We start from the raw sequence: 40,390 nt of genomic DNA on the forward strand, positions 1-40,390 counted from the left end.
CCGCGAATCTCGCCGAGGATGATCCGGTCCGGGCGCATCCGCAGCGCGTTGCGAATCAGGTCGCTGGCCTTCACTTCGCCGTGGCCTTCGGCATTCGGCGGTCGGGTTTCCAGGCGCACCACGTGAGGATGGCCGAGTTGCAGTTCGGCGACGTCTTCGATGGTGACCAGCCGTTCGTGAGGGGCGATCAATTGGCTGAGAATGTTCAGCAGTGTGGTCTTGCCGGTACCGGTACCGCCGCTGACCAGGATGTTGCAACGCTTGCCCACAGCCTCCTGAATGAACTCGAAGATCGCCTGGTCGATGGTTTGCATCGCCATCAGGTCGGTGCTTTTGAGCATGTCCTTGCGGAACTTCCGAATCGACAGGCATGGGCCGTCGAGGGCGATCGGTGGAATGATCGCGTTGACCCGGCTGCCATCGGGCAGGCGCGCATCGACCATCGGCGAAGACTCATCGAGCCGTCGGCCCAGGGGCGCGAGAATCCGTTGCATGACCCGCTCGACGTGGTGGTCGTCGATGAACCGCAGGTCACTGAGGTGCAACACTCCCTCACGTTCGACGAACACCCGGTGCGGGCCGTTGACCAATATCTCGGTCACCGCCGAGTCGCGCAGCAGCACTTCCAGCGGACCGAAACCGGTGAGTTCGTCGACGATTTCTTCCGCCAGCCGTTCCATCTCGTAGCGGGAAATCGCCAGGTGCAGACGGGCGATGTACTCGGCGACTTTGTCGGTGACGAACTGCGACAGCATGGGCCGCGACCCTTCCAGCAGGTTTTTCCCGGACTCTTCGATGGCGTCGATGATGTAGCGGTGCAGCACCAGCTTCAGGCCTTCGTGGTCGGTATTGCCGGTCGGCCCGTGCGAGGGCGCGCCGAAGAGTTTTTCCCCGCTCATTGCACGCCCCTCAACCGGTTGAACCAGCCGGCCTTGGGTTTATCCAGGCTTTCGGAGCGTTTGGCCAGCCATTCGCCGAGGGCACGCAGGCTTTGGGTCAGGCCCTCGCGCGGGGCCAGCTCGAACAGGCTCAGCCCCTGATTCTTGGCGTTGAGCCGCACTTCCGGGCTGTAGGCAAACACAGCGATCACCTCCATGCCGAAGGTTTTGCCCAAGGTGTCGGAGTCCGGCGCGACGCTGCGCAGGTAGCGGTCCACCAGCAATCTGGCGTGGTCGAGCTTCAGGCCTTTTTCGCGCCAGCGGCTGAGCACCTCAAGGTTGCGTCGGCAGTCGAGCACGTTTTGATCGGTGTACCACAGCAACTTGTCGCAATGGCTGACGAAGGTGCGCAATGCTTCACTGTCCGACTGGCCGGTGAGGTTCACCACGATGTGCTGGAAATGTTGGCGCAAGGCACTGAGCAGCATGTACAGCTCGGCGGCGCTGGTCTGTTCGAGCGGTTCATCGTTGCTGGCGTAGGCGAGGATTCGCAGCCCGGCGTCGCAGGTAGTGAAGGCGCTGTCGATCAGCGTTGCGTCGAGGCGCCTGAGGTGGCGCAATGCATCGCCGAAATGAAACGAACTCTCCAACCCCAGCAAGGCCAGGCTGTCGCCACGGGGCAGCCCCAGATCCAGCAACAGCGTTTGCTGGCCGCTCTTTTGCACCACGTGCGCCAGGTGGTTGGCGAGCAACGCGCCGTCGCCATTGCCCTGCGCACCGTAAAGTACGGTCAGGCCACCTTGTGGAATCTGTTGGGTGTTCGGCGCCACGGTCGGCAGGCGTTTACTCAGGCGTCGCACCAGGCCGGCGACTTCGCTGGACCGCGAGCCGTAAGAGACAAAATCCCGTGCTCCGGCGCGCATGGCATTGAGCACCAGTTGGTTGTCCATGCCATCGCCCAGGGCCACGATCGCCAGCATCGGTTTGGCTTCCAGGGCTCCCTCGATCAACGCGCTCTGGGCCACCACATGCTCATGGTCCAGGCCCACGAACACCAGGCTGGCGAAGGTCACGTCCACCAGTGTCAGGAGCTCGTCGAGGTTGCCGCCCCCGGCGCTGATCACTCGACCCAAAGGGGCGAGCGCCCCTTGCAGCCACTCGAAGTCGGTGTTGTTGCGTGTGATCGCGAGGAAGGTCTGGCTCAGGTTCTGGCTTTGGCTCATTGCGATAATCCGCCGTGTTTATCGACGTGGCCGTTTCCGAGGAAGTGCGGCGTGAAACATCTGCGCATGGAGAGTCCTCGCTCGATTCAGGGCGTTTGTTGGGTGACGGCATTGCCGCGAATGACTTCTACGCTCGGCTTGCGAGGTGCTGCGCCTCTGGGGGCGGGGGATTGTGGAGTGCCGGCCAGGGCCAGTTGACTGAACTGCACCAGCTCGCGGTTGGCGTTGGCCAGGCTCGCCGATGAGTCACCACGGCCGGCCCAGTATTGGCTCAGGCGTTGTTCCTCGGCGCTGCGCACAGCCAGACGCAAAACCCCGACGTGCGCCGCGAGCATCAGGCGGCTCAAGAGGGATTCAGGGACGGCGAGCAACACGGTGCGGGCGCTGGTGCGCAGTTGTTCCTGCTTGAGTTTCTCTTCATGGCTGAGTGCCGGGTTGGCAGGCTTGCCATCATTCGTCAGCCCCAACTGCTCGCCGACCCCGAGTACGCGCAACGCCGGGACCACGACCTGGGCCGACTGCTGGAGGTTGTTGGTGTCCATGCGCAGAAACAGCAGCACATCGACATAATCGCCGGGGCTCAATTGGCCGCCGACATTGATCACATCATCCGCCGCCACGGCGAGGGCGCGTTCATCGGCGCGGATCATCCGCGCCAGCGTACCGCCGGCTTCGAAACTCTGATCATTGAGCCAACTGCCGGCGGTGAGCGCGCGCCAGGGTGTACGGCCAATGGCTTGTTCGAGACGGGTCAGGCAGCCCACCGGGGCGGTACGCAGTTTTTCCAGGGTCACGTCGGCGGCGGTGATCTGCTCGAACGGTGCGATATCACGCAGCAGCACCACCACCGGTTGGCGGGTCGGGTCGTCCACCGAGACCTGTATCGAGGGCGTTGATGTGCCGATTTGCGCGACAGGCTCGGCCGGTTGGCGACTCAGCGCCAGCCCCCAGTAACCGGCAATGATGGCGCCTGCCAGAAACAGCCCGGCCAGGCCCAGGGTGACGCGGCTGTTCATGAAGGCTCTCCCCCTTTCCTGCGCGTAACGCCCCCAAGAGCTCTAACGAGATGACTTCGCAATCAGGCAGTTATGAGCGTGGGACTGTTTCGCTATTTGACGGTAGCGCAGGTAAAGCAAAATGCCATCACTGAGCGGTAAATATCTGACAAAAGTAACGGGCTGATGCCCAAAGTACTGTTTTGTGACGTTAATCAACCGGTTACTGCTTAAGTATTAATGCGTTCTTACAGTTGTTGGGCATGGGTTTGCCGACAATGCTGATGCTGGCATATGGGAATCATGTTGCGGCAGTGCAACAACCGCTGTCATTCAGGAGACGCGTCATGTCCTTCTCTAAAACGGTTCAGAAGATCAAATCCCACATCGCTTTTTACAAAGACCTTGCCAAAGACACCGAAGGTGCTTCGGGCATCGAGTACGCAATCATTGCAGGCATGGTGGCCGTGGTGCTGGCAACGTTTGTGGCACCTATCTCCACGGCGGTCACCACAATGTTCAACACGATTTCAGCTGCGCTTTGATTTGAAGACTGGCACGGGCAGTCATTTGCCAATCCTGCAAAGGGCTTCTAACGTCATGGCTTAGTCCATTGCAGGTGTTGCCCCATGAACGCTCCAACCCTCCCTCGGCAACAGCTTCTTCTGGTCGATGATGAGGAGGATGCGTTACTGGAACTGGCGGAGTTGCTGGAGGGCGAGGGTTTTACGTGTTTTACGGCAACGTCGGTCAAGCTCGCCCTGCATCATTTGACTCGTCATCCTGATATTGCGCTGGTGATTACTGATTTGCGGATGCCGGAGGAAAGCGGCATATCGTTGATCAAGCGTCTGCGTGAGCACACGGCTCGTCAGCATTTGCCGGTGATTGTGACGTCGGGGCATGCGGATATGGAGGATGTGAGTGACATGTTGCGCTTGCAGGTGCTGGATCTGTTTCGCAAGCCGATCTATCACGTGCGTTTGTTGGATACGTTGAATAATTTGTTTCCGCAGCCTCGGGGTTTGGTGAGTTCCTGAGCGTACTGTGGCGAGGGGGAAAGCCCCCTCACCACAATCCATCAGGCAACCGGCCGCCACTGCCCCACCATATGCTCGATCTCCCCGGCCCCCATCAACTGGAAATCCCCACTGGACCCCGCCGCGCTGGACATCAGCGTCACCTCGCTGGGCAAACGCACCGGTTTTCTGAACTGCACCGCAATTTCGACGTTGGCCGTCGGCAAATGATCGCTCAGGGCTGCCAGGGTGCGCGCCTTGTTCCACAGGCCATGGGCGATGGCGCTGGGAAAGCCGAAGAGTCGGGCGCTGATCGCGCTCAGGTGAATCGGGTTGTAGTCTCCAGACACTTTGGCGTACCGGCGACCAATGTCCGCCGGTGCTTTCCAGTGGGCCACTTCGGTCAGCACCAACGTCGATGCAAACGCTTGCTCGACAGGCTCGCCTGCCAGTTTGACCCCGCGACAGAGCATCTGGCTTTCGGCTTCCCACAGCAGCCCCAATTGGTCGTCGAGCGTCGTCACTAACTCGAAGGTCGCGCCCTTGGCATGGGGTTGCAGGTTCTGCACCTTCACGCTGACCCGCACGCGACTCACGCCGCCCATGGGGCGCATGACTCGAATGCGATTGCTCAAGTGAATCAGCCCCAGCAGCGGGAAGGGAAACGCCTTGGCGGTGAGCAGCTGCATCTGCAAGGCAAACGCCAGGATGTGTGGATACGTCGGTGGCAGCAGCCCGTTGTCGGCAAAACCACACACCTTGCGATAAGCCGCCAGGCGGTTCGGATCGACGTTGACCCAGCAGTGATAACCCAGCTCAGGCAGTGTGGTGCCGGTGATTTTGCGTCGCGTCGCCGCTCTCAAATACAGAGTCTGCAGGCCCGGTTCGCTATTGAGTGTGTGCCAGTCGGTGGTCATGGTCAGGCTCCCAACACGCTTTGCCCGCACACGCGCAGTGCTTGCCCGGTAAACGCTCCGGTGCCCGGTTGTGCCATCCAGGCCACGGCTTCGGCGACGTCTTGCGGCAGGCCGCCCTGGCCCAACGAACTCAAGCGCCGCCCGGCTTCACGCACGCCGAAGGGCAGGTGCGCGGTCATCTGGGTTTCGATGAATCCTGGCGCCACCGCGTTGATGCTGATGCCGCGCTCAGCCAGCAGCGGTGCCCAGGCCTGGGCCAGGCCAATCAGCCCGGCCTTGCTCGCGGCGTAATTGGTTTGCCCGCGATTGCCGGCGATGCCGCTGATGGACGCCAGCAGGATCACTCGACCGTGGTCGCGCAAGGTGCCGCTGTCGAGCAGCGCCTTGGTCAGCACTTGCGGCGCGTTGAGGTTGACCGCCAGCACCGCGTCCCAGAATTCCGGGGTCATGTTGGCCAGGGTTTTGTCGCGGGTGATGCCCGCGTTGTGCACCACGATGTCGACGCCGTCGGGCAAGTGTTCGATCAGTTGCGTGGCGGCGTCTTCGGCACAGATGTCCAGGGTGATGCTGCGCCCGCCGAGGCGCGCGGCCAAGGCGTCGAGGTCGGTTTTGGCCGGCGCCACGTCGAGCAGGATCACCTCGGCGCCGTCCCGGGCCAGGGTTTCGGCGATCGAGGCGCCGATGCCCCGGGCTGCCCCGGTTACCAGTGCCTTGCGCCCTGACAAGGGGCGTGTCCAGTCCATCACCTGCGTCGCACACGCCTTCAAACGTATGACTTGTCCGGAAATGAACGCACTTTTGGGCGAGAGGAAAAACCGCAACGGGCCTTCGAGTTGATCTTCGGCCCCTTCGCCGACATAGATCAGCTGCAAGGTGCCGCCGTTGCGCAGTTCCTTGGCCAGCGAACGGCTGAACCCTTCCAGCGCCCGTTGGGTGCTGGCGGCGAATGGGTCGCTCAAGGTCTCTGGCGCGCGACCGAGAATCACCAGGTGCGCATGGTGATCGAGATTTTTCATCAGTGGCTGGAAGAATTCGCGCAGCTGTTTCAACTGATCGACCTGCACCAGGTCACTGGCGTCGAACACCACGGCTTTGAGTTTCTGGCCGTGGCCGGGAATCCACGCGGTGGCCAGGGTCGGGTCGGTGCCGTAGCTGTAAATCGTGTCGGTCAAGCGGTTGGCGAGGGTGCTGATTTTTTCCGTCAGCGGGCCACCGCCAATCAACAGCGCCCCCTCGACAGGCCGCAATCGGCCTGCTTGCCAGCGTTCCAGCCGTACCGGCGACGGCAGACCCAGGGCACCGACCACACGATGGCCGATGGACGAATTGGCGAAGTCGATATAGCGGTCAGACATGAATCACGCTCCAGAAGCCGGGGTTAAAAGTGTGGACCAGGAATGGCAATTAGTCGTTCGATCCACGAGATAAGGCCTACGCTTGAACATTGCAGGTTGGTTTGAGCTTGGGTTTAGCAGGTCTTTCAGGAATTGCAGCCCGCTCCCACAGGGATGTGTGTTCACCATTGACTATCAGAAGGAGCTTTTTTCATGACTCAGCTGCGTCGCGTCGCGATTATCGGTGGTAACCGTATTCCTTTTGCCCGGTCCAACGGGCCGTACGCCACTGCCAGTAACCAGGCGATGTTCACCGCAGCGCTGGAAGGCCTGATCGAGCGCTATAACCTGCACGGTGTGCGCATGGGCGAAGTGGCCGCCGGGGCCTTGCTCAAGTATTTGCGCGACTACGGCCTGACCCGTGAATGCGTATTGGGCTCGCGGTTGTCGCCGACAACGCCGGCCTACGACATCCAGCAAGCCTGCGGTACGGGGCTGGAGGCAACATTGCTGGTGGCGAACAAAATCGCCCTGGGGCAAATCGAATGTGGCATTGCCGGCGGCGTCGACACGGCCTCGGACGTGCCGATCGGTGTCAACGAAGACTTGCGCAAGATTCTCTTGCAAGCCAACCGCGCCAAAAGCACCGCTGACAAACTGAAAACCTTCCTGCAATTGCGTCCCCGACACCTGATCCCGGACTTTCCAAGTATCGGCGAGCCGCGCACCGGCCGGTCGATGGGCGAACACTGTGAATTGATGGCCCAGACCTGGGGCATCCCGCGTGACGAGCAGGATCGGCTGACCCTCGAAAGCCATCAGAAACTGGCGGCGTCCTACGCCGAAGGCTGGCACAACGATCTGATGACGCCGTTCCTCGGCCTGACCCGGGACAACAACCTGCGCCCGGAGCTGACCCTGGAAAAACTCGCCTCACTGAAACCGGCCTTCGAGAAAAGTGCCAAGGGCACCCTGACCGCGGGCAACTCCACGCCACTCACCGATGGTGCGTCGGTGGTGCTGTTGGGCAGCGAGGAATGGGCGAAGGAGCGCGGTTTGCCGGTGCTTGCCTATTGGCGCGATGGCGAGGCGGCGGCGGTGGATTTCGTCAACGGTGCCGAAGGGCTGCTGATGGCGCCGGTGTATGCGGTGCCGCGATTGCTGGCGCGCAACGGCCTGACCTTGCAGGATTTCGATTACTACGAAATCCACGAAGCGTTTGCCGCGCAGGTGCTGTGTACGTTGAAGGCCTGGGAAGATCCGGAGTACTGCAAAACCCGTCTCGGCCTCGACGCGCCGCTGGGTTCCATCGACCGCAGTCGCCTCAACGTCAAAGGCAGTTCACTGGCCGTCGGGCATCCGTTTGCCGCCACCGGTGCGCGCATCGTCGCCAACTTGGCGAAGCTGCTGGACGCGGCGGGCAAGGGCCGAGGGTTGATTTCGATCTGCGCCGCCGGCGGTCAGGGCGTGACGGCGATTATCGAGCGCTGATTATTGAGGGCTGAGCACTGCGGCGTTTTGCTGCGCGGCCAGTTGCCGGTTGCGGTTGGCGTAACCCTCGGCCATCACCGAGCACACGATCAGCTGCAACGGGTGGTAGATCATGATTGGCAGCAGGATCAACCCAAGGCCGGGGTTGGCACCAAAGATCAACGCCGCCATCGGTGCTCCGGCCGCCAGGGATTTTTTGCTGGCGCAGAACACCGCGGCGATCTCGTCGGCGGGGCTGAACTTCAGCGTGCGAGCGGTGCGGGTGGTCATCCACAGGATGATCGCCAGCAGAATCGCGCTGCCAATCAACGCCGTGAGAATCACGCTGTTGCCCTGTTGCTGCCACATCCCCGAGACCATCGAGTTGCAGAACGCCGAGTACACCAGCAGCAGGATCACCAGCTTGTCGGCGATGTTGGTGTAGCGCTTGTGCAGAGCGAAAAACCTGCCCAGCCATGGCCGCAGCAATTGCCCGAGTACCAGCGGCAACAACAGCATCGCGCACAGGTCGAGCAGGGTTGAACCCAGGTCGATGCCGCCAGCGCCGCTGCCGACCACGAAACTCACCAGCAACGGTGTCAGGAAAATCCCCAAGACGCTGGACAGGCTCGCGTTGAGAATCGCCGCCGGTACGTTGCCGCCCGCGCTGCCGGTCAGGGCCACGGACGAAGAGATGGTCGAGGGCAGGGCGCAGAGGTAGAGGAAACCGAGCATCAGCAACGATGGAATGTGTGAGCCCAGCAGTGTGTCGCTCAGCAGCCAGATCAACGGAAACACCGCAAAGGTGAAGACTTGAACCATCACGTGCAGCTTCCAGTTTTTCAGCCCGTGGCGGATCTGCTCGCTGGAGAGGTTGACCCCGTGCAGGAAGAACACCAGGAACACGCCGATGTTGATTACATACTCAGCGTGCATCCCGCCGCCGGTAGCGCCGAAGGTCGGGAAGAAATACGCCAGCAGCGTGGCGATCAGCATGCCGCACAAGAACCAGTCGGTGACCACGCGTTTAAGGTGTTTGAAGGCATGCATGACCGGCACCGAATCCATTTGTAAGAATTGATGACTTAGCCTAACGTCGGCCCTGTCAGCCGTCTTGCGACATAAGGCCAATCAATGCCGACTAACGGACAACTTACCCTCGAGCGGACCATCCCGGCGCTGACGGTGTTGCCGCGTCCGTTGTATGCGCGGGCGGAAAGCCTGAACGCCGGTTCGTGGACGCCGCCTCATCGTCATGATTGGGTGCAGTTTTCCTACGCCATCAGCGGTGTTCTCGGCGTGCACACCGCCGAGGGCAGTTTCTTTGCGCCGCCGCAGTGGGGCATCTGGATTCCGGCGGATCTCGAACATCAGGTCGTGACCTCGATGCGTGCCGAAATGCGCAGCCTGTATGTGCGCCGCGAGGACTGCCAATGGGCGGACGGGCGTTGCCGGGTGCTGGAAGTCACGCCTTTGGCGCGGGAGCTGATCAAGCGCTTTTGCCAGTTGCCGGTGGAGTATCCACAGGGCGACAGTCAGGAGGCGCGATTGGTGGGCGTGCTGCTCGATCAGTTGGCGAGTCTGCCGGAGGTGGGGTTTTCCTTGCCGCTGCCCCGGCATGAGCGACTGCTGGGTTTGTGCAACGAACTGATCGAAAGTCCCGAGTGCACGGTGACCTTGCAGGAATGGGCCGAGCGTTTGGGCATGTCGGAGAAAACCCTGATGCGGCTGTTTCAGCGCGAGACCGGGTTGAGCTTCCGCAGTTGGCGGCAGCGCATGCGGCTGCTGTCGTCGTTGAGTTTGCTGGAGGAGGGGGACAGCGTGACCAATGCCGCGCTGTCTTGCGGGTATGACTCGACGTCGGCGTTTATTGCGGCGTTCAAGGGGTTGTTCGGGTTTACCCCCGGGGAGTTGTTCAAACAGTAATTGTGGCGAGGGAGCTTGCTCCCGCTGGAGCGCGAAGCGGTCCCAATTCAGCCAACGCGGTGCATTAGATATTCCGCGTTTGCCGGTTTACGACTGCTTCGCAGCCGAGCGGGAGCAAGCTCCCTCGCCACAGGTATCGGTTTCGACCAGTTGGATCAGTGACTTCAGGTTCTGAAGCGGCGAACCAACCCGTCCAGCTCATTCGACAAGCCTGCCAGGCTCTGAGAATCCAGCCGCGCCGAGTTTGCCAATTCCGCCACCAACTGCGCATCGCCATGAATCTGGCTGATATGCCGATTGATGTCCTCGGCCACCTGATGCTGTTCCTCAGCCGCCGTGGCGATTTGAGTATTCATGTCACGAATCACATCCACCGACTCACGGATCTGCCCGAAGCTGCTGCGCGCTTCACCGATGCGGGTCACCGATTGCTGAGACACCTCCAGGCTCGCGTGCATCTGCTGTGTTACCTGACTGGTGCGTTTGGCCAGGTTGCCCAGCAGGCCGTCGATTTCCGCCGTGGAATCGGCAGTTCGTTTAGCCAGGGCGCGAACTTCATCCGCCACCACCGCAAAGCCACGACCCTGTTCACCGGCCCGGGCTGCTTCGATGGCCGCGTTCAGGGCCAACAAATTGGTCTGTTCGGCGATGGAACGGATGGTCCCGAGGATCGACTGAATGTCGTTGCTGTCGCGCTCAAGCTGTTGCATCGATTGCGCCGACTGTTCGATTTCCTGGCTCAAGCGATCGACACTGCTCACCGCGGCATCGATCTGCTGCTGGCCTTCACGGGCCTGGCGCTGACCGCTGTCGGCCGACTCGGCGGCCTGGCTGCAAGAGCGCGCGACTTCGTTGGCGGTGGCGACCATTTCGTGGAACGCCGTGGACACCATGTCCACCGCTTCACGCTGACGCCCGGCGGCTTCGGCCATGTCGCTGGACACTTGGGTCGAACTCTTGGAGGTGGCGAGGATCTTGGTCGCGGCGCCGCCGATGCTTTGAATCAGGTTGCGGATCGCCGCCAGAAACTGGTTGAACCAGTTGGCCAGTTGCGCGGTTTCATCGCTGCCACGGATGTGCAGGTTCTTGGTCAGGTCGCCTTCGCCCTGGGCGATGCCTTCCAGACCGCTGGCCACGCTACGGATCGGCCGCACGATCAGGCTGGCGAAACTGGCGCCGACGATGGCGAAGAACACCGCCAGTACCGCCGCGATGATCGCGATCAGCCAGGTCAGTTGAGTGGCCGAGCTCATCACGTCGGTCTGCTTGATCAGGCCGATAAAGGTCCAGCCCAGTTGCTCCGACGGCCAGACGTTGGCCATGTAGCGCTCGCCATTGAGCTCAACCTCAACCAGCCCTTTGCCAGCCTTGCCGAGTTGCGCGTAGCCGTCGCCGAGGCTGCTCAGGGCTTTGAAGTTGTGTTCCGGCTGCTTGGGATCGACCAGTATGGTGCCGGTGTTTTCCACCAGCATCAGGTAGCCGGTTTCGCCGAGTTTGATCTGTTTGACGATTTCAGTGAGCTGCTTGAGCGTCACGTCGATGCTGACCACGCCGCCATTGCTGCCCAGTTTGTTATCGATGGTGCGCACGGTGCTGACGTAGGTCGCGTCATCCTGGGCCCAGTAATAGGCCTCGGTGCGAAGCGGCTTGCCCGGCTTGGCCTGGGCCGCCTTGTACCACGGGCGCTGGCGCGGGTCGTAATTGCTCAGCTTCGCATCGTCCGGCCAGGACACGTAACCGCCCGCCGCCGTCCCGAGAATCGCATAGGCGTAGGCCGGATGGCTGTTGCCCAGATCCTGGAGGAGGGCGAAGACCTTCTTGTCCATTTCGCCTTGGGGAATGCTCTCGGCATTGGCGCTCATGTAGGTCTTGAGGCTGTCGTCGGAGTTCTTGATCAGCGGTTGGGTGGCCAGGTAGTCAACGTTCTGGCTGATGCCATCAAAGAACAGTTGCATGGCATTGCTGACCTGACGAATCTCGCGGCCACTGCCGTCGACAAAATTGTCCTTGGCGTCACTGCGCAAGTTCAGCACGACGAGGGTGGCGACCAGCACCACGGGCAAGCAGGCGATGATTGCAAACGCCCAGGTCAACTTCTGTTTGATGTTCATCCGCGCTCCAGTTTTTCTTGTAGGCCCACGCAGTGCTGATGACTCGCGGATTATTGGCAGCCGAAAACGTTTGATACGCCCCGATTCTTGAGCGCGCCTTCTTGATTGTTGTTGAGGCGATTGTCAGACAATTCCTTTTCTCTCTAATGACTTCGGCTGAAGCGCGGGGAAATTGAGGTCTTTTGAGAAAAATCCTGCGAACGCCAGGGATCGAGGTTAGATTCTGTCGCAAATACCTTGGCACTCCGTCGTCAACAAGTGGTTCTCGCTCAGCTATGATCCGGGGCGGTCGATGAGTTTTGCCTGATTAATCCGGCACATTGTGTGCTTCTTGATGTTCATGGGAACGTTCATAGGTCGGCAACCCCTCCCCCGAATGAGAGGATTGCCGTATAACGAATGACTTTCGCGTGTTTGGTAATAAAGGACCCACAATAAAAGCTGATGAAGACTCCAAAACGCATTGAACCCCTGATCGAGGACGGTCTGGTCGACGAGGTGCTGCGCCCACTCATGAGTGGTAAAGAAGCAGCTGTTTATGTGGTGCGCTGCGGCAACGAGCTGCGTTGTGCCAAGGTCTACAAGGAGGCGAACAAACGCAGTTTTCGTCAGGCGGCCGAGTATCAGGAAGGTCGCAAGGTGCGCAACAGCCGGCAGGCTCGCGCAATGGCCAAGGGCTCCAAGTTTGGCCGCAAGGAAACCGAAGACGCCTGGCAGAACGCCGAAGTGGCGGCGCTGTTCCGCCTGGCCAGTGCCGGGGTGCGGGTGCCCAAGCCGTATGACTTCCTCGAAGGCGTGCTGCTGATGGAGCTGGTGGCCGACGAGTACGGCGATGCCGCGCCGCGTCTGAACGATGTGGTGCTGGAGCCGGATCAGGCACGCGAATATCACGCCTATCTGATTTCGCAAATCGTGCTGATGTTGTGTACCGGTCTGGTGCACGGTGACCTGTCCGAGTTCAACGTGCTGCTGACGCCGACCGGCCCGGTCATCATCGACCTCCCGCAAGCAGTGGATGCGGCGGGTAACAACCACGCGTTCAGCATGCTGGAGCGGGACGTGGGCAACATGGCGTCGTACTTCGGTCGTTTTGCACCGGAGTTGAAACGCACCAAGTACGCCAAGGAAATGTGGGCATTGTACGAAGCCGGTACCTTGCACCCGGCCAGCGTGTTGACCGGCGAGTTCGACGAGCCGGAAGAACTGGCGGACGTCGGCGGGATCATGCGCGAGATCGAGGCGGCCCGTCTCGACGAAGAGCGTCGCCAAGCGATTCGGGCGGCGGACGATGCGCCACCGAGCAAAGCCGAAGAACCGCCTCCGCCGTGGATGCAGTGATCGGTTGACCCAAAACCCGGCTTTGGCCGGGTTTTTTACACCAGCAATACCCCGCACACTCAAGGACTGAATGTGAACTCCATCCGCAATGCTCAGTTGATCATCGCCGCCCGGCTGATTTCGGACTTCGGCGCTTTCCTCAACATGGTCGCCCTGGCTACCTACGTCTACCTGCTCAGCAATAGCGCCATGAGCGTCGGCATCTTCCTCGCCAGCCGTGTCGCCGGGGGTATCCTGGCCAGCCTGATCGGTACCCGGTTCTATCGCCGCTGGGCCGGGCGCCTGCCGCTGATTGCCTTCGATCTGCTGCGTGCCGGTTTGCTGGGTCTGCTGCTGGTGCTGCCGGTCAGCCAACAAGCGTTGCTATTGCCGCTGATCGCGTTCGGCCTGGGGTTTGGTAATTCGATGTTCGCCATCGGCCTCAACAGCCAATTGCCGCACCTGATCGAAGAGGCGCAATTACTCAAGACCAACGCCTGGATAACCTCAGCGTCGTCTGCGGCGATGGTCAGCGGGAGTCTGGTGGCTGGGTTGTTGGTGGCGGGATTTGGCTTTGAAACAGTATTTGCATTGAACGTGGTCACGTACCTGCTGGCAGCGCTGCTGATTGTGCCACTGCGGTTTTGCGGACCGGCCCCCAGCTGTGATGAACCTCTTCACAAACAGGGCGAATGGCAGGCCTTGCGCCAGGGTTTGCGCACGGCGCCGGTACTGGCGGCGATGTTGGCCGTCGCCATGGCCGACACCTTGGGCAGCGCCGCGCACAACGTCGGTCTTCCAATCATTTCAAAACTGCTCACACCCGAGTCGGCCAGCACCACCCTGGGCCTGATGCTGGCGGTGTGGGCCTGCGGCAAGTTCATCGGTGCGCGAATCGCCAGTCGCCTGAAAGGCACGGACAACGCGCACCTTGAGCGGCGATTTTTCTTTGGCGTGTTGCTGATGTCCTGCGGTTTCATCCTGACGTTTCAGCAGCAGACCCTGTACGGTTTGCTGCTGTTTTCGTTGCCCGCCGGGATAGGCGACGGGTTCTCGGAGGTTGGCCTGATGTCGCGCCTGCAACGTGAACCGGACAGCCTGCGCCTGCCGATTTTCAGTTTTCTGACGCTGCTGCAAATGACCGGGTTCGGCGTCGGCATGTTGATCGCCGCGCCGTTCTATTCCTGGTGGACACCCGGCGCGGTGGTGCTGTTGTTCCACGGCATTCCCCTCACCCTGTTGCTGGTGGTGAAGGGGCTGGCGCTCAAGAATGAGCGGGTTCGACGCAGCAACCCGAGGCCAGCTCCTTGAGAATCGGGCAGTCCGGGCGGTGGTCGCCGTGGCAGTGTTCTACGAGGTCTTGCAGGGTGTCGCGCAACTGACCAAGTTCGCGAATTTTCTGGTTCAGCTCATCGATGTGCTGACGGGCCAAGGCCTTCACATCGGCACTGGCGCGCTGGCGATCCTGCCAGAGGGTCAGTAGTTTACCGACTTCTTCCAGTGAAAAACCCAAGTCCCGAGAGCGCTTGATGAACGCCAGGGTGTGCAGGTCGTCGTCGCCATAGACCCGGTAGCCACTGTCGGTGCGATGGGCCGCCTTGAGCAGGCCGATGGATTCGTAATAGCGGATCATCTTCGCGCTCAGACCGCTCTGGCGGGCCGCTTGGCCAATGTTCATCGGTTGTCCTCCAGGTCTTTGGGCTTCCAGGTTTTCAACAGTAACGCATTGCTGACCACGCTGACGCTCGACAGCGCCATGGCCGCGCCGGCCAGCACCGGGTTGAGGAAGCCGAATGCCGCCAGTGGCAGGCCGATCAGGTTATAGACGAAGGCCCAGAACAGGTTCTGGCGAATTTTCGCGTAGGTCCTGCGGCTGATCTCCAGCGCCGCCGGCACCAGCCGTGGGTCACCGCGCATCAGAGTGATGCCGGCAGCGTGCATGGCGACATCGGTGCCGCCGCCCATGGCAATGCCGATGTCAGCAGCAGCCAGGGCCGGGGCGTCGTTGATGCCGTCGCCGACCATCGCCACCACGCCGGTTTTTTTCAGGGCGGCGACGGTGGCGGCTTTGTCCGCCGGCAGTACTTCGGCGTGAACATCCTTGATGCCCAGCGCTTGGGCGACGATTTTGGCGCTGCCGCGGTTATCGCCGGTCAGCAGGTGGCTGCTGATATTGCGGGCGCTTAGGCGTTGCACCGCTTGCAGGGCGCCGGGCTTGAGCGTGTCACCGAAGGCGAACAGGCCCAGCACCCGAGGTTCGGGGCTTTGCTCGATCAACCAGGACAGCGTCCGGCCTTCGGTTTCCCAAGCGCTTGCGGAGTCAGCCAATGGTCCGGCATTCAAGCCACTTTCTTCCAGCAAACGCCGATTGCCCAGGGCCAATCGCCGACCATCGAGGCTGCCGGCAATGCCGCGCCCGGTCAGCGATTGACTGTCGCTGACATCGGCCACGGTCAAGCCGCGTTCGGCGCAGGCATCCAGCACCGCCTTGGCCAGCGGGTGCTCACTGCCCCGTTGCAGGGCTCCGGCCATTTGCAGCAAGGCGGCTTCGTCACCCTCGATGGCACTCAAATGTGCGATGCGCGGCGTGCCCGAGGTCAGTGTGCCGGTCTTGTCGAACACCACGGCGCTGACTTCGTGGGCGCGCTCCAGGGCTTCGGCGTCCTTGATCAGAATTCCGTGGTGCGCCGCCACACCGGTGCCTGCCATGATTGCGGTCGGTGTGGCCAACCCAAGCGCACAAGGACAGGCGATCACCAACACCGCGACGGCGTTGATCAATGCAGTTTCCAGCGGCGCGCCATACAGCCACCAACCAACCAGGGTCGCCAGTGCAATCAGCAGCACCACAGGCACGAACACCTGGCTGACTTTATCCACCAGTTTCTGGATCGGCGCTTTCGCCGCCTGCGCGTCTTCGACCAGGCGGATGATCCGCGCCAGCACGGTTTCTGCGCCGAGCGCCATGGTCCGCACCAGCAGCCGACCTTCACCGTTGATCGCACCGCCGGTGACCTTGTCCCCCGGAGCTTTGGGCACCGGCAGGCTTTCGCCGCTAATCAATGCTTCATCGGCGTGGCTCTGGCCTTCCACCACTTCGCCATCCACCGGGAAGCGCTCGCCGGGTTTTACCAGAACCAGATCGTTGAGGCGCAAAGCGCTGATCGCAACCTCCTGCTCGCGGCCGTCGATCACTTGAATGGCTCGCTCCGGACGCAAGGCTTCGAGGGCGCGGATGGCGCTGGCGGTCTGGCGCTTGGCGCGGCTTTCCAGGTATTTGCCCAGCAACACCAAGGCAATCACCACCGCCGAGGCTTCGAAATACAGGTGTGGCATGCGACCGGCAGCGGTGGCCCACTCGTAAACGCTCAAGCCGTAGCCGGCGCTGGTGCCCAGAGCCACCAGCAAATCCATGTTGCCGGCACCGGCGCGCACGGCTTTCCACGCAGCGACATAGAAGCGGGCGCCGAATACGAATTGCACCGGCGTTGCCAGCGCGAACTGCACCCACGCCGGGAGCATCCAGTGCACACCGAAAGGTTGCAGCAGCATCGGCAGCACCAGCGGCAAGGCGAGGGCGATGGCCGCCAGCAAGGCCCAGCGTTCGCGCTGCAGGCGTTGTTGCTGATTATCGGTTTGCGGGTGTTCGACTTCCCAGACGCGGGCGGAATAACCGGCCTTGGTCACGGCGCCGATCAAGGTCTGCGGATCGACCTGGCCGAGCAGCTCAAGGTGCGCCCGTTCGTTGGCCAGGTTGACGCTGACACTCTTCACCCCCGGCACCTTGGTCAGTGCCCGTTCGACGCGGCCGACGCAAGACGCACAGGTCATGCCGTCGATACTCAATTCGAGGGTCTGCTGTGGAACGCTGTAACCAGCCCGCTGCACGGCGTCCATCAAGGCCGGCAGGCTGTCACTGGGCGCCTGCACCCGGGCCTGTTCGGTGGCCAGGTTGACGCTGACGGCCGTGGCGCCGATGACTTTGCTCAAGGCTCGCTCGACACGCCCGGCGCAACTGGCGCAGGTCATGCCGGCAATCGGCAGATCGAAAGTGGTGGATTCGGACATCGGTCACGCTCCCTGTAGAAATTGCCTACAGGATCAACCTTGCCATGCTGGCAAGGTCAAGTGCCATGTCTCAGATCAAAAGATCGCAGCCGACTCAGTATTCCAAAGCCGCAGGCTTGAGGTACATCCCTTCCTGCGTCATCGCAATCCGGAACTTCAACACATCCCCAGCCTTGAGTTTGATGTCCTGCGACCCCGGCGCGAGCATGCCCGGGTTGCAGCCCGGCGCCTGGCCCGGCAGCAGTTTGAGGCGCAGGGACACATTGCCCGGCGGCAGGTTGAACGAGGTGCTCTGTTCCTGGAACAGCCGCCCGGCCAACTGATCCTGGATGTACACGCCGATCTCGCAGGAAGTCGACACTTCCAGGCGCTCGCGGGAAATGATCAGCACGCCGTAGTCCTCCCCGGCGGCTTGAACCGAAGGTGTCGCGGCAAAGAGGCTGAGGAAGCCAAACAGGCTGAGAGCTGACCAGCGCATGGCTGAATCTCCTGATGTCGAGTCATAGATGGACGCAGCTTGGCCGAGCGCGACGCCGATTGCCAGCCCGGCAGCTTGATTCAGAACTTGACCTTGCCATGGTGGCAAGCTCGAGACTGCGCGCAACCCTCATGTAAGGGCTTCATTAAAGGAGACGTCCCATGCAAGTGTTCAACGTTGAAGGCATGTCCTGCGGTCACTGCGTCAAGGCTATCACTGAGGCGCTGCAAGCCAAGGATCCGGCAGCCAGCGTACGCATCGATCTGGCGGCAAAAGAAGTCGGCGTAGAAAGTGTGCTGACAGCCGATCAGGTAATCGCCGCCATCACTGAAGAGGGTTACGGGGTAAAACAGGCCTGAGCTATTTTTAATAGTTAGCGACCTATCGGAATGTTCAAGGCGTCCACGCCCGGCTAGACTGTCAGCCTGCCGATCCATGGCTAACCTGTCTGCCCAACCTGGACGCCTGATGAACCTGCGCACAATCCTGATTCTCGGCGCCTTGAGCGCTTTCGGTCCCCTGGCGATCGATTTCTACCTGCCGGCCTTCCCGGCGATGGCGCTCGCTTTCGGTACCGACGAAAAACACGTTCAACTGACCCTGGCAGCCTATTTCCTAGGGCTGTCCATCGGCCAACTGGCGTACGGCCCGGTGGCGGATCGCTTTGGGCGACGGCTTCCCTTGCTGACCGGTGTCGGTTTATTCACCGTGGCCTCATTGGCCTGTGCTTACGCGCCGAGTCTTGAGTGGCTGATCGGCGCCCGCTTTGTCCAGGCGCTGGGTGGTTGCGCGGGCATGGTGATCGCCCGGGCAGTGGTCAGCGATAAATGCGATGCGGTGGGTTCGGCGAAGGTCTTTTCGCAGTTGATGCTGGTGATGGGCCTGGCGCCGATTCTTGCGCCGATGCTGGGCGGGTTGTTGGTCAACACGACGGGTTGGCAGTCGATCTTTCTCGTGCTGACCGGTTTCAGTGCGCTGGCCGGGTTGGCGGTGGCTCTCGGGCTACCGGAAAGTCTACCGGCCCATGTGCCGCGCCAACCGTTGTCGGGCGCGCTACGCCAGTACGGTCGGTTGCTGGCGGACCCGATATTCCTCGGTCATGCCCTGACCGGTGGTGTCGCCATCGCCGGGATGTTTGCCTACATCGCGGGCTCGCCGTTCGTCTTCATCAAACTCTATGGTGTGCCGGCCGAGCATTTCGGCTGGCTGTTCGGGATCAACGCGGCGGGGTTCATCCTGGTGGCCCAGGTCAATGCCCGGTTGCTGGCGAGACGCGGTCCGGCCTTCTTGCTGGCGCGCACTGTCTGGCTCTACCTGGCGGGCGGCCTGGCCCTGTTGGCGGTCAGCTCGCTGCACCCTGCGCACTTGTGGCCGTTGCTGATTCCGCTTTTTGTCTGCATCGCCAGCCTGGGTTGTATCGTGCCCAACGCCTCGGCCTGCGCGATGAGCGGCCAGGGCGCACGGGCGGGCAGTGCCTCGGCGATGCTCGGTTGCCTGCAATTCAGCGTCGCCGCCGGGGCCGCGGCGCTGGTGGGTGTTTTGCACGATGGCAGTGCCATGCCGATGGCCATGGTCATCAGCCTGTGCGCAATTGTGGTGGTGAGCGTGGCGATGCTCACCCGGCGTTTGCAGAATGCCCGGGCGTTGGAAAAAGCCCAGGCCTGAGGACGGACTCAGCCAGCAGTGCGCTGCTGACGGCCGGGAATCTGATGGGGCGCGAGCAAGCGCGCTTCAAGGGTTTTAGTGAAGGCCAGGGCTTCGGCTTCACTGCGGAACGTCACAGCGTGCTGATCCAGGCGAACCTGCCAGCGGGATGTTGCCAATTCTTTTATCAGGATCTTCATTGCTGAGTTCCTCTTGTGAAAGACGTCTCGCAAAAGACATCACGTAAAAGATTGTTCGCAGAGTTTTCGATTGTAGACCTGAATACGATCGCAATTGTGACAACGATCAACTCTCTGACTGACGGCAAAAGATCGCTGGCGCAGCGATCTTTTGATCTTCGGGTCAGAACCCTTCAAGCACAATCTTGCCCTTGGACTTGCCGCTTTCCAGCCGTTCATGGGCGCGACGCAGGTTGGCGGCGTTGATGGTTCCGAAGTGCTCACCGACCGTGGTTTTCAGTGTGCCGGCATCGATCAGCCCGGCGACGCGGTTGAGCAGTTTGTGCTGCTCGATCATGTCGGCGGTTTCGAACAGCGAGCGGGTGTACATGAACTCCCAGTGCAGCGACAGGCTCTTGCGTTTGAGCTTGGTCACGTCCAGCGCCTTCGGATCATCGATCAGCGCCAGTTTGCCTTGCGGCGCCAATGCCTCCACCAATTGATCCAGGTGTTGGTCAGTCTGGGTCAGGCTGGCAACGTGGGTCACATGCTCGAACCCGGCACGTTTGAGTGCTTCACTCAGCGGCTGACTGTGATCGATCACCTGATCGGCGCCCATGTCACGCACCCAACTCTGGGTTTGGGCACGGGACGCGGTGCCGATGATTTTCAACCCGGTGAGCTGGCTGGCCAATTGCGTGAGGATTGAACCAACGCCCCCGGCGGCACCGACGATCAGCAGGCTCTGGCCCTCATCGGTTTTGCCTTCGCGTATTTGCAGGCGTTCGAACAACAGTTCCCACGCGGTGATGGCGGTCAGCGGCAGGGCGGCGGCTTCGGCGAAACCAAGGGTCTTGGGCATATGGCCGACGATGCGCTCATCCACCAAATGAAGCTCGCTGTTGCCGCCGGCACGGACGATGGAGCCGGCGTAGAACACCTTGTCGCCGGCCTTGAACAAGGTCACTTCGCTGCCAACAGCCTTGACCACTCCCGCCACGTCCCAGCCCAGCACTTTGGCCGCGCCACCTTCAGGCTGCACGTTCTGGCGAATCTTGGTGTCCACCGGGTTGACCGAAATGGCTTTGACCTCCACCAACAGGTCGCGCGGGCCGGTGACCGGTTCTGGCAGTTCGATATCTTGCAGGGATTTTTCGTCGCTGATCGGCAGGGAGGCGAAGTAGGCAATGGCTTTCATAGTGGGATCCTGGGAGAGAGATGATTTCGATGGCACAGATGATTGGTTATTTCTCTGCAAGATAAAACCCGCTAAAAGAGCAGTCTCTTTCAACATTTTTTTGATAATCGGGGCTGAAGATGTTGCGTTTCGATGACTTGCAGTTGTTCGTTCGGGCGGCGGACCTGGGGAGTCTGTCGGCGGCGGCACGGGGGATGGATATGTCGGCGGCGGTGGCCAGCGCGGCGTTGAAGCGCATCGAACTACAACTTGGCGCACGCTTGCTCACCCGCTCTACCCGTAGCCTGCGCCTGACGGCCGAAGGCGAGGGCTTTCTGGAGTACGCCCGGGCCGCCTTGAGCAATCTCGATGAGGGCCGCCGTTTGCTGGCCAGTGGGCAGGATCAGGTCAGTGGGATTCTGCAGCTGTCGGCGCCTTCGGATTTCGGGCGCAACCTGCTGCTGCCATGGCTCGACGAGTTTCAGCGCGAGCATCCGAAACTCACCGTACGGTTGCTGCTGGGCGACCGCATCGCCGACCTGTTCCGCCAACCGGTGGACATCGCCTTGCGTTACGGCGAGCCGGAAGACTCGAGCCTGGTGGCCTTACCCATCGCACCGCAGAACCGCCGCGTGCTGTGTGCTGCGCCGAGTTATCTGGCCCGACATGGCGAACCACGGCAGCTGGAGCAATTGGCGCAGCACAATTGCCTGCTGTTTATGCTCGGTAGCCGGGTCCACGATCACTGGAGTTTTCACGACGGCAAACGCGAGGTGAGCCTGACCGTCAGCGGCGATCGCTTCAGTGACGATGCCGATGTGGTGCGGCTGTGGGCCGTGGCGGGAGCGGGGATTGCGTATAAGTCCTGGCTCGATGTCGCCGCCGATGTGCTCGCCGGCCGCTTGAAAGTGCTGATGCCTGAATTGCTCTGTGAGCGCGCACCGCTGAATTTACTGTGCGCCCATCGCGCGCAATTGAGTAAGCCGGTGAACCTTTTGCGGGAAATGCTTGCCAGCCGATGCGCTCGGATAAGCAGTCAATTTCCGACGATATCGGGTGTCGATCATTAGTCGCAGGCAAATAGCGAAATTTCTGTCAGGAACTATCACCACCAATGGATTCCCGAGGGCAGGAACCGGCGGTTAACCCGCTTATACTAGCGCCCGCCTCATGTACGCGCCGTCGATCTCGCAATGGCGAGTCCACGTTCGAGTCGGTCAGACCCTACGGTCATCACCGGACCTTCGCTGCACCCGCGAAGCAATGGCCTGGGTGAGCGGGTGGCTTTGCCCGGCTTATGGCGGTTTTCGCGTCTTGGCCGAGGACACATTACTGGTCAAGATGTCTCTGAGCAGTAGACGAAACGATTCAACAGGGAGTGAATACATGGAACATGCACCTTGCATCAGCCAGATTGCCACGTTGCTGGCTGACCCAAAGCGCAGCGCAATGATGTGGGCCTTGATGGACGGCACGGCACGGCACACTGAGGAGCTGGCGTTGCTGGCGGGCCTGTCGCCGTCTTCGGCCAGTGCGCATCTGGGGCGCTTGTCCACCGGCGGTCTGTTGAAAGTCGAAACCCGTGGGCGCAAACGGTTTTTCCGGCTTGCCGCGCCCGAAGTCGGCGCCGCGATAGAAGCCCTGGCCAGTGCTACCCTGGCCAGCGCGCCTCGGGATATTCCAGAGGTGTTCAAACGTACGAGTCCTATCGCCAAACCTCAGGCGGCGCCTTCGTCACTGCTACGGGCCAGGCTTTGTGACGACCATCTGGGCGGTACCCTGGCCGCCGATCTTTACCAGCGTCTGCTGGATGCCGGCTGGATCGAGCAGCTCGATCAGCGGGTCATGATCACTCACAAGGGTTCCACGCAATTGGCAGCACGCGGTGTGTTCATCCAGGCGCTGGCCCACCGCAACGGCAGAGTCGCCTGCGCGTGCCCGGACTGGAGCGAAAGACGCCCGCACATGGGTGGTTCCTTGGGGGCGGCCTTGTTGCAACTGTTCATGCAGTCCGGCTGGTTGAGCCTGCCCAGCGATTCGCGAGCCTTGCAGATCACGGCCACGGGGCAACGTGAAATCCATCGTTTCGCCAAGGAAACCGAGCTGGAAATGGCGCTTTAGAGCCATTGGGGGACGATGTCCGGGATTCTGGGCTTCAGGCGTCGTTCAGAGCTGTGGGCAGGTCGTATCCAGCAATAACCCCCAGTCACTATCGCGCACACTCGATCCGGGGACTTTCGGATTGGGGGAAGGTGGCATGGAAACACGAAGCTTCAGCGCGGCAGAACGACTGGAACGGCTGCCCATCAGTGGTTATCACCGCATCATTTTCATCATCATTGCCTTGGCGTTTTTCTTCGACTCCATGGACCTGGCGATGATGACCTTCCTGCTCGGCTCGATCAAAACCGAGTTCGGCCTGAGCACGGCGCAGGCCGGGTTGCTGGCCAGTTCGAGTTTCTTCGGCATGGTGGTGGGTGCCTCGCTGTCCGGCATGCTGGCCGACCGCTTCGGGCGCAAACCGGTGTTCCAGTGGAGCATTGTGTTGTGGGGCATCGCCAGCTACCTGTGTTCCACGGCGCAGAATGTCGAAATGCTGACGTTGTTCCGTATCCTCTTGGGGATCGGCATGGGCATGGAGTTTCCAATTGCGCAGTCGATGCTGTCGGAGCTGATTCCGGCAAAGCGTCGTGGGCGTTACATCGCATTGATGGACGGCTTTTGGCCGCTCGGTTTCGTCGCGGCCGGGGTGCTGTCGTACTTCCTGTTGCCGGTGATTGGCTGGCGCGACATCTTCCTGGTGTTGGCGGTGCCGGCGGTGTTCGTCCTGGCGATTCGTTTTTTCATACCCGAGTCACCGCGATGGCTGGAACAGGCCGGGCATCATGATGCAGCGGACACGGTTTTACACCGCATTGAAGAACGGGTTCGGGCTTCATTGGGCCGTTCGGATCTGCCTGAGCCGATTCGCCTGCCACGGGTGGCGAGTCAACCGGGCAACTTCTTCTCCGCGCTGCGGGAAATCTGGTCGGTGCAATATCGCCGGCGCACGATGATGATCTGGAGCGTGTGGTTCTTCGCCTTGCTGGGTTTCTATGGCCTGACGTCCTGGCTCAGTGCGCTGCTGCAACAGTCGGGTTTCGCCGTGACCCAGTCGGTGTATTACACGGTGCTGATTTCCCTCGGCGGGATTCCCGGGTTCCTCATGGCCGCCTGGCTGGTCGAGCGTTGGGGGCGCAAACCGGTGTGCGTCGTGACCTTGCTCGGCGGCGGGGTGATGGCGTTTCTTTATGGTCAGAGCGCGGTGTTCGGCGGCAACGTCAGCCTGTTGATCACCTCGGGGCTGCTGATGCAGTTCTTCCTGTTCGGCATGTGGGCGGTGCTCTACACCTACACCCCGGAGTTGTACCCGACGTCGGCACGGGCCACGGGCTCGGGGTTCGCTTCGGCCATCGGCCGCGTGGGTTCGCTGCTCGGGCCAATGGTGACCGGGCTGGTATTCCCGATGACGGGGCAGGGCGGGGTGTTTGCGCTGGGGGCGATGTGCTTTGCGATTGCGGCGGCAGTGGTGTGGATCTTCGGGATGGAAACTCGGGGCAAGACATTGGAAGAATTGAGCGAGCCGGTGATCATCAATTAATCACCGAACCTGTGGGAGCGGGCTGGCCCGCTCCCACAGGTTTATCGGGTGACCTTTAAGGTTTCACCAACCGCGCATCCAGGCTGTTCTGCGCCAGACGCTTGGCCTGATCCTGGGTCATGCCCAGATCGGTGTACAGCGCGTGGAAGTTCTCGGTGACATAGCCACCGAAGTACGCCGGGTCATCGGAGTTCACCGTGACCTTCACGCCGCGTTCGAGCATGTCGAGGATGTTGTGCTGGGACATGTGATCGAACACGCAGAGCTTGGTGTTCGACAACGGGCACACCGTCAGCGGGATCTGCTCATCGATGATCCGCTGCATCAAGCGCTCGTCTTCGATGGCGCGCACGCCGTGGTCGATGCGCTGGATTTTCAGCAGGTCGAGGGCTTCCCAGATGTACTCGGGCGGGCCTTCTTCACCGGCGTGGGCCACGGTCAGGAAGCCTTCGTGGCGGGCACGATCAAACACGCGCTGGAACTTGCTCGGCGGGTGGCCCATTTCAGAACTGTCCAGGCCCACGGCCACGAATGCATCACGGAACGGCAGCGCCTGGTCGAGGGTTTTCTGCGCTTCGTCTTCGCTCAAGTGGCGCAGGAAGCTGAGGATCAAACCGCTGGTGATCCCCAGTTGCTGCTCGCCATCTTTCAATGCGGCGGCGATGCCGTTGAGCACCACTTCGAACGGGATGCCACGGTCGGTGTGGGTTTGCGGGTCGAAGAACGGTTCGGTGTGAATCACGTTCTGTTCCTTGCAGCGCAACAGGTAGGCCCAGGTCAGGTCGTAGAAGTCCTGGGAGGTGCGCAGCACATCGGCGCCCTGGTAATACAGGTCGAGAAACTCTTGCAGGTTGTTGAAGGCGTAGGCCTTGCGCAGGGTGTCGACGTCGCTCCACGGCAGGGCGATCTTGTTGCGTTCGGCCAGGGCGAACAGCAGCTCAGGCTCCAGCGAACCTTCCAGGTGCAAGTGCAATTCTGCCTTGGGCAGAGCGTTCAGCCAGTCGTACATTTTTGAAATCTCATCAAGTGCAATGGGGGCATTCTACAGATGCCCGCCGAAACAATGAGTAAAACCTGACCAGCCGGTTCATTACACGGCTTCCTGTTCCCGTCGATAAGCGTAGGTGTCGGCAAAGCGCGAGAGCAAGAATTCGGCGCAAGTGGTGGCTGGATACTTCGCCGGATGCTGTTCGTCCTGGCAACCGGGCAGGCATTCGATGGGGGGGGCGGGGTGTGGCTCGGCAAAGAACGGCATCGAGTACCGATCCACTCCCAGCGGGCTGATCACCCGATGTGGCGTCGACAGGTAACGGTCGTTGCTCCAGCGCGCCATCATGTCGCCGAGGTTGACCACGAACGTGCCTTCGATCGGCGGTGCATCGATCCATTCGCCTTTTACGTTGCGCACTTGCAAACCGCCAGCGGCGTCCTGGTAGAGCAGGGTGATGCAGCCGTAATCGGTGTGGGCGCCGGCGCCTTGCTGATCGCAGGAGCTGGCCGTGTGACGTGGCGGGTAATGAATCATCCGCAGCACGCTGACCGGCTCTTTGAAACGGCTATCGAAGAAGTCACGCTCGATGCCCAATGCCAGGGTCATGGCCCGCAGCAGGGTTTGCGCGAGTGCTTGCATGTCGACGTAGTGTTGCTCCATCAGCGCTTCCCAACCGGGCATCGACGGATGACGGTTGGGCCCGCGCAAGGGTTTTTCCGCCAGCACATCGGGATGATCGGCCGGCAGATGCAGGCCCATGTCGAAGGTTTCTTTCAGGTCGCTGGGTTTGCTCGGGTCGAGTTGTTCGGTGGCGATGGCGCCATAGCCGCGGTGGTGGCGGGTCCGGGTGATGTCGATCTTGAGTTTTTCGGCGGCGGGCAGGGCGAAGAAGCGTTGGGCATGGTCGAGCACAGCCTCGATGCGTGACGGGGCGATCGGGTGGCCCTTGATATAGAAAAAGCCCCATTCGCGGCAGGCGCGGTCGATGTCTGTGGCGACCGATTGCCAGGCTTGAGCGTCATCGCTGTAGAGCGGGGCGATGTCGATGATCGGGAGGTGGTTCATGCGAAGTCCTGCATCCAGCAGATGAGCTGTTATGTGGGAGCGAGCCCGCTCCCACAGGGTTTTGTGTTCCTGGCAGGAATTACTTCGGCATCTCAGCCTTCATGCCTTCCACGTAGTAGTTCATCGACGCCAGTTGTGCATTGGTCGCGCTCACGCCCGCCGGGATTTTCTCCACGCCGGCCTGATCCTTGATCGGCCCGGTGAACGGATGCAACGCGCCGCTCTTGATGTCGGCAATGATCTGCTCGGCTTCGGTTTTCACTGCGGCCGGCACCAGGTTGCTGATGGGCAGCTCAACCGTCCCCTCCTTCAAGCCACCCCAGTAATCCTGGGATTTCCATGTATGGTCGAGCACGCTTTGGGTCGCCTGAATGTAGTGCGGCCCCCAGTCGTTGACGATAGACGTCAACACCGCTTTCGGCCCGAAGTGCGCCATGTCCGATGCATAACCGACTGCATACACGCCACGCCGTTCTGCCGCCTGGATCGGTGCCGGGCTGTCGGTGTGCTGGAACACCACGTCCACGCCCTGATCGATCAGCGCATTGGCGGCGTCGGCTTCCTTGCCCGGATCGAACCAGGAATTGACCCACACCACTTTGATCTCGGTGCCCGGGTTGTACTTGTTCAGCGCCAGCTGGATGGCATTGATGTCGCGGATCACTTCTGGAATCGGGAAGGAAGCGACGTAGCCGATTTTCTTGGTCTTGGTCATCTTCGCCGCAAGGAAACCGCCGACGTAGCGGCCCTCGTAAGTGCGTGCCAGGTAAGTGCCGAGGTTCTTGTCCTGCTTGTAGCCGGTGGCGTGTTCGAAGGTCACCTTGGGAAATTGCTTGGCAACTTTCAGGGTCGGGTTCATGTAGCCGAAAGACGTGGTGAAGATCAGGTCGTACTGGTCCTTGGCCATGTTGCGGATCACCCGCTCGGCATCGGCGCCTTCGGCGACGTTCTCCACGTAGTTGGTGGTGATCTGGTCGCCGAACTTCTCTGCCAGTGCCTTGCGTCCCTGTTCATGCTGATACGTCCAGCCGTGATCACCGATCGGGCCGATATAGACGAAGCCGACTTTCAGCGGGGCGGCAGCACTGGCGGTCAGGCTGGCGCTCAGACCGATGGCTGCGGCGACAGCGCAAAGCAGCTGCTTCAACGGACGTTTGTGCATGAACTGGAACTCCATTTTGTTGTGAGGTGTACCGGGTCAATGCAAATTGCTGACCAACAGGACAACAAAATAAAAAGATCGCAGCCTTCGATACCTCACGCCTCTGTAGGCGCTGCCGAAGACTGCGATCTTTTGATGTTCAATACATCACCGGAGCCAACCCGGTGCAGAGGCTCCAACTCATGCCATCCGCTGGTGCGGACAGCTCACACAAAGCTGTGGGAGCGGGGGAGTGTGTCAGGTACCGGCGATCAACTGCCGAGCCGCCTGGCTGTGATCGGCGATCAACCCTTTCAGATCCAGCCCCTCAACCTGCCCATCGATCACCCGCCACTTGCCGCCGACCATCACCCGGTCCGCTCGGTCCGCGCCGCACAGCAGCAGCGCCGACACCGGATCATGGCTGCCGGAGAAGCGCAGTTCATCCAGTTTGAACAGCGCCAGATCCGCTTGCTTGCCCACCGCCAGTTCGCCGATGTCGCTGCGCCCGAGCAACTGCGCCGAACCCTTGGTGGCCCAGCCCAATACGCGTTCCGGGGTGATCTTCTGCGCGCCATAACGCAGACGCTGGATGTACAGCGCCTGTCGGGTTTCGAGCATCATGTTCGAGGCGTCGTTGGACGCCGAACCGTCCACGCCCAGGCCCAGCAACGCGCCAGCGTCGGTCAACTCGATGGTTGGGCAAATCCCTGAAGCCAGGCGCATGTTCGAACTCGGGCAATGGCAAATACCGGTGCCGGCCGCGCCGAGGCGGGCGATTTCGTCGGGGTTGAAATGAATGCCGTGGGCCAGCCAGGTGCGTGGGCCGAGCCAGCCGACGCTGTCCAGATAATCCACGGTACGCAGGCCGAAGCGTTGCAGGCAGAAGTCTTCTTCATCCAGGGTTTCGGCCAGGTGAGTGTGCAGGCGCACGTCGAGGGTGTTCGCCAGTTCGGCGCTGGCGGACATGATTTGCGGGGTTACTGAAAATGGCGAGCAGGGCGCCAAAGCGATCTGGATTTGCGCGCCGTCACCCCGTTCGTGGTACTCGGCAATCAAGCGTTGGCTGTCGGCGAGAATCACTTCGCCTTCCTGGACAGTTTGCTGCGGCGGCAGCCCCCCGTCTTTTTCACCAAGGCTCATTGAACCGCGAGTGAGCATGGCGCGCATGCCCAGTTCGCGGACACTCTCGACCTGCACATCGATCGCATTTTCCAGGCCTTCCGGAAACAGGTAATGGTGATCGGCCGCGGTGGTGCAGCCGGACAGCAGCAACTCGGCCAAGGCGACTTTGGTGGCGAGGGCGAGTTTTTCCGGCGTGAGCCGGGCCCAGACCGGATAGAGGGTTTTCAACCACGGGAACAATGGCTGATTGACCACCGGCGCCCAGGCGCGGGTCAGGGTTTGATAGAAGTGGTGATGGGTGTTGATCAGCCCCGGCAAGATCACATGTTCGCGGGCATCGAGGACTTGTCCACAGGGTGCTGATGGTTGCTGGCCGACGCCGAGCACTTCGACGATCAAACCGTCTTGCAGCACCAGACCGCCACGGGCATCGAGCGCGTTGGCCGTGAAAATGGCGAGGGGATTTTTTAACCAGGTACGGGTCGCAGGCATAGTGGCCGGCTCCTCTGAAAGTGGGGTTCAGGGTTGCCAGCTCAGTGTTGCCCTGTCTGCTGATCCAGGGTCGCCGCGGGGGGCGAGGTGCGGAGTTTCAATCAAAAAAGCTTCGCGGGCAAGCCTCGCTCCTACAGAGTCATGCGTCGGACCTGTAGGAGCGAGGCTTGCCCGCGAAGGCGTCAAATCCAACACCCGATTACCAGGGAATGGTTTCACCCCGGTAGTTCACAAAATGATGCCCGCCCTTGCCGGCATACGCATTCACCTGATCGATCAACCCGCGGGTGCTGGTTTCCACATCAATGTCGGCACCTTCGCCACCCATGTCGGTCTTCACCCAGCCCGGGTGCAGCGACAGCACGGTGAGTTTCTGTTCGCCCAATTGCGTGACGAAGCTGTTGGTCATCGAGTTCAGCGCCGCTTTGCTGGCCTTGTACAGCGCCAGCTCCGGCGCGTCGGGCATGGTCACGCTGCCCAGCACCGAACTCATGAACGCCAGCACGCCGCTGCCTTCACGAATCTGCGCGACGAAGCGCTGGGCCAGGTTGATCGGCGCCACGGCGTTGGTGAAGAACAATTGACCGACCTCGGCCAGGGTCGCGCCACCCGGCGTCTGGACCTCCGGCCCCTTGACACCGGCATTCACGAACAACAGGTCAAACACCTCGCCCTTGAGCTGCTGGCTGAGGGCGATGACCGCTTGCTGGTCGTCCATGTCGAGTTTTTCGATCCGTACCTTGCCCAACGCCTGCAAGGCTTCGGCACCCTGTGGGTTGCGCACGGTGGCGGTGACTTGCCAGCCGTCGGCCAGCAGGGTTTTCACCAGACCGAGGCCCAGTCCCCGGGAGGCGCCGATGATGAGTGCGGTTTTTGCCGTGGACATGAATGGCTTCCTTGATGTCTCGAGAGGGCTTGACCTTGGAGCATACTCCAGGCTTTAGCCTTGTTGCTCCCTGAATGTATGGAGCAATGCCAATGTGGACTTCAACGCAATATCGTCAACTGGTGCGTGGCAGCGGGTGGTACGACCTGATCGTCACGGCGGCATTTGCCACGCCGTGGAGTTTTGCGGCGTTGCATGGCGTGCTGTTAAACCTGAGTCAGACTTTCAATCTGCCCGGCGAGCTACCGCCGTTCGAGCCGGTGCACATGTTGATGGCGAATCTGTTGGGCTCGATTGTGTGCGTATGGGCCGTGCTGCGGATTCGCGATCCGCAGCAGATGTTTGGGCGATATGACGCGGTGGGGAGGTTTCTGTTTTCGGCCTGGCAGGCTTATGCGCTGGCCCATGGGGCGAGTTCGCTATTGGTGATTTTCCTGTTCTTTGAACTGATGTGGGGTGTGGCCCAAGCGTTGCCTGTTCGGACGCCTTCACGGGCCACCATTTAATGCCCCGCCCGCCACGGCTGCCCCAACGACACCGGCGCATACAATCGTGTGCGCACGGCATCCCGGGACAGCAGCACTAACACCACTATGGTCGCGACATACGGCAGCATTGCCAGCAGACTCGACGCAATCGCCAGCCCCAAGCCCTGCGCCACCAAATGCAGGATGCTGGCGAGACCGAACAGATACGCTCCAAGCAGCAACCGCCACACTCGCCAACTGGCAAACACCACCAGCGCCAGGGCAATCCAGCCGCGACCGGCGCTCATGTTCTCCGCCCACATCGGCGTATAGGCCAGGGACAAATATGCCCCAGCCAACCCCGCCATCGCCCCGCCAAACAGCACCGCCAGCGTACGCACGCGCAACACCGGCAAGCCCATTGCACTGGCGGCGTCCGGGCTTTCGCCGACCGCCTGAATAATCAACCCGACGCGACTTCTCACAATCACCCAGGCCACCAGCGCAAACAGGGCAAACGACAGATACACAAGCAGGTCCTGGGCAAACAGCATCCGCCCGATCAGCGGAATTTCACTCAGATAAGGAATCGCCAGCGGCTCGAAACCCGCCAACGGTTTGCCGACCCACGCAGCGCCAACGAAGGTCGACAGGCCCACGCCGAAGATCGTCAATGCCAACCCTGTCGCCACCTGGTTGGCGTTGAACACCAGCGCTACCAGGGCGAACAGTGACGACAACAGCATCCCGGCGAACATCGCCAGCAACACGCCGAGCCAGAGGTTGCCGCTGTTCAGGGCGACGATAAAACCGATCACCGCCCCAAACAGCATCATGCCTTCCTGCCCAAGATTGAGGACGCCGCTCTTCTCGCAGATCAACTCGCCCAACGCCACCAACAACAGCGGTGTGCCACAGCGAACCATGGCATAGAAAATATTGCTCAGCAGATCGATATCCATCACAAGGCTCCTGCTTGTACGGCGGTGGTCGAGGTGCGCCGTACCCAGCGCAGGTTCAAACGTGGTCGGTAGAGAATCAGCACGTCACTGGCCAGCAGGAAAAACAGCATCATCCCCTGGAACAATTGAGTGATGGCTTGCGGCAGGTTCATGCTCATCTGCGCGCTTTCGCCACCGATGTACAGCAGCGCCATCAACAGGCTGGAAAACAGAATGCCGATGGGATTCAGCCGCCCGAGAAACGCCACGGTGATCGCCGCATAGCCATAACCCGGCGAAACCTGCGGCACCAGTTGGCCGATGGGCCCGGTGACTTCGCAAACCCCGGCCAGCCCCGCCAGGCCACCGCTGATCAACAGCGCCAGCCAGATCAGCCGCTTCTCGCGAAAGCCGACAAAACCCGCCGCGCGCTTGTCCAGCCCGAGCACTTTGATCTGGAAACCGACAAAGCTCTTCTGCAACAACACCCACACCGCAACCAGCGCGAGCAAGGCGAAATACACGCCCGCATGGACCCGACCGTCCTCCATCAACAACGGCAAACGACTGGCATCGCCAAACATCGCCGACTCCGGAAAGTTGAACCCGGCCGGGTCCTTCAGCGGCCCGTGGACGCAGAACAGCAGCAGGTTCAACGCGATGTAATTGAGCATGATGCTGGTGAGGATTTCATTGGCGTTGAAGCGTGTGCGCAACCATGCCGTCAGCCCGGCCCATGCGGCACCGGCCAGGGTGCCGGTGAGCAGGATCAACACCAGTGCCCAACGGCTTTGCAGGTCGATGATGTTCACCGCCAATGCACTGCCGGCCAAGGCGCCGAGCAGCAACTGACCTTCGGCGCCGATGTTCCAGATCCGTGCCTGATACGCCACTGCCAGGCCCAATGCGCAGAGCAGAATCGGCAATGCTTTGACCAACAACTCAGAGACCCCGTACAGGTCGCTGATCGGTGCAATCAACAGGGTGTGCAAGGTCAGCAATGGGTCGTGGCCCAGCGCAATAAACAACAATGAGCCACAGCCCAGGGTCAATACAGCCGCCAGCAACGGCGAGCACCACAACATCAGGCGCGATTGCTGGCCACGGGGTTCGAGAGAAAGCAGCATGTGAAACTCCGTTAAAGCGTTACGGGTGCAGGTGATTGAGGGGTGTCGAACTGGCCGGCCATCCAGCCACCGACATCGATCAGGCGGGTGTCGACGGTGGGCTGCAGTGTCGACAGTCGACCGCCACACAGGGCGCCGAGGCGATCGCTGATCTGGAACAGTTCGTCGAGGTCTTCGGAGATCACCAGGATCGCCGCGCCAGCGTCGCGCAAGGCAATCAGTGCTCGGTGAATGGTTGCGGCGGCGCCGACGTCCACGCCCCAGGTCGGGTGCGCGGCCACCAACAACCTGGGTTGCTGAAGGATTTCCCGGCCGAGGATGAATTTCTGCAAGTTGCCACCAGACAGGCTGCGAGCCGCTGCCTGGGCATCGGGTGTCTTGACCCCGAAGCGGCGGATGATGTCTTCGGCCAGTGCCTCGACTTTGCTGCGCTGGATCAATCCATTGCTGACTAGCCCTTGTTGAAATGCGGTGAGCAGGGCGTTATCCGCCAGGCTCAGTTCCGGTACCGCGCCATGGCCCAGACGCTCGGCGGGGACGAAGGCCAGGCCGAGTTTGCGTCGTGCATCCGGCCGCAGGTGCGCCACCGGTTGCCCGCCGAAACTGATTTTCGCCCCGTCATTTCCCGGCAGCCGTTCTTCACCGCTAAGCAAGGCCAGCAACTCATCCTGGCCATTGCCGGCCACCCCGGCGACACCGACGATTTCGCCGCTGCGCACCTCGAGATCAATGCCCTTGAGCGAGCAGCCGAACGGGTCCGGGTTGTGCCAGGACAATCCGGTCACGTTCAGAAACGCATCAGCCCCCCTGACCTTCGGATAGTCAGTAATCAGCTCAGCGGCTTCACCGACCATCAACTGCGCCAGTTGCTGGTCCGAACACTCGGCCGGCACGCAATGCCCGGCCACTCGTCCGCCGCGCAACACCGTGGCGCTGTGGCACAACGCACGCACTTCGCCGAGCTTGTGGCTGATGAACAGAATGCTGCAGCCCTCGGCGGCCAGTCGGCGCAACGTGATGAACAATTCGTCGGCCTCTTGCGGGGTCAGTACCGACGTCGGTTCATCGAGAATCAGCAGGCGGATGTCCTGCATCAGGCAGCGAATGATTTCCACCCGCTGACGCTCGCCGATGGACAGGCTGTGGACCAGTCGCTCCGGTTCCAGCGCCATGCCATAGCGTTGGGACACCTCGCGGATTTTCGGTTCAAGCTGCTTCGGCGTACCGGCCGCAGCGCCCATCGCCAAGGCGATGTTCTGCGCCACGCTCAGGGTTTCGAACAGCGAGAAATGCTGGAACACCATGCCGATCCCGAGGCTGCGGGCCTGGGCCGGATTGCGCATGGTCACGCGCTGGCCCTGCCAGATCATCTCCCCTGAGTCGGCGTGTGTGACGCCGTAGATGATCTTCATCAGGGTACTTTTGCCCGCACCGTTTTCGCCGAGCAGGGCGTGGATTTCACCGGGCGCAATGCTCAAGTCGATGGCATCGTTGGCCAGGCAACCGGGGTAACGTTTGCTGATTCTGCGCAATTGCAGGCGGGGTGTTTGATCGGGGGGAGGTGCAGGGTTGGACATGACAGGCTCGGGTCGCAAAAGAATATGCCTGTGGATAAAGCAATTTCCTGGCCATTGAGTCAGGAAATCGACAAAAGCCTGCTGGCACAGGCGTTGCGGACGCTGCCTCGACCTATTCCAATTCCTGGAGAGGCACCACTTGAGGGCAAGCCTTTTGATCAGGCTCCGGTTTTGCGCGTGATCAATTGGTCAAAAAACGAGCAATAAGCTGCAGGCATTGTCAGGCATGGGGCTGCGCCAGCCATGAACGGGTTATCCACAGCTTGTTCCACAGTATCTGTGCGCAAGCCGACCGTGTGGGCATAAGCACCGAGGGGCTTTCTTCTAATGGCGATAAACCACTCTAACTGATTGTTTTTACGTGGAATAAACGTCGCGGATGGCGAGTTGGACGAAAAATGAGCAAAGCCCGCAAAGCCGCATGACAGAAGGGTTACAGCAGAATGTGCTCAGGTTATCCACAGCCGGGTGCACAGCAGATGTGGGCAAGTGTCGAGAGCAAAGAAAATCGGGGTGCCCCAAAAGATCGCAGCGGCCACAGGCGCGTAGAGCTGCCGAAGGTTGCGATCTTTTGATCTTAACGCTGCAACAAAATACGCCCGCGACTTAAGTCCGCCAGCTGCGTTTGCAGCGTACTTATCTGCCCGTCGCCAATCGCCAATTGCAGTTCCACACCATTGGCCGTGAAGGTTTCCTCCACCACCAAACCACCCAGCTCCGCGACCCGAAGCTTCACCAACGCCAACTCGCCAAATGCACAGGCACAACTGACCGGCACCCGACTGATCAACTCGACTTTCGGTGCCCCTTGCAGGCATTTGTTGGCACTGCCGCCGTACGCTCGGGCGAGGCCGCCGGTGCCCAACTGGATGCCGCCATACCAGCGGATCACTACGACCGCGACCTGATCGCAATCCTGCGCTTCAATCGCCGCAAGGATCGGCCGGCCAGCGGTGCCACCGGGTTCGCCATCGTCAGTGCTGCGGTATTGATCGCCGAGCTTCCAGGCCCAGCAATTGTGCGAGGCGTTCAAATCACTGTGTTGCTCGATGAACGCCTGGGCATCGGCTGCGCTGGCGATCGGCGCGGCGAGGGCGATGAAGCGGCTTTTGCGAATCTCTTCGCGGTATTCGCAAAAACCGCTGAGGGTAAAAGGCATGGGTGTCTTAAATAGCCGGCGTCAGGCCGCAGCCTTTGAGAATGATGCGAATCAGGTTGCTGCCGGCGTCTTCCATGTCTTGCTTGGTCAACTTGGTGCGCCCGGTGACACGGCAGATCTGCGTGGCAAAGTCGGCGTAATGCTGGGTGCTGCCCCACAGCAGGAAAATCAGGTGCACCGGGTCGATCGGGTCCATTTTGCCGGCGTCGATCCACGCCTGGAATACCGCGGCCCGACCTTGAAACCAGGTGCGGTAGTCCTGGTTGAAATGCTCGGTCAGGCAATCACCGCCGCTGATGACCTCCATGGCGAAGACCCGCGAAGCTTGTGGCTGGCGCCGGGAGAACTCCATTTTTGCGCGAATGTATCGGGTCAATGCTTCTGCCGGATCGTCCTCGACGGTCAGGGTATTGAAGGTGCTGTCCCACAATTCAAGGATGTTACTCAGCACCGCCACGTACAAACCGAGTTTGTTGGTGAAGTAGTAATGCAGATTCGCTTTGGGCAACCCGGCTTTCTGCGCGATGGTGTTCATGCTGGTGCCTTTGAACCCGTGACGGGCGAACTCGTCTTCGGCGGCTTTGATGATGGTCTCTTCGTTCTTCTGACGAATGCGGCCGGCGGGTTTGCCGCCGTGGGCTGGGACTTCAAAGGTCATAGGCACTTCCGAACAGGTAGATGGGTGCAACCAGATGCGTTGATAGCGCACCCACGGGCCTCAGACAAGTCCTATGGCGATAAAACCTTGGGCACCGCTCCCACAAGCTTTCAGCGAGTCGCCGCCAGACTTTCCAAAAAACTCTCCAGAACCAGATGCGGGCGACGGCCCTTGCGTGTAACCGATGCCAGGCTCAGGTCATAAAAACGTGCCTTGGGTTTTAGTGCACGCAAACGGCCTTGCTGCACCCAGAGGCTGGCGTAGTGATCCGGCAGGTAACCAATGTAGCGCCCGGTCAGGATCAGAAAGGCCATGCCCTCGCGATCCGACGCACTGGCGGTGCAATTGAGCGCCTGGTAATGGGCCTGAATCTCGGCGGGCAAACGGAAGGTCGGGGCGATGGCGTCCTGGCTGTTGAGGCGCTCATCATCCAGTTGTTTGTCGTCGACATAGAACAGCGGATGGCCGACCGCGCAATACAGCAGCGAGCGTTCACTGTAGAGCGGCTGATACTCCAGCCCCGACAACGCGCTGGCTTGCGGCACCACGCCGACATGCAAGCGACCGTCGAGCACGCCTTGTTCGACTTCATTGGGCGCAATCATGCGGATCTGGATCTGCACGTCGGGGCCGCGTTCCTTCAATTGGGCCAGGGCGTGGGTGATGCGCATGTGGGGCAGGGTGACCAGGTTGTCGGTCAGGCCGATGGTTAATTCGCCGCGCAAGTGTTGGTGCAGGCCGTTGACCTCGGTGCGGAAACTTTCCAGCGCACTTAATAGCTGCAACGCAGATTGGTAGACCTCACGGCCTTCTTCGGTCAGGGAAAACCCCGCGCGACCTCGCTGGCACAGGCGCAGCCCCAGGCGTTGCTCCAGATCGCTCATTTGCTGGCTGATAGCCGAGCGACCGATACCCAGCACCGATTCCGCCGCGGAGAAGCCGCCACACTCCACCACGCTGCGAAAAATCCGCAGCAGGCGGATATCAAAGTCACTGACTTGCGCCAGCGGATCGGGGCGACGGGTACTCATAGTTTAGTCCGGGCCTGACTGAAGGTTAGAAAAGTTGGATTTCACCGACTTTATCCCCGTGGCAATTTAGCTGCAAGAACGCTTTTGATCTCCACGCCGCTTATTTTGCCCTGCGAGGTTTTGCCCATGAACGTGCCTGAAAACGCCCCGACTTCCCTGGCCAGCCAGCTCAAGCTTGACGCTCACTGGATGCCCTACACCGCGAACCGCAATTTCCAGCGCGACCCGCGCCTGATCGTGGCGGCCGAGGGCAGTTGGCTGACAGACGACAAGGGCCGCAAGGTCTACGATTCGCTCTCGGGTCTGTGGACCTGCGGCGCCGGGCACACCCGCAAGGAAATCCAGGAGGCGGTGGCCAAGCAATTGGGCACTCTCGATTACTCGCCGGGCTTCCAGTACGGTCACCCGCTGTCGTTCCAGTTGGCCGAGAAAATCACCGACCTGACCCCGGGCAATCTGAATCACGTGTTCTTCACCGATTCGGGTTCCGAATGTGCAGATACCGCAGTGAAAATGGTGCGTGCCTACTGGCGCCTGAAAGGCCAGGCGACCAAGACCAAGATGATCGGCCGCGCTCGTGGTTATCACGGCGTGAACATCGCCGGCACCAGCCTCGGCGGCGTGAACGGCAACCGCAAACTGTTCGGTCAGGCGATGATGGATGTCGATCATCTGCCGCACACCTTGTTGGCGAGCAATGCTTTCACTCGTGGCATGCCGGAGCAGGGTGGTATCGCGCTGGCGGATGAATTGCTCAAGTTGATCGAACTGCACGATGCCTCGAACATCGCAGCGGTATTCGTCGAGCCATTGGCCGGCTCCGCTGGCGTGCTGGTTCCGCCGCAGGGTTACCTCAAACGTCTGCGCGAGATCTGCGATCAGCACAACATCCTGCTGGTGTTCGACGAAGTGATCACCGGTTTCGGTCGTACCGGTTCGATGTTCGGTGCCGACAGCTTTGGTGTCACTCCGGACCTGATGTGTATTGCCAAGCAAGTCACCAACGGCGCGATCCCGATGGGCGCGGTGATTGCCAGCTCCGAGATCTACCAGACCTTCATGAACCAGGCGACGCCTGAGTACGCGGTGGAATTCCCGCACGGCTACACCTATTCCGCGCACCCGGTGGCTTGCGCCGCAGGCCTGGCGGCACTCGACCTGCTGCAAAAGGAAAACCTGGTGCAGAGCGTGGCCGAAGTCGCACCGCATTTCGAAAACGCACTGCACGGTGTGAAGGGCAGCAAGAACGTCATCGACATTCGCAACTACGGGTTGGCCGGTGCGATCCAGATTGCACCTCGCGACGGCGATGCCATCGTGCGTCCGTTCGAAGCTGGCATGGCGCTGTGGAAAGCCGGGTTCTACGTGCGCTTCGGCGGCGACACCCTGCAGTTCGGCCCAACCTTCAACAGCAAGCCGCAGGACCTTGATCGTCTGTTCGATGCAGTCGGCGAAGTGCTGAACAAGATCGACTGATTCCCTCTTCTATATAAAGGCGTCCTTTCAAAGGACGCCTGTGGACAATTTCAGGAGCCCCGCATGAGCCTCATCCCGCATTTGATCAATGGCGAACTGGTGACCGAAGACGGTCGCACGGCCGATGTGTTCAACCCGTCCACCGGCCAGGTTATCCACAAGCTGCCGTTGGCCAGCCGCGAAACCATTCAGAAAGCCATCGACTCGGCCAAGGCTGCGTTCCCGGCCTGGCGCAATACGCCAGCGGCCAAGCGCGCTCAGGTGATGTTCCGTTTCAAGCAACTGCTGGAACAGAACGAATCCCGCATCGCACAACTGATCAGCGAAGAACACGGCAAGACCCTGGAAGATGCTGCCGGTGAATTGAAGCGCGGGATCGAGAACGTCGAGTTCGCGTGCGCGGCACCAGAAATCCTCAAGGGTGAGTACAGCCGTAATGTCGGGCCGAACATCGATGCCTGGTCGGATTTCCAGCCATTGGGCGTAGTGGCCGGCATTACCCCGTTCAACTTCCCGGCCATGGTGCCGCTGTGGATGTATCCGTTGGCGATCGTCTGTGGCAACTGCTTTATCCTCAAGCCGTCCGAGCGCGATCCAAGCTCCACGCTGCTGATCGCTCAATTGTTACTGGAAGCCGGCCTGCCGAAAGGCGTGCTGAGTGTGGTGCATGGCGACAAGGCCGCAGTGGACGCACTGATTGAAGCGCCGGAAGTCAAAGCGTTGAGCTTCGTCGGTTCGACGCCGATTGCCCAATACATCTACGCCGAAGGCACCAAGCGCGGCAAACGCGTCCAGGCGCTGGGCGGGGCGAAGAACCATGCGGTATTGATGCCGGATGCGGATCTGGATAACGCGGTCAGCGCGTTGATGGGCGCCGCTTACGGTTCGTGCGGTGAGCGCTGCATGGCGATTTCGGTGGCCGTGTGTGTCGGTGACCAGGTGGCGGATGCGTTGGTGGCCAAACTGACACCGCAGATCAAGGCACTGAAAATCGGCGCTGGTACAACTTGTGGCCTGGACATGGGGCCTCTGGTCACCGGTCAGGCGCGGGACAAGGTCAGCGGTTATGTTGAAGACGGCGTAGCCGCCGGTGCGAAGCTGGTGGTGGACGGTCGTGGTCTGAGCGTGGCCGGTCATGAGGACGGCTTCTTCCTGGGTGGCTGCCTGTTCGATAACGTCACGCCAGAGATGCGCATCTATAAAGAAGAGATCTTCGGACCGGTTCTGTGCGTCGTCCGGGTCAACAGCCTGGAAGAGGCGATGCAACTGATCAATGATCACGAGTATGGCAATGGCACCTGCATCTTTACCCGTGATGGGGAAGCAGCGCGGTTGTTCTGCGATGAGATCGAAGTGGGTATGGTCGGCGTCAACGTACCGTTGCCGGTGCCAGTGGCGTATCACAGCTTTGGCGGCTGGAAGCGTTCGCTGTTCGGCGATCTGCATGCTTATGGCCCGGATGGCGTGCGATTCTATACCCGTCGCAAGGCTATTACCCAGCGCTGGCCGCAACGGGCAAGCCATGAAGCTTCGCAATTCGCATTCCCTAGCTTGTAAGTAGAAGGGCAGAAGGCCGACCTCTAGAGGTCGGCCTTTGTGTTTTCGGGCTGTTTTGACCGATATGACAGAAATGTGAAATTAGAGGTTGACGGCAGATTCTGGACGTCTATAATTCGCCCCACTTCCGGTGCAGTCGAAACGGAAAACTCCTTGGTAAACAACGAGTTACGCAGTTTTTGACAGCGGTTACGCTTCAGTTCATCGAAGCCAGAAGGAGTTGGTAAGGCAGGGTATTGTCGCCTTATTGACGGTTCGATCTTCTCGGTCGAAAGCGGAGAAAAAGAGGTGTTGACAGCAGCGACTAACGCTGTAGAATTC

General features: G+C 60.8%; 39 protein-coding genes and 1 pseudogene (1 of these 40 running past the window's edge). 15 read left to right on the forward strand and 25 right to left on the reverse strand.

The features are described 5' to 3' along the window. From AC1DQM_RS21515 to cpaB, 3 genes are all read right to left on the reverse strand, one after another. Window positions 1-899, reverse strand: partial view of a TadA family conjugal transfer-associated ATPase gene (locus AC1DQM_RS21515; RefSeq protein WP_018928399.1) — the 5' portion only. It extends 382 nt beyond the left edge of the window; the window shows 899 of its 1,281 coding nt (coding positions 1-899); the start codon lies at window positions 897-899; its stop codon lies beyond the left edge, outside the window. Beyond that, window positions 896-2,101, reverse strand: coding sequence for a CpaE/TadZ family protein (locus AC1DQM_RS21520; protein ID WP_477746818.1), 1,206 nt, complete (start codon window positions 2,099-2,101; stop codon window positions 896-898). The genes AC1DQM_RS21515 and AC1DQM_RS21520 overlap by 4 nt, the downstream gene beginning before the upstream one ends. A gap of 86 nt (window positions 2,102-2,187) precedes the next feature. Continuing rightward, on the reverse strand, window positions 2,188-3,117 hold the full coding sequence (cpaB, locus tag AC1DQM_RS21525) for a Flp pilus assembly protein CpaB (RefSeq protein WP_477746819.1): 930 nt from the start codon (window positions 3,115-3,117) through the stop codon (window positions 2,188-2,190). Between the two features lie 326 nt (window positions 3,118-3,443). On the opposite strand from cpaB, the gene AC1DQM_RS21530 reads away from it, so the two are divergent. Continuing rightward, window positions 3,444-3,641, forward strand: coding sequence for a Flp family type IVb pilin (locus tag AC1DQM_RS21530; protein ID WP_064616077.1), 198 nt, complete (start codon window positions 3,444-3,446; stop codon window positions 3,639-3,641). Between the two features lie 84 nt (window positions 3,642-3,725). Continuing rightward, window positions 3,726-4,136, forward strand: a complete 411-nt coding sequence (locus AC1DQM_RS21535) for a response regulator (RefSeq protein WP_477746820.1) — start codon at window positions 3,726-3,728, stop codon at window positions 4,134-4,136. A 41-nt stretch (window positions 4,137-4,177) separates the two neighbouring features. Here the strand turns inward: AC1DQM_RS21535 and AC1DQM_RS21540 are convergent, their stop codons facing one another. Continuing rightward, window positions 4,178-5,032: a MaoC family dehydratase gene (locus AC1DQM_RS21540; protein ID WP_477746821.1), complete on the reverse strand. Its 855-nt coding sequence runs from the start codon at window positions 5,030-5,032 to the stop codon at window positions 4,178-4,180. 2 nt (window positions 5,033-5,034) lie between these two features. Further along, entirely contained in the window at window positions 5,035-6,387 is a 1,353-nt protein-coding gene (locus AC1DQM_RS21545; protein ID WP_477746822.1) for a 3-oxoacyl-ACP reductase, read from the reverse strand. Between the two features lie 192 nt (window positions 6,388-6,579). Here AC1DQM_RS21545 and AC1DQM_RS21550 point away from each other — a divergent pair, with 192 nt between their 5' ends. Then, entirely contained in the window at window positions 6,580-7,857 is a 1,278-nt protein-coding gene (locus AC1DQM_RS21550) for an acetyl-CoA C-acetyltransferase (RefSeq protein ID WP_230175457.1), read from the forward strand. Here the strand turns inward: AC1DQM_RS21550 and AC1DQM_RS21555 are convergent, their stop codons facing one another. Further along, window positions 7,858-8,886, reverse strand: a complete 1,029-nt coding sequence (locus tag AC1DQM_RS21555) for a bile acid:sodium symporter family protein (RefSeq protein ID WP_477746823.1) — start codon at window positions 8,884-8,886, stop codon at window positions 7,858-7,860. Window positions 8,887-8,970: 84 nt separating this feature from the next. Here AC1DQM_RS21555 and AC1DQM_RS21560 point away from each other — a divergent pair, with 84 nt between their 5' ends. After that, window positions 8,971-9,762 (forward strand): AraC family transcriptional regulator, encoded by a 792-nt coding sequence (locus AC1DQM_RS21560; RefSeq protein ID WP_018928390.1) that lies wholly within the window; start codon window positions 8,971-8,973, stop codon window positions 9,760-9,762. Between the two features lie 164 nt (window positions 9,763-9,926). Here AC1DQM_RS21560 and AC1DQM_RS21565 read toward each other — a convergent pair whose 3' ends face one another. Further along, window positions 9,927-10,694 (reverse strand): methyl-accepting chemotaxis protein, encoded by a 768-nt coding sequence (locus tag AC1DQM_RS21565; RefSeq protein ID WP_370694472.1) that lies wholly within the window; start codon window positions 10,692-10,694, stop codon window positions 9,927-9,929. A 90-nt stretch (window positions 10,695-10,784) separates the two neighbouring features. Beyond that, window positions 10,785-11,873, reverse strand: a pseudogene (locus AC1DQM_RS21570) (cache domain-containing protein); the annotation flags it as partial. Between the two features lie 444 nt (window positions 11,874-12,317). On the opposite strand from AC1DQM_RS21570, the gene AC1DQM_RS21575 reads away from it, so the two are divergent. After that, window positions 12,318-13,211 carry a PA4780 family RIO1-like protein kinase gene (locus AC1DQM_RS21575; RefSeq protein WP_018928388.1) on the forward strand — a complete coding sequence of 298 codons (894 nt, stop codon included), beginning with the start codon at window positions 12,318-12,320 and terminating at the stop codon, window positions 13,209-13,211. A 72-nt stretch (window positions 13,212-13,283) separates the two neighbouring features. Further along, on the forward strand, window positions 13,284-14,501 hold the full coding sequence (locus AC1DQM_RS21580) for an MFS transporter (RefSeq protein ID WP_096481218.1): 1,218 nt from the start codon (window positions 13,284-13,286) through the stop codon (window positions 14,499-14,501). On the opposite strand, the gene cueR is transcribed toward AC1DQM_RS21580, so the two are convergent. From cueR to AC1DQM_RS21595, 3 genes are all read right to left on the reverse strand, one after another. Further along, a complete protein-coding gene (cueR, locus tag AC1DQM_RS21585; RefSeq protein WP_007940146.1) occupies window positions 14,455-14,868 on the reverse strand; it encodes a Cu(I)-responsive transcriptional regulator in 414 nt (137 codons plus the stop codon). The genes AC1DQM_RS21580 and cueR overlap by 47 nt on opposite strands. Then, window positions 14,865-17,258, reverse strand: a complete 2,394-nt coding sequence (locus AC1DQM_RS21590; RefSeq protein WP_477746824.1) for a heavy metal translocating P-type ATPase — start codon at window positions 17,256-17,258, stop codon at window positions 14,865-14,867. Before AC1DQM_RS21590 ends, cueR begins: the two co-directional genes overlap by 4 nt. Window positions 17,259-17,352: 94 nt before the next feature. After that, window positions 17,353-17,736: a hypothetical protein gene (locus tag AC1DQM_RS21595; RefSeq protein WP_018928385.1), complete on the reverse strand. Its 384-nt coding sequence runs from the start codon at window positions 17,734-17,736 to the stop codon at window positions 17,353-17,355. 161 nt (window positions 17,737-17,897) lie between these two features. Between AC1DQM_RS21595 and AC1DQM_RS21600 the strand changes: the two genes are divergently transcribed. Together AC1DQM_RS21600 and AC1DQM_RS21605 are read left to right on the forward strand one after the other, a co-directional pair. Beyond that, a complete protein-coding gene (locus tag AC1DQM_RS21600) occupies window positions 17,898-18,095 on the forward strand; it encodes a heavy-metal-associated domain-containing protein (protein WP_018928384.1) in 198 nt (65 codons plus the stop codon). 109 nt (window positions 18,096-18,204) lie between these two features. Next, window positions 18,205-19,401 carry a multidrug effflux MFS transporter gene (locus AC1DQM_RS21605; RefSeq protein ID WP_477746825.1) on the forward strand — a complete coding sequence of 399 codons (1,197 nt, stop codon included), beginning with the start codon at window positions 18,205-18,207 and terminating at the stop codon, window positions 19,399-19,401. A gap of 8 nt (window positions 19,402-19,409) precedes the next feature. On the opposite strand, the gene AC1DQM_RS21610 is transcribed toward AC1DQM_RS21605, so the two are convergent. Beyond that, window positions 19,410-19,580: a hypothetical protein gene (locus AC1DQM_RS21610; protein WP_018928382.1), complete on the reverse strand. Its 171-nt coding sequence runs from the start codon at window positions 19,578-19,580 to the stop codon at window positions 19,410-19,412. Window positions 19,581-19,743: 163 nt separating this feature from the next. Further along, window positions 19,744-20,757 (reverse strand): zinc-binding alcohol dehydrogenase family protein, encoded by a 1,014-nt coding sequence (locus AC1DQM_RS21615; RefSeq protein ID WP_477746826.1) that lies wholly within the window; start codon window positions 20,755-20,757, stop codon window positions 19,744-19,746. Window positions 20,758-20,876: 119 nt separating this feature from the next. Here AC1DQM_RS21615 and AC1DQM_RS21620 point away from each other — a divergent pair, with 119 nt between their 5' ends. The 3 genes from AC1DQM_RS21620 to AC1DQM_RS21630 all read left to right on the forward strand — a co-directional run bounded on the left by AC1DQM_RS21620 (window position 20,877) and on the right by AC1DQM_RS21630 (window position 24,376). Next, entirely contained in the window at window positions 20,877-21,806 is a 930-nt protein-coding gene (locus AC1DQM_RS21620) for a LysR family transcriptional regulator (protein WP_477746827.1), read from the forward strand. 316 nt (window positions 21,807-22,122) lie between these two features. Further along, the gene (locus tag AC1DQM_RS21625) at window positions 22,123-22,857 is read left to right on the forward strand and encodes an ArsR/SmtB family transcription factor (protein WP_028940370.1); all 735 of its coding nucleotides are present in this window, start codon (window positions 22,123-22,125) and stop codon (window positions 22,855-22,857) included. Between the two features lie 136 nt (window positions 22,858-22,993). Continuing rightward, the gene (locus AC1DQM_RS21630; RefSeq protein ID WP_028940369.1) at window positions 22,994-24,376 is read left to right on the forward strand and encodes an MFS transporter; all 1,383 of its coding nucleotides are present in this window, start codon (window positions 22,994-22,996) and stop codon (window positions 24,374-24,376) included. A 55-nt stretch (window positions 24,377-24,431) separates the two neighbouring features. Here the strand turns inward: AC1DQM_RS21630 and AC1DQM_RS21635 are convergent, their stop codons facing one another. From AC1DQM_RS21635 to AC1DQM_RS21655, 5 genes are all read right to left on the reverse strand, one after another. Continuing rightward, window positions 24,432-25,385 (reverse strand): adenosine deaminase, encoded by a 954-nt coding sequence (locus AC1DQM_RS21635; RefSeq protein WP_019582307.1) that lies wholly within the window; start codon window positions 25,383-25,385, stop codon window positions 24,432-24,434. Window positions 25,386-25,466: 81 nt separating this feature from the next. Beyond that, entirely contained in the window at window positions 25,467-26,432 is a 966-nt protein-coding gene (locus tag AC1DQM_RS21640; protein ID WP_477746828.1) for a 2-oxoglutarate and iron-dependent oxygenase domain-containing protein, read from the reverse strand. A gap of 79 nt (window positions 26,433-26,511) precedes the next feature. Then, entirely contained in the window at window positions 26,512-27,594 is a 1,083-nt protein-coding gene (locus AC1DQM_RS21645; protein ID WP_305411027.1) for a BMP family ABC transporter substrate-binding protein, read from the reverse strand. Window positions 27,595-27,831: 237 nt separating this feature from the next. Next, entirely contained in the window at window positions 27,832-29,190 is a 1,359-nt protein-coding gene (locus tag AC1DQM_RS21650) for an 8-oxoguanine deaminase (RefSeq protein WP_477746829.1), read from the reverse strand. A 199-nt stretch (window positions 29,191-29,389) separates the two neighbouring features. After that, on the reverse strand, window positions 29,390-30,076 hold the full coding sequence (locus tag AC1DQM_RS21655) for an SDR family oxidoreductase (protein WP_019582311.1): 687 nt from the start codon (window positions 30,074-30,076) through the stop codon (window positions 29,390-29,392). 92 nt (window positions 30,077-30,168) lie between these two features. Here AC1DQM_RS21655 and AC1DQM_RS21660 point away from each other — a divergent pair, with 92 nt between their 5' ends. Further along, complete coding sequence (locus AC1DQM_RS21660) at window positions 30,169-30,582, forward strand: hypothetical protein (protein ID WP_258613061.1); 414 nt, start codon at window positions 30,169-30,171, stop codon at window positions 30,580-30,582. Here the strand turns inward: AC1DQM_RS21660 and AC1DQM_RS21665 are convergent. The 3 genes from AC1DQM_RS21665 to AC1DQM_RS21675 are packed head-to-tail and all read right to left on the reverse strand — an operon-like array spanning window position 30,579 to window position 34,188. Then, window positions 30,579-31,505, reverse strand: coding sequence for an ABC transporter permease (locus tag AC1DQM_RS21665; RefSeq protein ID WP_018928371.1), 927 nt, complete (start codon window positions 31,503-31,505; stop codon window positions 30,579-30,581). The two genes, AC1DQM_RS21660 and AC1DQM_RS21665, sit on opposite strands and share 4 nt — an antisense overlap. Then, a complete protein-coding gene (locus AC1DQM_RS21670; protein ID WP_018928370.1) occupies window positions 31,505-32,611 on the reverse strand; it encodes an ABC transporter permease in 1,107 nt (368 codons plus the stop codon). Before AC1DQM_RS21670 ends, AC1DQM_RS21665 begins: the two co-directional genes overlap by 1 nt. 11 nt (window positions 32,612-32,622) lie before the next feature. Beyond that, complete coding sequence (locus AC1DQM_RS21675) at window positions 32,623-34,188, reverse strand: ABC transporter ATP-binding protein (protein ID WP_230175463.1); 1,566 nt, start codon at window positions 34,186-34,188, stop codon at window positions 32,623-32,625. 30 nt (window positions 34,189-34,218) lie between these two features. Between AC1DQM_RS21675 and AC1DQM_RS21680 the strand changes: the two genes are divergently transcribed. Then, window positions 34,219-34,395, forward strand: a complete 177-nt coding sequence (locus AC1DQM_RS21680; RefSeq protein ID WP_156523279.1) for a hypothetical protein — start codon at window positions 34,219-34,221, stop codon at window positions 34,393-34,395. Between the two features lie 370 nt (window positions 34,396-34,765). Here AC1DQM_RS21680 and AC1DQM_RS21685 read toward each other — a convergent pair whose 3' ends face one another. The 3 genes from AC1DQM_RS21685 to AC1DQM_RS21695 all read right to left on the reverse strand — a co-directional run bounded on the left by AC1DQM_RS21685 (window position 34,766) and on the right by AC1DQM_RS21695 (window position 37,036). After that, window positions 34,766-35,347, reverse strand: coding sequence for an IMPACT family protein (locus tag AC1DQM_RS21685; RefSeq protein ID WP_019582316.1), 582 nt, complete (start codon window positions 35,345-35,347; stop codon window positions 34,766-34,768). 7 nt (window positions 35,348-35,354) lie between these two features. Then, window positions 35,355-36,005 carry a TetR/AcrR family transcriptional regulator gene (locus AC1DQM_RS21690; RefSeq protein WP_018928367.1) on the reverse strand — a complete coding sequence of 217 codons (651 nt, stop codon included), beginning with the start codon at window positions 36,003-36,005 and terminating at the stop codon, window positions 35,355-35,357. Between the two features lie 110 nt (window positions 36,006-36,115). After that, window positions 36,116-37,036 carry a LysR family transcriptional regulator gene (locus AC1DQM_RS21695; protein WP_007940170.1) on the reverse strand — a complete coding sequence of 307 codons (921 nt, stop codon included), beginning with the start codon at window positions 37,034-37,036 and terminating at the stop codon, window positions 36,116-36,118. A 126-nt stretch (window positions 37,037-37,162) separates the two neighbouring features. On the opposite strand from AC1DQM_RS21695, the gene aptA reads away from it, so the two are divergent. Continuing rightward, window positions 37,163-38,512 carry an omega-aminotransferase AptA gene (gene aptA / locus AC1DQM_RS21700; protein WP_018928366.1) on the forward strand — a complete coding sequence of 450 codons (1,350 nt, stop codon included), beginning with the start codon at window positions 37,163-37,165 and terminating at the stop codon, window positions 38,510-38,512. Window positions 38,513-38,575: 63 nt separating this feature from the next. Continuing rightward, a complete protein-coding gene (locus tag AC1DQM_RS21705) occupies window positions 38,576-40,069 on the forward strand; it encodes a CoA-acylating methylmalonate-semialdehyde dehydrogenase (RefSeq protein WP_477746830.1) in 1,494 nt (497 codons plus the stop codon). Between the two features lie 23 nt (window positions 40,070-40,092). Here the strand turns inward: AC1DQM_RS21705 and AC1DQM_RS21710 are convergent. Continuing rightward, window positions 40,093-40,390, reverse strand: a 298-nt coding sequence (locus AC1DQM_RS21710; RefSeq protein ID WP_477746831.1) for a hypothetical protein, incomplete at its 5' end; no start/stop codon positions are given.

This window comes from Pseudomonas sp. 01L34, assembly GCF_056400265.1.

Coding starts and splice junctions, on each gene's coding strand:
- AC1DQM_RS21520 (WP_477746818.1), bottom strand. CDS start 2,101: ATGAGCCAAAGCCAGAACCTGAGCCAGACCTTCCTCGCGATCACACGC.
- cpaB (WP_477746819.1), bottom strand. CDS start 3,117: ATGAACAGCCGCGTCACCCTGGGCCTGGCCGGGCTGTTTCTGGCAGGC.
- AC1DQM_RS21530 (WP_064616077.1), top strand. CDS start 3,444: ATGTCCTTCTCTAAAACGGTTCAGAAGATCAAATCCCACATCGCTTTT.
- AC1DQM_RS21535 (WP_477746820.1), top strand. CDS start 3,726: ATGAACGCTCCAACCCTCCCTCGGCAACAGCTTCTTCTGGTCGATGAT.
- AC1DQM_RS21540 (WP_477746821.1), bottom strand. CDS start 5,032: ATGACCACCGACTGGCACACACTCAATAGCGAACCGGGCCTGCAGACT.
- AC1DQM_RS21545 (WP_477746822.1), bottom strand. CDS start 6,387: ATGTCTGACCGCTATATCGACTTCGCCAATTCGTCCATCGGCCATCGT.
- AC1DQM_RS21550 (WP_230175457.1), top strand. CDS start 6,580: ATGACTCAGCTGCGTCGCGTCGCGATTATCGGTGGTAACCGTATTCCT.
- AC1DQM_RS21555 (WP_477746823.1), bottom strand. CDS start 8,886: ATGCATGCCTTCAAACACCTTAAACGCGTGGTCACCGACTGGTTCTTG.
- AC1DQM_RS21560 (WP_018928390.1), top strand. CDS start 8,971: ATGCCGACTAACGGACAACTTACCCTCGAGCGGACCATCCCGGCGCTG.
- AC1DQM_RS21565 (WP_370694472.1), bottom strand. CDS start 10,694: ATGGCCGAAGCCGCCGGGCGTCAGCGTGAAGCGGTGGACATGGTGTCC.
- AC1DQM_RS21575 (WP_018928388.1), top strand. CDS start 12,318: ATGAAGACTCCAAAACGCATTGAACCCCTGATCGAGGACGGTCTGGTC.
- cueR (WP_007940146.1), bottom strand. CDS start 14,868: ATGAACATTGGCCAAGCGGCCCGCCAGAGCGGTCTGAGCGCGAAGATG.
- AC1DQM_RS21590 (WP_477746824.1), bottom strand. CDS start 17,258: ATGTCCGAATCCACCACTTTCGATCTGCCGATTGCCGGCATGACCTGC.
- AC1DQM_RS21595 (WP_018928385.1), bottom strand. CDS start 17,736: ATGCGCTGGTCAGCTCTCAGCCTGTTTGGCTTCCTCAGCCTCTTTGCC.
- AC1DQM_RS21600 (WP_018928384.1), top strand. CDS start 17,898: ATGCAAGTGTTCAACGTTGAAGGCATGTCCTGCGGTCACTGCGTCAAG.
- AC1DQM_RS21605 (WP_477746825.1), top strand. CDS start 18,205: ATGAACCTGCGCACAATCCTGATTCTCGGCGCCTTGAGCGCTTTCGGT.
- AC1DQM_RS21610 (WP_018928382.1), bottom strand. CDS start 19,580: ATGAAGATCCTGATAAAAGAATTGGCAACATCCCGCTGGCAGGTTCGC.
- AC1DQM_RS21615 (WP_477746826.1), bottom strand. CDS start 20,757: ATGAAAGCCATTGCCTACTTCGCCTCCCTGCCGATCAGCGACGAAAAA.
- AC1DQM_RS21620 (WP_477746827.1), top strand. CDS start 20,877: ATGTTGCGTTTCGATGACTTGCAGTTGTTCGTTCGGGCGGCGGACCTG.
- AC1DQM_RS21625 (WP_028940370.1), top strand. CDS start 22,123: ATGGAACATGCACCTTGCATCAGCCAGATTGCCACGTTGCTGGCTGAC.
- AC1DQM_RS21630 (WP_028940369.1), top strand. CDS start 22,994: ATGGAAACACGAAGCTTCAGCGCGGCAGAACGACTGGAACGGCTGCCC.
- AC1DQM_RS21635 (WP_019582307.1), bottom strand. CDS start 25,385: ATGTACGACTGGCTGAACGCTCTGCCCAAGGCAGAATTGCACTTGCAC.
- AC1DQM_RS21640 (WP_477746828.1), bottom strand. CDS start 26,432: ATGAACCACCTCCCGATCATCGACATCGCCCCGCTCTACAGCGATGAC.
- AC1DQM_RS21645 (WP_305411027.1), bottom strand. CDS start 27,594: ATGCACAAACGTCCGTTGAAGCAGCTGCTTTGCGCTGTCGCCGCAGCC.
- AC1DQM_RS21650 (WP_477746829.1), bottom strand. CDS start 29,190: ATGCCTGCGACCCGTACCTGGTTAAAAAATCCCCTCGCCATTTTCACG.
- AC1DQM_RS21655 (WP_019582311.1), bottom strand. CDS start 30,076: ATGTCCACGGCAAAAACCGCACTCATCATCGGCGCCTCCCGGGGACTG.
- AC1DQM_RS21660 (WP_258613061.1), top strand. CDS start 30,169: ATGTGGACTTCAACGCAATATCGTCAACTGGTGCGTGGCAGCGGGTGG.
- AC1DQM_RS21665 (WP_018928371.1), bottom strand. CDS start 31,505: ATGGATATCGATCTGCTGAGCAATATTTTCTATGCCATGGTTCGCTGT.
- AC1DQM_RS21670 (WP_018928370.1), bottom strand. CDS start 32,611: ATGCTGCTTTCTCTCGAACCCCGTGGCCAGCAATCGCGCCTGATGTTG.
- AC1DQM_RS21675 (WP_230175463.1), bottom strand. CDS start 34,188: ATGTCCAACCCTGCACCTCCCCCCGATCAAACACCCCGCCTGCAATTG.
- AC1DQM_RS21685 (WP_019582316.1), bottom strand. CDS start 35,347: ATGCCTTTTACCCTCAGCGGTTTTTGCGAATACCGCGAAGAGATTCGC.
- AC1DQM_RS21690 (WP_018928367.1), bottom strand. CDS start 36,005: ATGACCTTTGAAGTCCCAGCCCACGGCGGCAAACCCGCCGGCCGCATT.
- AC1DQM_RS21695 (WP_007940170.1), bottom strand. CDS start 37,036: ATGAGTACCCGTCGCCCCGATCCGCTGGCGCAAGTCAGTGACTTTGAT.
- aptA (WP_018928366.1), top strand. CDS start 37,163: ATGAACGTGCCTGAAAACGCCCCGACTTCCCTGGCCAGCCAGCTCAAG.
- AC1DQM_RS21705 (WP_477746830.1), top strand. CDS start 38,576: ATGAGCCTCATCCCGCATTTGATCAATGGCGAACTGGTGACCGAAGAC.